Annotated in this window: 45 protein-coding genes and 4 pseudogenes (2 of these 49 cut by a window edge); 31 read left to right on the top strand and 18 right to left on the bottom strand. The window is 72.2% G+C overall.

What is annotated here, in order from left to right; genetic code table 11:
* From ACSYGN_RS02095 to narJ (ACSYGN_RS02060), 8 genes and pseudogenes are all read right to left on the bottom strand, one after another.
* Positions 1-995, bottom strand: partial view of a sensor histidine kinase gene (locus tag ACSYGN_RS02095; protein ID WP_460391185.1) — the 5' portion only. 454 nt of this gene lie to the left of the window's left edge; only the first 995 of its 1,449 coding nucleotides appear in the window; it begins with the start codon at positions 993-995; its stop codon lies off the left edge, out of view.
* Positions 992-1,654 (bottom strand): response regulator transcription factor, encoded by a 663-nt coding sequence (locus tag ACSYGN_RS02090; protein WP_460391183.1) that lies wholly within the window; start codon positions 1,652-1,654, stop codon positions 992-994. The genes ACSYGN_RS02095 and ACSYGN_RS02090 overlap by 4 nt, the downstream gene beginning before the upstream one ends.
* 782 nt (positions 1,655-2,436) lie before the next feature.
* The gene (gene phoU / locus ACSYGN_RS02085; RefSeq protein ID WP_460391181.1) at positions 2,437-3,117 is read right to left on the bottom strand and encodes a phosphate signaling complex protein PhoU; all 681 of its coding nucleotides are present in this window, start codon (positions 3,115-3,117) and stop codon (positions 2,437-2,439) included.
* A 527-nt stretch (positions 3,118-3,644) separates the two neighbouring features.
* On the bottom strand, positions 3,645-4,613 hold the full coding sequence (cysK, locus tag ACSYGN_RS02080; protein WP_460391179.1) for a cysteine synthase A: 969 nt from the start codon (positions 4,611-4,613) through the stop codon (positions 3,645-3,647).
* Positions 4,610-5,326 (bottom strand): serine O-acetyltransferase EpsC, encoded by a 717-nt coding sequence (gene epsC, locus ACSYGN_RS02075; protein ID WP_460391177.1) that lies wholly within the window; start codon positions 5,324-5,326, stop codon positions 4,610-4,612. The genes cysK and epsC overlap by 4 nt, the downstream gene beginning before the upstream one ends.
* Before the next feature lie 732 nt (positions 5,327-6,058).
* Positions 6,059-6,325: pseudogene (locus ACSYGN_RS02070) on the bottom strand (DUF6457 domain-containing protein); the annotation flags it as partial.
* A gap of 108 nt (positions 6,326-6,433) precedes the next feature.
* Positions 6,434-7,069: a vitamin K epoxide reductase family protein gene (locus ACSYGN_RS02065; protein WP_460391175.1), complete on the bottom strand. Its 636-nt coding sequence runs from the start codon at positions 7,067-7,069 to the stop codon at positions 6,434-6,436.
* Between the two features lie 145 nt (positions 7,070-7,214).
* Complete coding sequence (narJ, locus tag ACSYGN_RS02060; protein ID WP_460391173.1) at positions 7,215-7,838, bottom strand: nitrate reductase molybdenum cofactor assembly chaperone; 624 nt, start codon at positions 7,836-7,838, stop codon at positions 7,215-7,217.
* Between the two features lie 409 nt (positions 7,839-8,247).
* Between narJ (ACSYGN_RS02060) and ACSYGN_RS02055 the strand changes: the two genes are divergently transcribed.
* The 4 genes from ACSYGN_RS02055 (at position 8,248) to ACSYGN_RS02040 (ending at position 12,030) form a co-directional block, all read left to right on the top strand.
* Positions 8,248-8,466, top strand: coding sequence for a hypothetical protein (locus ACSYGN_RS02055; RefSeq protein ID WP_460391171.1), 219 nt, complete (start codon positions 8,248-8,250; stop codon positions 8,464-8,466).
* A 321-nt stretch (positions 8,467-8,787) separates the two neighbouring features.
* Positions 8,788-10,122, top strand: a complete 1,335-nt coding sequence (locus tag ACSYGN_RS02050; protein WP_460391169.1) for a TIGR04053 family radical SAM/SPASM domain-containing protein — start codon at positions 8,788-8,790, stop codon at positions 10,120-10,122.
* Positions 10,103-11,584 (top strand): multicopper oxidase domain-containing protein, encoded by a 1,482-nt coding sequence (locus ACSYGN_RS02045; RefSeq protein WP_460391167.1) that lies wholly within the window; start codon positions 10,103-10,105, stop codon positions 11,582-11,584. The genes ACSYGN_RS02050 and ACSYGN_RS02045 overlap by 20 nt, the downstream gene beginning before the upstream one ends.
* On the top strand, positions 11,584-12,030 hold the full coding sequence (locus ACSYGN_RS02040; protein ID WP_460391165.1) for a hypothetical protein: 447 nt from the start codon (positions 11,584-11,586) through the stop codon (positions 12,028-12,030). The genes ACSYGN_RS02045 and ACSYGN_RS02040 overlap by 1 nt, the downstream gene beginning before the upstream one ends.
* A gap of 225 nt (positions 12,031-12,255) precedes the next feature.
* Here ACSYGN_RS02040 and ACSYGN_RS02035 read toward each other — a convergent pair whose 3' ends face one another.
* A complete protein-coding gene (locus ACSYGN_RS02035; RefSeq protein WP_460391163.1) occupies positions 12,256-12,714 on the bottom strand; it encodes a pyridoxamine 5'-phosphate oxidase family protein in 459 nt (152 codons plus the stop codon).
* Between the two features lie 331 nt (positions 12,715-13,045).
* Between ACSYGN_RS02035 and ACSYGN_RS02030 the strand changes: the two genes are divergently transcribed.
* The 6 genes from ACSYGN_RS02030 (at position 13,046) to narI (ending at position 22,139) form a co-directional block, all read left to right on the top strand.
* Positions 13,046-14,326, top strand: coding sequence for a nitrate/nitrite transporter (locus ACSYGN_RS02030; protein ID WP_460391161.1), 1,281 nt, complete (start codon positions 13,046-13,048; stop codon positions 14,324-14,326).
* Positions 14,327-14,460: 134 nt separating this feature from the next.
* Positions 14,461-14,937 (top strand): hemerythrin domain-containing protein, encoded by a 477-nt coding sequence (locus tag ACSYGN_RS02025; RefSeq protein WP_460391159.1) that lies wholly within the window; start codon positions 14,461-14,463, stop codon positions 14,935-14,937.
* Positions 14,938-15,257: 320 nt separating this feature from the next.
* Positions 15,258-18,980: a nitrate reductase subunit alpha gene (locus ACSYGN_RS02020; protein ID WP_460391157.1), complete on the top strand. Its 3,723-nt coding sequence runs from the start codon at positions 15,258-15,260 to the stop codon at positions 18,978-18,980.
* On the top strand, positions 18,980-20,701 hold the full coding sequence (gene narH, locus ACSYGN_RS02015; protein WP_460391155.1) for a nitrate reductase subunit beta: 1,722 nt from the start codon (positions 18,980-18,982) through the stop codon (positions 20,699-20,701). The genes ACSYGN_RS02020 and narH overlap by 1 nt, the downstream gene beginning before the upstream one ends.
* The gene (narJ, locus tag ACSYGN_RS02010; RefSeq protein WP_460391153.1) at positions 20,698-21,372 is read left to right on the top strand and encodes a nitrate reductase molybdenum cofactor assembly chaperone; all 675 of its coding nucleotides are present in this window, start codon (positions 20,698-20,700) and stop codon (positions 21,370-21,372) included. The genes narH and narJ (ACSYGN_RS02010) overlap by 4 nt, the downstream gene beginning before the upstream one ends.
* On the top strand, positions 21,369-22,139 hold the full coding sequence (gene narI / locus ACSYGN_RS02005) for a respiratory nitrate reductase subunit gamma (protein ID WP_460391151.1): 771 nt from the start codon (positions 21,369-21,371) through the stop codon (positions 22,137-22,139). The genes narJ (ACSYGN_RS02010) and narI overlap by 4 nt, the downstream gene beginning before the upstream one ends.
* 164 nt (positions 22,140-22,303) lie before the next feature.
* Here the strand turns inward: narI and ACSYGN_RS02000 are convergent, their stop codons facing one another.
* Complete coding sequence (locus ACSYGN_RS02000) at positions 22,304-24,058, bottom strand: GAF domain-containing sensor histidine kinase (RefSeq protein ID WP_460391149.1); 1,755 nt, start codon at positions 24,056-24,058, stop codon at positions 22,304-22,306.
* 491 nt (positions 24,059-24,549) lie between these two features.
* On the opposite strand from ACSYGN_RS02000, the gene ACSYGN_RS01995 reads away from it, so the two are divergent.
* Together ACSYGN_RS01995 and ACSYGN_RS01990 are read left to right on the top strand one after the other, a co-directional pair.
* Positions 24,550-25,407, top strand: coding sequence for a CBS domain-containing protein (locus tag ACSYGN_RS01995; RefSeq protein WP_460391147.1), 858 nt, complete (start codon positions 24,550-24,552; stop codon positions 25,405-25,407).
* 193 nt (positions 25,408-25,600) lie between these two features.
* Positions 25,601-25,891 (top strand): DUF1876 domain-containing protein, encoded by a 291-nt coding sequence (locus ACSYGN_RS01990; protein ID WP_460403171.1) that lies wholly within the window; start codon positions 25,601-25,603, stop codon positions 25,889-25,891.
* An 88-nt stretch (positions 25,892-25,979) separates the two neighbouring features.
* Here the strand turns inward: ACSYGN_RS01990 and ACSYGN_RS01985 are convergent, their stop codons facing one another.
* Complete coding sequence (locus ACSYGN_RS01985) at positions 25,980-26,327, bottom strand: MFS transporter (RefSeq protein WP_460391145.1); 348 nt, start codon at positions 26,325-26,327, stop codon at positions 25,980-25,982.
* An 86-nt stretch (positions 26,328-26,413) separates the two neighbouring features.
* Positions 26,414-27,136 (bottom strand): annotated as a pseudogene (locus ACSYGN_RS01980) (MFS transporter); the annotation flags it as partial.
* A gap of 201 nt (positions 27,137-27,337) precedes the next feature.
* Here ACSYGN_RS01980 and ACSYGN_RS01975 point away from each other — a divergent pair.
* The 4 genes from ACSYGN_RS01975 to ACSYGN_RS01960 all read left to right on the top strand — a co-directional run bounded on the left by ACSYGN_RS01975 (position 27,338) and on the right by ACSYGN_RS01960 (position 33,207).
* A complete protein-coding gene (locus ACSYGN_RS01975; protein WP_460391143.1) occupies positions 27,338-27,604 on the top strand; it encodes a hypothetical protein in 267 nt (88 codons plus the stop codon).
* Positions 27,605-27,848: 244 nt separating this feature from the next.
* A complete protein-coding gene (locus ACSYGN_RS01970; protein ID WP_460391141.1) occupies positions 27,849-28,784 on the top strand; it encodes a hypothetical protein in 936 nt (311 codons plus the stop codon).
* Positions 28,784-30,928: a bifunctional serine/threonine-protein kinase/ABC transporter substrate-binding protein gene (locus ACSYGN_RS01965; protein WP_460391139.1), complete on the top strand. Its 2,145-nt coding sequence runs from the start codon at positions 28,784-28,786 to the stop codon at positions 30,926-30,928. The genes ACSYGN_RS01970 and ACSYGN_RS01965 overlap by 1 nt, the downstream gene beginning before the upstream one ends.
* Before the next feature lie 74 nt (positions 30,929-31,002).
* Entirely contained in the window at positions 31,003-33,207 is a 2,205-nt protein-coding gene (locus ACSYGN_RS01960; protein WP_460391137.1) for a bifunctional serine/threonine-protein kinase/ABC transporter substrate-binding protein, read from the top strand.
* A 492-nt stretch (positions 33,208-33,699) separates the two neighbouring features.
* Here ACSYGN_RS01960 and ACSYGN_RS01955 read toward each other — a convergent pair whose 3' ends face one another.
* The 3 genes and pseudogenes from ACSYGN_RS01955 to ACSYGN_RS01945 form a co-directional block, all read right to left on the bottom strand.
* Positions 33,700-36,087 (bottom strand): ATP-binding cassette domain-containing protein, encoded by a 2,388-nt coding sequence (locus ACSYGN_RS01955; protein WP_460391135.1) that lies wholly within the window; start codon positions 36,085-36,087, stop codon positions 33,700-33,702.
* Positions 36,088-36,221: 134 nt separating this feature from the next.
* Positions 36,222-36,670: pseudogene (locus ACSYGN_RS01950) on the bottom strand (pyridoxamine 5'-phosphate oxidase family protein).
* Positions 36,671-36,789: 119 nt separating this feature from the next.
* Positions 36,790-39,696 carry an FAD-binding and (Fe-S)-binding domain-containing protein gene (locus ACSYGN_RS01945; RefSeq protein WP_460391133.1) on the bottom strand — a complete coding sequence of 969 codons (2,907 nt, stop codon included), beginning with the start codon at positions 39,694-39,696 and terminating at the stop codon, positions 36,790-36,792.
* A 174-nt stretch (positions 39,697-39,870) separates the two neighbouring features.
* Here ACSYGN_RS01945 and ACSYGN_RS01940 point away from each other — a divergent pair, with 174 nt between their 5' ends.
* The 9 genes from ACSYGN_RS01940 (at position 39,871) to ACSYGN_RS01900 (ending at position 47,699) form a co-directional block, all read left to right on the top strand.
* Positions 39,871-40,548 carry a GntR family transcriptional regulator gene (locus tag ACSYGN_RS01940; RefSeq protein WP_460391131.1) on the top strand — a complete coding sequence of 226 codons (678 nt, stop codon included), beginning with the start codon at positions 39,871-39,873 and terminating at the stop codon, positions 40,546-40,548.
* Positions 40,549-40,666: 118 nt separating this feature from the next.
* Positions 40,667-41,854, top strand: a complete 1,188-nt coding sequence (locus ACSYGN_RS01935; protein ID WP_460391129.1) for an NAD(P)/FAD-dependent oxidoreductase — start codon at positions 40,667-40,669, stop codon at positions 41,852-41,854.
* Positions 41,851-42,201 (top strand): (2Fe-2S)-binding protein, encoded by a 351-nt coding sequence (locus ACSYGN_RS01930; protein WP_460391127.1) that lies wholly within the window; start codon positions 41,851-41,853, stop codon positions 42,199-42,201. The genes ACSYGN_RS01935 and ACSYGN_RS01930 overlap by 4 nt, the downstream gene beginning before the upstream one ends.
* Positions 42,191-43,813, top strand: a complete 1,623-nt coding sequence (locus tag ACSYGN_RS01925) for an FAD/NAD(P)-dependent oxidoreductase (protein ID WP_460391125.1) — start codon at positions 42,191-42,193, stop codon at positions 43,811-43,813. Before ACSYGN_RS01930 ends, ACSYGN_RS01925 begins: the two co-directional genes overlap by 11 nt.
* A gap of 93 nt (positions 43,814-43,906) precedes the next feature.
* Positions 43,907-44,836 (top strand): dihydrodipicolinate synthase family protein, encoded by a 930-nt coding sequence (locus ACSYGN_RS01920; RefSeq protein ID WP_460391123.1) that lies wholly within the window; start codon positions 43,907-43,909, stop codon positions 44,834-44,836.
* 6 nt (positions 44,837-44,842) lie between these two features.
* Positions 44,843-45,844, top strand: coding sequence for a proline racemase family protein (locus tag ACSYGN_RS01915; protein ID WP_460391121.1), 1,002 nt, complete (start codon positions 44,843-44,845; stop codon positions 45,842-45,844).
* Between the two features lie 139 nt (positions 45,845-45,983).
* Positions 45,984-46,697 carry an SDR family oxidoreductase gene (locus ACSYGN_RS01910; protein WP_460403169.1) on the top strand — a complete coding sequence of 238 codons (714 nt, stop codon included), beginning with the start codon at positions 45,984-45,986 and terminating at the stop codon, positions 46,695-46,697.
* A gap of 95 nt (positions 46,698-46,792) precedes the next feature.
* On the top strand, positions 46,793-47,362 hold the full coding sequence (locus ACSYGN_RS01905; RefSeq protein ID WP_460391119.1) for a TetR/AcrR family transcriptional regulator: 570 nt from the start codon (positions 46,793-46,795) through the stop codon (positions 47,360-47,362).
* Between the two features lie 37 nt (positions 47,363-47,399).
* On the top strand, positions 47,400-47,699 hold the full coding sequence (locus ACSYGN_RS01900) for a hypothetical protein (RefSeq protein WP_460391117.1): 300 nt from the start codon (positions 47,400-47,402) through the stop codon (positions 47,697-47,699).
* A 30-nt stretch (positions 47,700-47,729) separates the two neighbouring features.
* On the opposite strand, the gene ACSYGN_RS01895 is transcribed toward ACSYGN_RS01900, so the two are convergent.
* Positions 47,730-48,599: a DUF1963 domain-containing protein gene (locus ACSYGN_RS01895; RefSeq protein WP_460391115.1), complete on the bottom strand. Its 870-nt coding sequence runs from the start codon at positions 48,597-48,599 to the stop codon at positions 47,730-47,732.
* Between the two features lie 306 nt (positions 48,600-48,905).
* Here ACSYGN_RS01895 and ACSYGN_RS01890 point away from each other — a divergent pair, with 306 nt between their 5' ends.
* From ACSYGN_RS01890 to ACSYGN_RS01875, 4 genes and pseudogenes are all read left to right on the top strand, one after another.
* Complete coding sequence (locus tag ACSYGN_RS01890; protein WP_460391113.1) at positions 48,906-49,616, top strand: LmeA family phospholipid-binding protein; 711 nt, start codon at positions 48,906-48,908, stop codon at positions 49,614-49,616.
* 73 nt (positions 49,617-49,689) lie between these two features.
* Complete coding sequence (gene lgt / locus ACSYGN_RS01885) at positions 49,690-50,625, top strand: prolipoprotein diacylglyceryl transferase (RefSeq protein WP_460391111.1); 936 nt, start codon at positions 49,690-49,692, stop codon at positions 50,623-50,625.
* Between the two features lie 130 nt (positions 50,626-50,755).
* Entirely contained in the window at positions 50,756-50,935 is a 180-nt protein-coding gene (locus tag ACSYGN_RS01880; protein WP_460391109.1) for a hypothetical protein, read from the top strand.
* Positions 50,932-51,881, top strand: a pseudogene (locus ACSYGN_RS01875) (RNA polymerase sigma-70 factor). Before ACSYGN_RS01880 ends, ACSYGN_RS01875 begins: the two are co-directional and overlap by 4 nt.
* Before the next feature lie 199 nt (positions 51,882-52,080).
* Here the strand turns inward: ACSYGN_RS01875 and ACSYGN_RS01870 are convergent.
* Together ACSYGN_RS01870 and pepN are read right to left on the bottom strand one after the other, a co-directional pair.
* Positions 52,081-52,887 (bottom strand): calcium-binding protein, encoded by an 807-nt coding sequence (locus ACSYGN_RS01870; RefSeq protein ID WP_460391107.1) that lies wholly within the window; start codon positions 52,885-52,887, stop codon positions 52,081-52,083.
* Between the two features lie 228 nt (positions 52,888-53,115).
* On the bottom strand, positions 53,116-55,569 hold the full coding sequence (gene pepN / locus ACSYGN_RS01865) for an aminopeptidase N (protein WP_460391105.1): 2,454 nt from the start codon (positions 55,567-55,569) through the stop codon (positions 53,116-53,118).
* Between the two features lie 512 nt (positions 55,570-56,081).
* On the opposite strand from pepN, the gene ACSYGN_RS01860 reads away from it, so the two are divergent.
* Both ACSYGN_RS01860 and ACSYGN_RS01855 read left to right on the top strand, forming a co-directional pair.
* On the top strand, positions 56,082-56,978 hold the full coding sequence (locus tag ACSYGN_RS01860) for a PfkB family carbohydrate kinase (protein ID WP_460403167.1): 897 nt from the start codon (positions 56,082-56,084) through the stop codon (positions 56,976-56,978).
* Between the two features lie 405 nt (positions 56,979-57,383).
* Positions 57,384-57,671: the 5' portion of a TIM-barrel domain-containing protein gene (locus tag ACSYGN_RS01855; protein ID WP_460391103.1), read on the top strand. 2,943 nt of this gene lie beyond the right edge of the window; only the first 288 of its 3,231 coding nucleotides appear in the window; the start codon lies at positions 57,384-57,386; its stop codon lies off the right edge, out of view.

The following is a 57,671-nucleotide window of genomic DNA, read 5'->3' as shown; positions in this document are numbered from 1 at the left end:
CGCACGCTCTCCCGGGCGTCACTGAGCAGCGTGTCACAGATGCTCCGCATGGTCTGCGCGGCCTCGGACACCACCTCGAAGGCGGCCCGTGTCTCCTCGTCGCTGCGCGGGCGGGCCTGCCACCAGTCCATCTCGATGACGATCCGGGTGAGCGGGGTGCGCAGCTCGTGCGACAGCTCCCCGGTCAGCCGCTGCTCGTGCCGCAGCACGGCACGTATCCGGTCCAGCAGCGCGTCGAGCGACGTGCCCAGCCGGGACAGCTCGGCCGGGTGCTCCGCGGCGCCGAACCGGTCGTCCGAGGCCACCGCACTCCACCGGGTGGCCTGGTCGGTCATCGTCCGCACCGGCCGCAGCGCCCGCCCCACGGCCAGCCGGGTCAGCAGATAGGTGCACGCCAGCATGACGACGTCCAGGCTCAGCGCCCCGAACAACAGCGTGTCGGCGGAACTCCGGTACGGCGCGAGGTCCAGGGCGGTGACGACGGTGGCGGCGTCGGACCGCCCGGGTCCGGCGACAGGGCGGGCGCACAGCCGTATCGGCCGGGAGCCGGCGGTGACCTGGGTGGCCTGCCCCGCCGTGTGCAGGGTGGCGCAGGCCAGCCCGTCCCGCGCGGCCAGCCGGTCCGCCGCCCGGGTCAGCGGGCCGGTGCTCCCGGCCGACGGCGGCTTCTCCAGCAGCCGGGTCCCGGCGTAGATCCACACATTGGAGTCGAGCAGCCGGTCGTTCACCGTCTCCAGGACCCGGACGCGCGGCCCGCTGGTGTCGACGGTGGTGGCCACGGCCGCCGCCCGGGCGCGCAGCTCGTCGTCCGCCTGCACCTGCAGATGCCGGTTCACCACGGCGACGAACACCAGGGTCAGCGCGGCCATCAGCAGCGCGGCGGCGGCGACCGCCACCAGGGACAGCCGACCGCGCAGGGTGCGGGGGGCGAGCCGCCGCCACAGTCCGGGCAGCAGGCCCCCGAGGGCCGGGCCGGTGCGCTGGTCCGCCGTCACGACAGCCGGTGTCCGATCCCGCGCGCGGTGCCGACCGTCGTCGTACTGCCCGCCTCGCGCAGCTTGCGGCGCAGCCGGGTCAGATACTGGTCCAGGGTGTTCTCGCTGACCTGCGCGCCCTCCGGCCACGCCGCCCGGACCAGCTCACGCCGCCGCACCAGACCGCCGCCCGCCGCCATGAGCGTGGCCAGCAGCCGGAACTCGGTGGGGGTCAGGGCGACGGGGACGCCGTGCACGGTGACGGAGTGCCGGACCGCGTCGAGCATCAGGTCACCGGCGGTCGCGGCGGGCGCAGGCGCGGCCCGCTTGAGGGCGGCGCGCAGCCGGGCGACGAGTTCGGCGAGATGGAACGGCTTGGGCAGATAGTCGTCTCCGCCCGCCGAGAACCCCGACAGCCGGTCGGTCAGCCCGTGGCGCGCGGTCAGGAAGATCACCGGCGCCCCGAACCCGTTGGCCCGCAGCGCCTGGCACACGTCCCGCCCGTCCGCGTCGGGCAGCCCCACGTCCAGCACGGCGGCGGCGATCGTGTCGCTCGCGAGCCGCAGCGCGGTGGCGCCGTCGGCGGCCGGGACGGCCTGGAAGTCCTCGTCGTGCAGACCGCGCCTGAGCGCGTCACGCAGCGCGTGATCGTCCTCGACGACCAGGATCTTGGGGCGCATGCTTCTCCGTGGTGCTCGCGATGCTCACGGCGGCAGGCACCAGGGCGACAGCAGCGGTCGTCGTCGAGCACCCTCGTGCGAGGGAACGGATCAGGGGCGCGCGCGGCACACGGCCCGGTGACTACAGCCAGGTAGACGGTCTACGGAACTGTAGACGACTGGGAGCGGGGCCGGGTTCCCTGGCGGCTGGAAATGTGCGTGTCGAGCGGCCGCGGGCTTACGCCGGTGCCCTGCTGTCGGGCCAAAGCCGGCCGGGTAAGTCCGCTGCGGTTGGGCAGCGCCCCAAAGGGGCGCGGGGCTGTAGCGATATGCGGCTCCGCCGCGTGGGCGCGACCTGCCACAACGGTGCCGCAGACGGCAGACGGCAGACGGCAGACGGCAGACGGTAGGCGCTTCCGGCGGAGCGCTACGTGCCCTGTGGGCGGATACTGACATGGCGGACGTTCGGCCCCCACCGGGCCATCACCGGCGCCGCGCACCACCTGCACAGGGGGCTGCCGCCACGGCCGTAGCGCTGGGTCTTGCGGCTGCAGCCGGCGCAGGGGCCGACCAGGTCGCCGGGGCAGGTCACTGCCGAGGGGTCCGGGTCGCTGACCGGGGGCGGGGGAGTGCCCGGGGTGCCGGGAGTCTTCATGGTGCGTCCTGTTCTGGGCGGCGAAAATCAGCCACCCGGTGGCAGGATATCGACTCTCACATGCACGGTTGTTCGAGGCGAGACACGGCGGGCGTCCGGATGCCGGGCCCCAGGACCCGGAAAGCCGGGATTACCGGGAGTACGCGGGTCAGCGAATCGGGAAGATGGGCGGGGGAGTGGGCTGTATCTCGGCGTGTTCCCCGGTGACGAGGTAGATCACCCGGTGTCCGACGGCCACGGCGTGGTCGGCGAAGCGTTCGTAGTAGCGGCCCGCGAGGGTGACGTCCACCGCTGTCTCGACGCCGTGCTTCCACTGCTCGTCCATCAGATGCTGGAAGATCGCGCGGTGCAGTTCGTCCATGCGGTCGTCGTCCTTCTCCATCTGGAGCGCGGCCACCGTGTCCCGGGTGAGTAGGACCTCCCCGGCCTGTGCCATCAGCCGCTGGGCGAGCTGGCCCATCTCCAGGATGGTGCGGTGCAGATCACCGGGAACGGCCCGTTCGGGGAAGCGCAGCCGGGCGATGGTGGCCACATTGCGGGCCAGGTCACCGGCGCGCTCCAGATCGGAGCTCATCCGCAGCGAGGTGACCACGGTGCGCAGATCGGTGGCGACGGGCTGCTGACGGGCCAGCAGGGCGATCGCCTTCTCCTCCAGCGCGCGGTGCAGATCGTCGATCGCGTCGTCGGCGGATATGACGCGCTCCGCCAGCTGGACATCGGCGTCGAGCAGTGCGGCGGTGGCCCGGCCCATCGCCGAACCGGCCAGCCTGGCCATCTCGACCAGGTCGTTCCGGACCGAGTCCAGTTCCTCGTGATATGCGACGCGCATCGGCATTCCTCCAGGTCTCGCAAGTTCTTGGCCCACGTCTGTGCCCGCTGCTGCCAGGCTCGCACACCGTGCTGTGCCGCCTCTGGTCCGGGACGTGAACGGGACGGGTCGGCCTCTCGGCCGGAGTCGCACGGGAGCTTGCCTCGGCTCCTTTGCTGATCGTGCGGCGCGGGCTGCGGGGCACGATCCCTGACGGCGCCGGCATGGCATGCCACCTCTGCGGGACGGTGACGGCTGCGTGCAGCGGCTGACGGCCCCGCCGACGGACACCGGGCACGGCGCTGGTAGGGGGCGCCCGGTGTTGCGGTGCGGCGGGGGTGGGGTGCGCGGCCCGGCGATTACGGGGTGCCGCCGCGCCCACCCGTGCCGCCCCAGCGGCACGATTGCCCGCGGCTGGGCGATTGCCTGCGGCTGGGCGGCCCGGCCCGGCCAGGGGACGGTGTGGCCCGCCCCCGGACACCACCGCGGCCGGACCCCCGCGGTCCCCTCGGGAACCGCGAGAGCCCGGCCGGTGTTCGGCGGAGCCGTCAGGCGTCCTGGAACAGATCCGTGCTGAGGTACCGCTCCCCGGTGTCCGGCAGGACGACGACGATCATCGCCCCCTTGTGCTGCGGATACCCGGCGATGATCGTCGCCGCGTGCAGGGCGGCGCCGCCCGAGATGCCGACCAGGATGCCCTCGGCGCGCGCCAGCTCCCGCGCCGTGGCACGGGCCTGGTCCGCGGAGATCCGCTGCACGGAGTCGTAGATCCCGGTGTCGAGCACCTCGGGCACGAAACCGGCGCCGAGGCCCTGGATGCGGTGCGGGCCGGCGGAGCCGCCGGACAGGACGGCCGACTCGGCCGGTTCCACGGCGATCACCGTGATGCCGGGGTTCTTCTCCTTGAGGACCTTGCCGACCCCGGTGACCGTGCCGCCGGTGCCCACACCGGCCACCAGCACGTCGACCTGGCCCGCCGTGTCCTGCCAGATCTCCTGCGCGGTGGTGCGGCGGTGCACATCGGGGTTGGCCGGGTTACGGAACTGCTGCGGCATGAACCAGCCGTTCTCCTCGGACAGTTCGGTGGCCCGCGCGACGGCGCCCTTCATGCCCTCGGGGCCCGGGGTCAGGATCAGCTCGGCGCCGTACGCGGTGAGCAGGGCGCGCCGCTCCTTGGTCATGGTCTCGGGCATCACGAAGGTCACCGGATAGCCCTTGGCGGCGGCCACCATGGCCAGGCCGATGCCGGTGTTGCCGCTGGTCGGCTCGATGATCCGGGCACCGGGGGTCAGCTTGCCGGTGGCCTCGGCGTCCTCGATCATCGCCAGGGCGATACGGTCCTTGACGCTGCCGCCGGGGTTGGCGGACTCCAGCTTCACGACCAGACGCGCGGGAAGATCGGCGCCGTAACGGTTCAGCTCGACCAGCGGGGTGCGGCCTATCAGGGCGGTGACCGACGGCGCGATGGCCGGAGCGGCCGCGGTGTCCGACGCGGTCTCGGGGGCAGGGTTCGTCATGGCCGTACGTCTCTTTCGTCTGCGGAGGTGAGGATCCCGGCACGGTGTGCCGTGACGGCGTCCTCGGAACGGGGGTCCTTGGAGCGGGGTTCTTCGGGGCGGGAATCTCGGGAACGGGGGTCTTCGGGGCGGGGAGAACGGTCGGCGGAGTCCGGGGAGCCGGGCTCCTCAGGGTCCTGACGGTCCTGGTCCGGGGGAGGGACGGTGGCGGTGGCCTGCGCCGCGTGCACCCGCGAGTGCGCCGGTACGTCGCGCAGTACCAGGGCATGCGCGCCGATCATGGTGTCGGGACCGACCTCGACGTCACCGAGCACGGTCGCGCCGACCCCGAGGACGACCCGGTCGCCGATCGTGGGATGGCGCTTGGCCGACTTCCGGTCCTTCCACCAGCCGGTGCCGCCCAGGGTGACACGGTGGTACATCATCACGTCGTTCCCCACCACGGCGGTCTCGCCGATGACCACGCCCATGCCGTGGTCGATGAAGAAACGGCGCCCGATGACCGCGCCCGGATGGATCTCTATACCCGTGAAGGCGCGGGCCAGTTGGGACAGCAGCCGGGGCAGGAGCGGCAGACCGAGCCGGTGCAGTGCGTGGGCGACCCGGTGCGACCAGATGGCCCACAGGCCGGGATACAGCAGCACCTCGGCCCTATGGATCCCGTGCAGGGCAGGGTCCTTTCGGCAGGCGGTCCGGAGATCTTCGAAGATCATACGAATCTTTCTGTGGGGCCGGTCGCGACGCGCTGCGGGGCACGCCGTGCTCGCCGGGCAGAGGGGACAGCGGCTGTCATAGGAGAGTAAGCGCGGAGGTCTGTCACCGCCGTGGCGGGCTCCACAAGTGCCTGCCCTTGGTCGAAGCAGACCTCCGCGAGCCGCGGGTCCCTGTTGGGGAATGTGTCGGCGCCCCCGCGGCGGGGGCTTCCGAAGACCCGGCACCGGCACCGGCATCGGCGCCGGCACTGTGCCTTCGTCCGTTGTCCGTTGTCCGTGGAGGAAAACGTTACGGCCCTCTTCGGCCTCGGCGCCTCGTCCGAAGCGCCTGGCACGGTGGGGCCGAACGGTCCGGATCGGTACATCGGTGGCGGGACCAGCGGCCTCGGACGAGGGGACTGTCCGGCCCGCGCATGATCGGCTTCGGTGCGACGACGCTACTGCCCGGAGCCGAACGGCGGGATGCCACGGAACTCCGCTCCCATCTGCGGGCCACGCACACTCCGAACCAGGAGCCGTGGCCGGGAACGGTGCCTCGCCCTTCGGACACTGTCCGGCCGCCCGTCATACCCGTCCCGCGCGGCCGGACAGTAGCCTTCCGCGGACGGCTGACGGCGGTGCGCCCGGTCCGCGCGGCCCGGCCTCGTGGGCCTGCCCCGCACCTCACCTCGCACCTCGCGCCGACTGCCGTCCGCGCGGCTCGGACGTGTACGGACGCCGTACGGCCGGGCGTCACGCGTTCCCGGAACCGGTCCGCTCGCCGGCCTCCTCCTCGGCCCAGCGGGCGGCGAGTTCCGTGGCGCGCCCGGCCGCGGAGGCCACCGCTTCCGGGCCGCCGCCCGCCCGCCCCGCCGCATAGCCGACCAGGAAGGCCGTCAGCGGAGCGGCGGGCCGGGCGACCCCGCGCGCGGCAGCGCCCGCGAGGTCGAGGAGCAGGTCCCGGTCGACCTCCAGATCGATGCCGAACTCCGCCAGGACGGCGGCGGTCCACTTCTCGAGGGTGTCGTCCATGATCTCTTTCCTGGGCGGATTTCCAGTGGATTTCCATGAGCCCCCGGGGTGCGGGGGAGCCGCGGCGCGTCCCCCGCACCCCCGAGCCGCGGGCGCCTACAGCAGGCTGCTCCAGTAGTCCCAGAACCGGGTGCCGATGAGCAGCGCGATCACCCCGTACCAGGCGCCGAGCATCATCCAGTGGGTGTCCTTCAGGACTGTCATCACGCCCTTCGGCGCCTTGACGATGCCCTGCTCCAGACAGTGCAGGTTCACGAACCAGAACATCGCGATGGTGATGACCCAGATGACGACACAGTAGGGGCAGATCTTGTTCAGCTGGTAGAGGGACTGCACGATCAGGAAGTGCACGAACACCACGCCCACCAGCGCACCGGCGTCCAGCGCCAGCCACAGCCGCCGGTGCAGTCGTGAGCCGGAGAGCACCACGACCGCCAGGGTGATCACGGCGGCGTAGGCGCCGAGCCCGAGCAGCATGTTGGGGAAGCCGAAGATCCGGCCCTCCGGGCTGGACATCACGCTGCCGCAGTTGACGATCGGGCTGATGTTGCACGCGGGCTGGTAGCTGGGGTCGCGCAGGATCCGCCAGTCGTCCACGGTCAGTTCGAACGAGGCGAGCCAGCCGATGATCCCGGTGACGAGGATCACCAGGGCTGTACGGCGGCTCGCGCCCACCAGACTGCCCGGGCGGTCGGTGGTGGGATCCGGGGCAAGAGCGGGCCCGGTGGTCATGCGGTCCTCCGAGAGGCGGAAGCCGACCGCGCGCATACCGCGGCCGAGCGGGTGGGGGGCATCGGGGCGGCACTCGGGCCGGCACTCGGGTCGGCGCCGCCGGTGGCGGTGGGGACGGTGGCGACGATACGGGACCCGGCTGTGCTCATCGGCCGCCCTCCGGCCCGGACGGCGGCGGCACGAGGGCGAGGAGAGCGGCGAGCAGATGCCGGTAGGGGGAGCCCGCGTCGGTGAGGGCGTGGTGCACGAGTTCGAGGCCGCGGCGGTGCTGGCGCAGCGGAGCCTCGCCCTTGCCGGGGCCGGTGAGGGCGGCGAACTCCAGCATCACGGGGAGATGGTCGGGCTGTTCGCCGTCGTCGATGTCCCAGCCCGCGGCGCGGTAGCGCTGGGCGAGGGTGAGCAGGGCCATCTCCCGGCGGCGGGTGTCGCCGTCCAGGTAGCGGGTGAGGCGCAGACCGGCTGTGCCGTCGGGGCCGTCCGGGCCGAACGCCTCGGTGTGGTGCCGCACCGGTGCGCCGGGCTCCTGTTCCTCCAGCCAGCCGGTGAACGCGGCCAGTCCGGCGGCCGCCGGGGAGGGTGGAAGCGCGTCCACGGTGGCGACGAGCACCGGTCGGGCAGCGGCGAATCCCGTGTCCGGGCGGCGCAGGAGAAGCGACAGCAGCCGCAGCAGCAGGGCCCGGTCCGCCGTCTCCTCGGGGCTCAGCCGCCGTGCCGTCCGGACGGCGACCCCGCCGGGAGCAGCACTGAGCGCCCCCTGATTGTTCTCCATGTCGCGCGACATTATGCGGAGTTCGTCGAGGTGCACCTGGGGCTGGCGGTCCCTTCAGGGATGCCCCAGGGTCCCTGTCCGAGGACCGGCAAGGGGGCCAAAGGTCCCTGCGGTGGGGGCCGGTCGGCGGTGTGGACGAGCGGGCCCGGCGCTGCATCCTGTGAGGGATCGAGTCGCAGATGCCCAACAAATCTGTACGACCGCATCCCATGCCGGTGGGCGGCCAATTCCCCGTCCCTGGTCGCCGCGGGCATGGTGCGTACGGCGCCAGTCGCCCGACTCGACAGCGCGTCCGGCCGCACACCACGGCCGGACGCGCCATTTGTACGGCAGGTGTCCGCGACCGGCGCACCCGCCGCGCACCTCGGGGCCGCCGGCGCGAGTGGCGAGGGCAGGAGGAAGTCACGGCATGGACGGATCGAGCCGCCGGGCCCGCACCCTGCTCGGAGCGGTCGCTACCGCCCTGACCCTCGCCGGGCCGGTGATGCTGCTGCGCGGCAGCAGCGGCAGGCGCGAGATCCGCGCCGAAGCGACGGCCCAGAAGATCACCTTCCCGGAACACCGTCTCCCGGAGCCCTTCCGCCCCGTACCGCGCCCGGTGTTTCCCCCCGCCCCTGACACATCATGATCCCGCAGGATACCGACCGGGTGTCCGGGAAAAAGGACCTTCGGCCCATGGACTGTGAGGCCCTCGGGACTTATGGCTCATGCCGCACGGGACCATCGGCCGCCGCGCCGGTCGTCGCTGCGGGGGGATGCTGGCAGCCGCCCGATCCCGGAGGTGCCCCGTGTACGACCGTCCCGAACGTCCGCTCGACCGTTTCCATCGCGCACGCTTTCGGTGGCAATGTCGCGGCGTCCGGCCCGGTCACCGTCCGGTCGCCCGGCGTGTCTGCCCTGTCTCACGGGTGACCGGACACAGCCTGCGCACCTCGGGCAGGGCAGCGCGATGACCATGGAGATCCCCGCGTCCACCCCTGCACCCACCCCCGCTCCCGCCCAGGGCCCCGCCCACAGCCCCCGGTTGATCCGCCGTCAGCGGCACGACGCCGGTGAGCGGCCGTTCATCGTCATCTGGGAGTCCACCCGGGCCTGTCCGCTGGCCTGTCTGCACTGCCGTGCCGAGGCCGTCCCCAACCGTGACCCGCGCGAGCTGGACACCGAGGCCGCCAAGGGCCTGCTGCGCCAGATCGCCGCGTTCGGACAGCCCGCCCCGCTGTTCGTCATCACCGGCGGCGATCCGTTCCAGCGCCCCGACCTGACCGAACTCATCACCTACGGACGCGAGGTCGGCGTCCAGGTCGCCATCTCGCCGTCCGGCACGCCCACCGTCACCGAGCAGCGGCTGCGCGAACTGCACGAGGCCGGGGCTGCGGCGCTCTCGCTCAGCCTCGACGGCTCCACCGCCGAGACCCACGACACCTTCCGCGGCGTCAAGGGCGTGTTCGGCTGGACCCTGGACGCCTGGGACGCGGCCCGCTCCCTCGGGATGAGGGTGCAGATCAACACCACCGTCACCCGGCACAATCTGCACGACCTCCCCGCGATCGTCCGTCTCGTCGCCGACCACGGCGCCACCCTCTGGAGCGCCTTCTTCCTGGTGCCCACCGGCCGCGGCAAGGCGCTCGGCGTGCTCACGCCCGGCGAGGTCGAGGACGTCCTCAACTTCGTCTACGACGTCGGCCTGACCGTGCCCTCCAAGACCACCGAGGCCCACCACTTCCGCCGGGTCGTGCTCCAGCGGCGGATCCTTGCCGACGCGGGCGACGACCATGTCGCCGTGCTCGGACTCGGACCGCTCTACCAGGAACTGCGCGAACGCGCCGCCGAGCTGGGCCTGAACGCCGTCGCCCGCCGGGTGCGGCGCCCGCCGCTCGACGTCAACGCGGGCCGCGGCTTCGTGTTCGTCTCGCACACCGGGACCGTGCACCCGAGCGGCTTCCTGCCGCTCGCCGCGGGCAACGTGCGCGAGACCCCGCTCACGGAGATCTACCGCACCTCGGAGCTGTTCACCGGGCTGCGGGACCCCGACAAGCTGGGCGGCCGGTGCGGCACGTGCGAGTTCCGCCGGGTCTGCGGCGGCTCGCGCTCCCGGGCCTACGGCGTCACCGGCGACCCGTTCGCCGAAGAACCGTGGTGCGGCTACGTCCCCGGGTCCTTCCCGCGCCGGCAGGAACTCGCCGAGCTGCTGTCCCGGAGCGCTTCGGCGGGGCCGAGGGTCCCGGCCGCACGTCCGGCAGCCGGCCAGGGCACGGAGGAGCAGCATGGCCGGCAGGACGGATGAGCCGACGGCCGGTGAGCCGACGGCCGGTGATCCGGCGGTCGGCGGCCTGAAGGCTGACGCCCCGCAGAACGATGCCCCTGAGGCCCCCGCCTTCTCGCGCCCCGCCCTGTGGGGCACCGCCGCCGGTGTCGTCATCGTCGTCCTGGCCGTGCTGTTCGCCAACAGCGGCGGCGGCGCCGGCGACCAGGCGAGCGCCGGCGTCGGCGGCGGCTACGGCACCACCCGCACCGTCGCCGTCACCCTGGCGAACATGCGGATCCGCCCCGCGAAGATCGAGGTCGCCGCGGGCACGCATCTGCGGCTGAAGGTGACCAACGCCGACGCCCAGCGCCACGACCTCAAGGTCCAGGACGGGCCGAGCACCCCCATGCTCTCCGACGGCGACAGCAAGGTGCTGGACCTCGGCACGGTCACGGAGAGCCGCGAGGCCTGGTGCACCGTGCCGGGACACCGGGCGGCCGGGATGAGCATGGACATCACCATCGCCGGGACGAGTGGAACGAGCGGCACCACGGATGCCTCCGGCGACATGAGCGGTATGGACATGAGCGGCGGCGGGTCCTCCGCGACGACCACCACGGGCACCGGCGGCCTGGACCTGTCCGCCGACTTCTCCCAGGGCTGGCAGTCCCGCGACGCCACCCTCGAACCGGTGCCCGGCGGCACCGTCCACAAGGTCGAACTGCACGCCACCCGTACCAAGGCCGAGGTGGCCCCGGGGGTGAAGCAGGAGATCTGGACCTTCGGCGGCACCGCCCCCGGACCCACCCTGCACGGCAAGGTCGGCGACGTCTTCGAGGTGACCCTCGTCAACGACGACCCCTCCATGGGCCACGGCATCGACTTCCACGCCGGCACCCTCGCCCCCGACCGTCCCATGCGCACCATCCAGCCCGGCGAGCGGCTGGTCTACCGCTTCCGCGCCCAACACGCCGGGGCCTGGCTGTACCACTGCAGCACCATGCCGATGCTCCAGCACATAGGCAACGGCATGTTCGGCGCCGTGATCATCGACCCGCCGGGGCTGAAGAAGGTGGACCACGAGTACGCGCTGGTCTTCTCCGAGCTCTACCTCGGCACGCCCGGCAGCACGGCCCAGGTGGCGAAGATGCGCGCGGACACCCCGGACGCCTGGGTGTTCAACGGCGCGGCGAACCAGTACGTCCAACGGCCCCTGAAGGTGAAGGCCGGTGAGCGGGTCCGCTTCTGGGTGGTCGCCGCGGGACCGAGCGACGGCATCTCCTTCCACATCGTCGGCACGGTCTTCGACACCGTGTACAAGGAGGGCGCCTACCTGCTGAAGCCCGGCGGCTCCGGGGGTTCCCAGGCGCTGGACCTGTCCGCCGCGCAGGGCGGGTTCGTCGAGACGACGTTCTCCGAGGCCGGCCACTACTCGTTCGTCGACCACGACATGCGCCACGCCGAGGCCGGAGCGCGCGGAACGGTGGAGGTGACCCGCTGATGGGCTCCGTGGGCGTGTGGTCCCTGGTGCGGTTCTTCCATGTGGCCGGGGCCGCGCTGTGGGTCGGCGGACAACTCGCCCTGTCCCTGGTGGTCCTGCCGCTCGCCCGCCATCTGCTCGACGCGGAGGCCAAGGACAGGTTCTCGGCCGCGGCGGGGCGCCGGTTCGGGATGCTGACCGGTGCGGTGTTCCTGCCGGTCCAGCTGGGTACCGGCTGGGCGATGGCCTGGCACAAGGGCGTCACCTGGGCCTCGCTCGCCGAACCGGGCTACGGACGCACCCTGGCGACCAAGCTCGGGCTGTTCGTCGTGGTGATGATCGCCGCGGGCGGCCACGGCCTCGCCCAGTCCAAGGGCCGCGGCGACCTGGCCCGTGCGCTTGCGGTGGTGTCGCTCGTCGGCTCCCTCGGCATCGTCGTCCTGGCCACGGCCCTGCCGGCGACCTGAGCCCGGCGGGTTTTCGCCCCCGCCGCCCCTTCCCGTTCCCGTCCCTGGGGGCTGCGCCCCCAGACCCCCCATATCGGCCCTTCGGGCCTCGTCCTCAAACGCCGGACGGGCTGAAGATCAGCCCCTCCCGCGTTTGAGGAGCGGGGGGACGGGGGCAGCGCCCCCGGGTCGGGACGGGAAGGGGCGGCGGGGGCGAAAAACCCGGCGGGTCAGCGGCAGCCGGCCTCACCGGCGCCCGCGCGTCGCCCCGACCTCCCGCCCGGTCACCAGCGTCGCCTCGATCCGTACGAACCGGATGTCGTCCAGCGGTCTCCAGGTCCGGGGGCCGTACCGCAGCAGCCGTTCATGCTCGGTCGGCACGGTGACCGTACCGGCGCGGCCCGTGACGACGACGCTCCAGCCGGAGCGGGTCGCCCCGTCGAAGTCGTCCGCCTCGAAGGCCACGACCACACCGTCGATGGCCCGCACCAGGTCCGAGCCCGGTGACGTGCACAGCACCACGGAGGTGCCCGGGTCGCCCGGCCGGCCGTCGGGCCGGGTGTGGGAGGCGTCGAGACAGAAGTTGACCGGGAGGACCGCGGGCAGCGCCTGGCGGGTGTAGACCACACGGCCGACCGGCACCTTGGCCAGCAGCCGCAGGCACTCCTCCTGGTCGAGCGCGCGGAAGTCGTCGTTGGGGAACATCCGGCCCATCGTCCCTACCCGCAACCGGCCGGAGTAGGGCCAACAGGCCCTACTCGGGTCCGGGACCTCCGGGCCACCGGCAGGGCCGTTGGGCGGGACCTCGGTGCCGTGTCGCGGTTCGTACCGGGGCCTGCCGGGCCCGTACGGCGGGACGGGCGGACCCTGGCAGCGGGACCCTCCGACCGTGCGCAGGGACGGTCGGCCCATGCCGTGGGCGAGTCCGGAACCGGACAGTAGGTGCGGGATGCCGTTCCCGGGCAAAGGGCCCTGAGGGACGTTTGGGTCCCCCCGTGGCGCCGCACCGCCACAGGAACCACGAAAGGGACGGGACATGGTCCAGCAGTCGAAGCCGAAGGACGGCGCCGCGTCGTCGGACAATTCGGTGCCCGGCCGCGCATGGCTGATGCTGGCAATGGCCACGCTCGGCTTCGCGCTGAACTTCTGGGCGTGGGCGCTGCTCAGCCCGCTCGGGCCCAAGCTCAAGGACAACCTCCACCTCTCGGCGTTCCAGCAGTCGCTGCTGGTGGCCGTGCCCGTCGTGGTCGGTTCTCTGGGACGTATCCCGGTCGGCGCGCTGACCGACAGGTTCGGCGGGCGGGTCATGTTCCCGATCGTCTCCGCCGTCACCATCCTGCCGGTGCTCTACCTGGGCCTGGCCGGGCACGACTCGCTCGGCGCGCTGCTGGTCGGCGGCTTCTTCCTCGGCATCGGCGGTACTGCGTTCGCCGTCGGCGTGCCGTTCGTCAACGCGTGGTTCCCGCCGGAGCGGCGCGGTCTCGCCATCGGCATCTTCGGCGTCGGCATGGGCGGTACCGCGATCAGTGCGCTGACCACGGTGAGGCTGGTCAAGGCCAACAGCATGGAGACGCCGTTCCTGATCACCGCCGCCGTCCTGGCCGTGTACGCCGTGGCCTCCTGGCTGATCCTGCGCGACGCGCCCGGCCGGGTCGTGCCGACCGAGCCGCTCGGCAAGCGCCTCGGTGCCACCCTGAAGCTCCCCGTCACCTGGCAGGCCTCCGCGCTGTACGCCGTGGCCTTCGGCGGCTACGTCGCCTTCTCCGTCTACCTGCCGACCTACCTCAAGACCGGCTACGGCCTGGAGCAGGCCGACGCCGCCAACCGCATGGCCGGGTTCGTGCTGCTCGCCGTCGCGGCGCGGCCGGTCGGCGGCTGGCTGTCCGACCGGATCGGCCCGGTGCGGGTGCTCGCCGCCTCGCTCGCCGTCGTGGTGGTCGGAGCGACCGTCCAGTCGTTCACGCCGTCGCTGGCCCCGCTCGGCACGATCGCCTTCTTCGTCATGGCCATGGCGCTCGGCGCGGCCAGCGGTGCCACCTTCGCCCTGCTGGCGCTGCTCGCCCCGGCCAACAAGGTCGGCGCCGTCACCGGTGTGGTCGGTGCCGCGGGCGGTCTCGGCGGTTTCATCCCGCCGCTGGTGATGGGCTCGCTGTACGGCGCGTACGGGACCTACGCGGGCGGCCTCGCCCTCCTCGCGATCGTCGCCGCCGCGGCCCTGCTGTTCACCCTGACCAAGGTCCGCTCCCAGCTCGAGGGCAGGGACGGGGCCGGCTCCGGGGCCCCGGGCGGCTCGCGCATCGCGGGCAGCCACGCGTAACACCCACGGGAGCCGGGGCGGGCGGTGACGTCCGACCCCGGCTCCCGCCCATGAAGGAGCCCGGCGGAGAATCGCCGTGAAGGACGACGCGAACCGTCGTCGGAAAGCAGTCGAAGGACGAGGGAGAAACACCGGTGTGCGAGTACTGCGGCTGCCAGTCGCTTGACACGATCGACACCCTGACCCGTGAGCACGACGAGGTCGTCCGCCTGATCAGCCATCTGCGTCCCGCCCTGGAGTCGGGCGGAGCGGCAAAGATGGCGGAGGTCGCCCGTGAGATCGCCCGGGTGCTCGGCCCGCACACCGAGGTCGAGGAGCACGGTCTGTTCCCCGCCCTCGTCGGTGACTTCCCCGACCAGATCGCCGCCCTGGAGGCCGAGCACCGCCGTATCGAGGGCGTCCTCGGCGAGGCCGCCGACGGCGTCACGCCCGCCGACCCGTCCTGGCCGGACCGGCTGATGGACGCCATGGCCCTGCTGCGCGACCACATCCTCAAGGAGCAGGACGGCGTCTTCCCGGCCGCGCTCGCCAATCTCGGCACGGAGGAGTGGGAGGCCGTCGAGGCCACCCGCGCCGCGGCCGGAACCGCACTGCCCCAGCCGGCCGCCTGACGGCCCGCCCCCGGGCCCGCACGGGCCCTGAGACATCCCGCCCTGTACCCCGCTCGTCCCTTCGAGCGGGGTACAGGGCTTTCCGCCGCGTGCGGCCCGGGCACGCCGGCAGGGCACGCCGGCCGGGCGCGCCGGGCATGCGGGCGGGCGTGTCGAGTACGCGGGCCGGGCGTGTCGGCGGACAAATGAACACCAGTCGGTCGCATTTTGTTCGTGACGCGGCTGTTGACCTTGAGGGGGACCGCAGCCATAGAGTCGCGTGTGGCCGGAACCGATCGCGATTCGAACGGGCCCGTGGCGCCCGGGGACGGAGAGCCGCGGTGAGTACAGACAGCCGACAGGAGCGGACGAAGGCGGGACTGGACGGCGAGCTGGTGGACGCGCTGGTGCGCTCCCGCCGGTTCTTCAGCCGTGCCGAGGTCTCCGACGACCTGCGCACCCTGCACCGTATCGGCGGACGACAGGCGGACGAGTTCTACCGGGACCGCTGGTCCCACGACAAGGTGGTGCGCTCCACCCACGGGGTCAACTGCACGGGTTCCTGCTCGTGGAAGGTGTTCGTCAAGGACGGCATCATCACGTGGGAGGCCCAGCAGACGGACTATCCGTCGGTGGGCCCCAACCGCCCCGAGTACGAGCCGCGCGGCTGCCCGCGCGGCGCGGCGTTCTCCTGGTACACCTACTCGCCGACCCGGGTGCGCTACCCGTACGTCCGCGGTGTGCTGCTGCAGATGTACCGGGAGGCCAAGGCCCGCCTCGGGGACCCGGTGGCGGCCTGGGCGGAGATCACCGGCGACCCGGAGCGCGCCCGCCGCTACAAGTCGGTGCGCGGCAAGGGCGGCCTGGTGCGGGCCAGTTGGGACGAGGCGATCGAGATCGTCGCCGCCGCGCACGTCCACACCATCAAGGAGTACGGGCCCGACCGACTGGCCGGCTTCTCGCCGATCCCGGCGATGTCGATGGTGTCGCACGCGGCGGGCGCCCGCTTCTACTCGCTGCTCGGCGGCGCCATGCTCTCCTTCTACGACTGGTACGCCGACCTTCCCGTGGCCTCCCCGCAGGTGTTCGGCGACCAGACCGACGTACCGGAGTCCGGTGACTGGTGGGACGCCGGTTATCTGATCATGTGGGGCTCCAACATCCCTGTCACCCGCACGCCGGACGCCCACTGGATGGCTGAGGCACGCTACCGGGGGCAGAAGGTCGTGGCCGTCGCGCCGGACTACGCCGACAACGTGAAGTTCGCCGACGAGTGGCTGCCCGCCCAGCCCGGCACGGACGGCGCGCTGGCGATGGCCATGGGGCATGTGGTCCTCAAGGAGTTCTTCGTCGACCGGCAGTCGGAGTACTTCACCTCCTACGTGAAGCGCTACACCGACCTGCCGTTCCTGATATCCCTCGACGAGACCCCCGGCGACCCCGGAACGTTCACGCCCGGCAAGTTCCTCACCGCCGCCGACCTGGGCGGCGCCGCAGCCGGTGCAGAGAACGCGCGCTTCCGCACCGTCCTGCTGGACGCGGCCACCGGCGAGCCCGTCGTCCCGGGCGGCACCCTCGGCGACCGCTACGGCGACTCCGGCGCCGGGAAGTGGAACCTGGACCTCGGCGACACCGACCCGCTGCTCTCCGCCGCCGGAGGCACCGAGGCGCCCGTCGCGGTCTCGCTGCCCCGCTTCGACGGCCTCGACGGGGCCGCGGGCCGGATGCTGCGCGGGGTGCCGGTGCGCCGGATCGCCGGACGGCTGGTCACCACCGTGTACGACCTCCTCCTCGCCCAGTACGGCGTCGCCCGCGAGGGCCTGCCCGGACAGTGGCCCACCTCCTACGAGGACACCGCCGAGCCCTACACCCCTGCCTGGCAGGCCGAGATCACCGGCGTCGACGCCGCCCGCGCCGCCCGCATCGCCCGCGAGTTCGCCGCCAACGCCGAGGAGTCCCGCGGCCGTTCGATGATCATCATGGGGGCGGGCACCAACCACTGGTTCCACTCCGACACCATCTACCGCGCCTTCCTCACCCTCACCACCCTCACCGGCTGTCAGGGCGTCAACGGCGGCGGCTGGGCGCACTACGTCGGCCAGGAGAAGGTCCGTCCGATCACCGGCTACTCGGCGCTCGCGACCGCCGCCGACTGGAACCGGCCCGCCCGGCTGATGATCCAGACCGCCTACTGGTATCTGCACACCGACCAGTTCCGCTACGACCCGTTCGCGGCCGACACCCTCGCCGCGGCCGGAGCGGGCGGACCGTTCGCGGGGAAGACCACGGCCGACGTCATCGCCCAGTCGGCGCGGCTCGGCTGGATGCCGTCGTACCCCACCTTCGACCGCAACCCCCTCGACCTCGCCGACGAGGCGGACGCGGCGGGCCGCCCAGCCGGCGAGCACATCGTGGACGAACTCAAGGCGGGGCGGCTGGGGTTCGCCGGGGAGGACCCCGACAACCCGGCCAACTTCCCCCGGGTGCTCACCGTGTGGCGGGCCAATCTGCTGGGCTCCTCCGCCAAGGGCAACGAGTACTTCCTCAAGCACCTGCTCGGCACCGAAGCCTCCGTACGCGCCACCGAGGCACCCGAGGAGGTCAGGCCCCGCGATGTGGTGTGGCGGAACGAGGCACCCCAGGGCAAGCTCGACCTGCTGCTCACCCTCGACTTCCGGATGACCAGCACCACCGTGTTCTCCGACGTGGTGCTGCCCGCCGCCACCTGGTACGAGAAGCACGACCTGTCCAGCACGGACATGCACCCCTTCGTGCACGCCTTCAACCCGGCCATCGCCCCGCCCTGGCAGACCCGCACCGACTGGGACGCCTTCCACACCCTGGCAAAGGAGTTCAGCCGCCAGGCCGAGGGCCGTCTGGGCACCCGCACCGATGTGATCGCCGCGCCGCTGCTGCACGACACCCCCGACGAGATGGCCACCCCGCACGGCACGGTGCGCGACTGGAAGGCGGGCGAGTGCGAACCCGAACCCGGTCGCACCATGCCCAAACTGATCACCGTGGAACGGGACTACACCGCCGTCGCCGACAAGATGGCCGCGATCGGCCCGCTCCTGGACACCCTCGGCGCCACCACCAAGGGCATCACCTTCAAGGTCGACCGCGAACTCGAGTATCTGCGCCAGAAGAACGGCACCGTACGCGGCGGCGCCGCCGACGGACGCCCCGCCCTCGCCCGCGACGTCCACGCCTGTGAGGCGATCCTCGCCCTGTCCGGCACCACCAACGGCCACCTCGCCACCCAGGGCTTCCACACCCTGGAGGCCCGCACCGGGACCCGGCTCGCCGATCTGGCCGCCGAGCACGAGGGCAAGCGGATCACGTTCGCCGACACCCAGGCCGCCCCGGTGCCCGTCATCACCTCGCCGGAGTGGTCCGGCTCGGAGAGCGGTGGACGGCGCTACTCCCCGTTCACCGTCAACGTCGAGCGCCTCAAGCCCTGGCACACCCTCACCGGCCGCCAGCACTTCTACCTCGACCACGACTGGATGACCGCCCTCGGCGAGCAACTGCCGGTCTACCGGCCACCGTTGAACATGGACGTGCTGTTCGGCGAACCCCGCATCGGCGAGGTCGGCGAACTCGGCGTCACCGTGCGGTATCTGACGCCGCACAACAAGTGGTCCATCCACTCCGAGTACCAGGACAACCTGTTCATGCTGTCCCTCTCCCGGGGCGGCCCCACGATCTGGCTGAGCAAGGAGGACGCCGCGAAGATCGGCGTCCACGACAACGACTGGATCGAGGCCGTCAACCGCAACGGCGTGGTCGCCGCCCGCGCGATCGTCTCGCACCGGATGCCGGAGGGCACCGTCTACATGCACCACGCCCAGGACCGTCTCATCGACGTGCCCCGCACCGAGACCACCGGCAGGCGCGGCGGCATCCACAACTCCCTCACCCGGCTGCTGATCAAGCCCAGCCACCTCATCGGCGGCTACGCCCAGCTGTCATACGCCTTCAACTACCTCGGCCCGACGGGCAACCAGCGCGACGAGGTCACGGTGATCCGCCGCCGTGCGAACCAGGAGGTGACGTACTGATGCCCCGAGACGGAGCCCCCATCGGACGGGTCATGGCACAGATGGCGATGGTCATGAACCTCGACAAGTGCATCGGCTGCCACACCTGTTCCGTCACCTGCAAGCAGGCGTGGACCAATCGCACCGGTGTCGAGTACGTGTGGTTCAACAACGTCGAGACCCGCCCCGGACAGGGCTATCCGCGCCGCTACGAGGACCAGGAACGCTGGCGGGGCGGCTGGGAGCTCAACCAGCGCGGCCGGCTCGCCCTCAAGGCCGGTGGCCGGTTCAAGAAGCTCATCCAGATCTTCTCCAACCCCGTCCTGCCCTCCCTCGACGACTACTACGAGCCCTGGACCTACGACTACGAGACTCTCACCAACGCCCCCCTCCAGGACCACACCCCGGTCGCCCGCCCCAAGTCCCTCATCACCGGCAAGGACATGAAGATCGCCTGGTCGGCGAACTGGGACGACGACCTCGGCGGCGCCCCCGACCACGGCCACAAGGACGTGCTGCTCAACCAGGTCTCCGAGAAGATCAAGTTCGAGTTCGAGCAGACCTTCATGTTCTATCTGCCGCGTATCTGCGAGCACTGCCTCAACCCGTCCTGCGCGGCCAGCTGCCCCTCCGGCGCCATCTACAAGCGCGAGGAGGACGGCATCGTTCTCGTCGACCAGGACCGCTGCCGGGGCTGGCGCATGTGTGTGACCGGATGCCCGTACAAGAAGGTCTACTTCAACCACCGCACCGGCAAGGCCGAGAAGTGCACCTTCTGCTTCCCGCGCGTCGAGGTCGGCCTGCCCACCGTCTGCTCCGAGACCTGTGTGGGCCGACTGCGCTACATCGGCCTCGTCCTCTACGACGCCGACCGCGTCCTGGAGGCCGCCTCCACCCCCGACGACACCGGCCTCTACGAGGCCCAGCGCAGCGTCTTCCTCGACCCGCACGACCCCGAGGTGATCACCGCGGCCGAGCGGGCCGGCATCCCCCGGGACTGGATCGACGCCGCCCAGCGCTCCCCGATCCACGCCCTGATCAACACGTACAAGGTGGCCCTGCCGCTGCACCCGGAGTACCGCACCCTGCCCATGGTCTGGTACATCCCGCCGCTGTCCCCGGTCGTGGACGCCGTCCGCGACACCGGCGAGGACGCCGAGGACCACCGCACCCTCTTCGCCGCAGTGGACGCCCTGCGCATCCCCGTCGAGTATCTCGCCCAGCTCTTCACCGCGGGCGACCCGCGGCCCGTCGACGCCGTCCTGCGGCGCCTGGCCGCCATGCGCTCCTACATGCGCGACATCAACCTCGGCCGCGAACCCGACGACCGCATACCCAAGGCCGTCGGTATGACCGGCGAGCGGATCTACGACATGTACCGGCTGCTGGCCCTCGCCAAGTACGACGAGCGCTACGTCATCCCCCCGGCCCACGCCGAACAGGCCCACAAGCTGGAGGAACTGGCCACCGAGTGCAGCCTCGACTACGAGGGCGGTCCCGGCATGGGAGGCTCCGGACCCTTCGGCGAGGCGTCCGGCGGCCCCGCCCCGATCGCCGTGGAGAACTTCCACGCCCTGCGCGACCGGCAGACCGCCGACACCGCGGCTGCCCCCACCGACAAGGCGACCCGCGTCAACCTCCTCAACTGGGACGGCAAGGGCGCCCCGCCCGGCCTCTTCCCGGACCGTACGGACCAACCACCAGCCGGGACCGGCACGGAGGAGGGCGAGCCCAGGCCATGAGGAAGAAGAAGACCGCACCCGCCTTCCGCACCGAGCCCTGGCACCCCCACGCCTGGCAGGTCCAGTCCCTGCTGCTCGCCTACCCCGACGAGCGCTTCGCCGGGCACCTGGCACTCGCCGAGCGCGTCGCCGCGACCCTCCCGCGCCCGGTCGCGGACCCCTTGCTGCGCTTCACCGCGCACGCCGCACGGTCCGCCCGCACGGTGCCCGCCGACCTGGCCGCCGCCTACGTGGCCACCTTCGACCACCGCAAACGCTGCTGCCCGTACCTGACGTACTACGCGCACGGCGACACCCGCAAACGAGGCCTCGGCCTGCTGCGCCTGAAGCAGGCCTACGCGGCGGCGGGCTGGCGGCTCGCCGACGACGAACTGCCCGACCATCTCGCCGTCGTCCTGGAGTTCGCCGCCGCCGACCCGGAAACCGGGGCCCGGCTGCTCACCGAGCACCGCGCGGGCCTGGAACTCCTGCGCCTCGCCCTCACCGACGACCACGCCCCCTGGGCCCATGTCCTGGACTCCGTGTCCGCGACCCTGCCGGCCCTCGCCGGTGACGACCGCCAGGCCGTGGCACGGCTCGCTGCCGAGGGCCCGCCGGAGGAACAGGTCGGCCTCGACCCGTACACGGCCCCGCAGTTCCTGCCCGACCCCGTAGCCGGAGGCCCCCGATGACCGCCCCCGCCCACTCCCTCGACCTGGCCTCCGGCACCAGCACCCCCGGCGTCCTGCTGTGGGTCGCCCTGCCGTACGTGTGCCTCGCCGTGTTCGTCCTCGGCCACGCGTGGCGCTACCGCTACGACAAGTTCGGCTGGACCACCCGCTCCTCCCAGCTCTACGAGCGGCGGCTGCTGAGGATCGGCAGCCCCCTGTTCCACTTCGGCATCCTCGTCGTGCTCCTCGGCCACATCGGCGGCCTGGTCATCCCCAAGAGCTGGACGGAGACCCTGGGGATCAGCGAGGACATGTACCACGCCGGTGCGATCGTCCTCGGCACCCTCGCGGGCGTCGCCACGCTCGGCGGCCTGGCCATCCTGATCTACCGCCGCCGCACCGTCGGCCCGGTGTTCTCCGCCACCACCCGCAACGACAAGGCGATGTACGTCTCCCTCACGCTGACGATCGCGCTCGGCCTGTCCGCGACGGTCGCCTCGAACGTGATCGGCGGCGGATACGACTACCGCGAGACCATCTCGCCCTGGTTCCGATCGATCTTCTACTTCAATCCCGACCCGGGCCTGATGAGCGGTGCGCCGGTGCTGTTCAAGCTCCACGCGATCAGCGCCATGCTGCTCTTCGCGGCCTGGCCGTTCACCCGGCTCGTCCACATGCTCACCGCGCCGCTCGGCTATCTCACCCGCCCCTACGTCGTCTACCGCAGCCGCGACAGGCAACTGGGCGCCCGCGCCCCGCGCCGCGGCTGGGAACGCACCGGGGTGTGAGCGCGGCGGCGCTCACGCCGTCGCCGCAGGCGGGCTGGTTCTGAGGGTTCTGAGCGGCCCGGCACCCCAGGGGGCGCGGGGAACTGCGCGACCAGCCACGATGGTGCTGCAGACGACAGACGACAGACGACAGACGGCACATCGCGAAACTTCCAGCGGAGCGCTCACGCGTCGCCGCGCGGCAGCGGCACGGTCCAGACGAGTACCGTGCCGCGCTCCTTGCCCGCGGCGACCTCGAAGGTCCCCGACAGCACCTCGGCGCGTTTGCGCAGATTGGCCAGGCCGCTACGGCGGGTGACGGTGGGGTCGATGCCCCGTCCGTTGTCCGCCACCTTCAGCCTCAGCGTCCGCCCGGTGACCTCCACGGTGACGTCGACCGCTGTCGCCCCGGAGTGCCGCGCCGCGTTGGACAGCGCCTCCCCGAGCACCGCCAGCAGATGCTCCGCGTACTCCCCGGGCACATCGGTGTCCAGCAGCCCGGTCATCCGCAGCGCCGGGGCGAAACCGAGCGCACCGGCGGCCCGGTCCGCCGCCGCGACCAGCTTGGCCCGCAGCCCGCCCGCAAGACTGCGGTCGCTCTCGCGCAGCCCGTAGATGGTGGACCGGATGACCTTGATGGTGTCGTCCAGATCGTCCACGACACGCTGGATCCGCTCCTTGGGGCGCCCGTCGACGTGCGAGAGCGTCGACTGGAGCGTCAGGGCACCGGCGAACAGCCGCTGGATCACCAGGTCGTGCAGATCGCGGGCGATCCGGTCACGGTCGCTGAGCACCATCATCTGCTCCGAGTCACGGCGGTGCTCGGCGACCTCCAGGGCCAGCGCGGCCTGGTTGCCGAAGCCGGTGACCATGTCGACGACCGCGTCGGGGAACGGGCGCGCACCGGGCAGATTGGCCACCAGCAGCACCCCGCGCAGATGCTCGCCGCCGCCCAGCGGGACGTAGAACGCCGGGCCCAGGTCGACCACCTCGGAGGTGCCTCCCGCGGTGCGCGGATCGGTGCTCGCGGACTCGCTGGTCACCGTCTCCCCGGTGGCGAACACCTTCGCCGCGAGCGCTGTCGCCGGCAGCACCAGACCCCGTACCTCGTCCGCCGCCGAACCGGACGCCACCTCGACGACCAGCTCACCGCTGTCGCCGACCGGCACCGCCAGGGTGACCAGGTCCGCGCCGGACATGTTCCGCACGGTCTCGACGACCGACTTCAGGACCTCGGCGGGGTCGCGGCCCGACAGCAGGCTGCGGGTCAGCTCGTTGGTCGCCGCGAGGCGCCGCTGCTTGCGCCGCGACTCGTCGTACAGCCGGGCGTTGTCGATCGCCACGCCGGCCGCCGCGGCCAGGGTGCGCAACACCGCCTCGTCGTCCGCGTCGAAGTCCGCGCCGTCCCGCTTGTCCGTGAGATACAGATTGCCGAACACCTCGTCGCGCACCCGGATCGGGGCGCCGAGGAAGCTCTTCATCGGGGGATGCCCGGGCGGGAAGCCCGCGGACGACGGATGGTCGGCCAGATTCGCCAGGCGCAGCGGCTCGGGATTGCGGATGAGCAGGCCCAGGATGCCCTCGCCGCGCGGATAGTGACCGATCCGGGCGGTGGTCTCCTCGTCGACGCCGACCGTCAGGAACTGCCGGATCGCGCCCTCGTCGCCCAGCACCCCGAGCGCCCCGTACCGCGCGTCGACCAGCGTGGCGGCCGACTCCACGATGCGGCGCAGCACGATGTCGAGGTGCAGGTCGGAGCCGACGGCGAGCACCGCGTCCAGCAGAGTGCGGGTCCGGTCCCGGGCAGCCTGCGCCTGCTGCACCTGCTCCTGCAGCCCGTCCAGCAGCTCGTCCAGCTTCAGCTGGGGCGAGACTCCCGGCGCCACGGCGTCACCCTGGCCCTGCGCACCCTCGTTCACCACAGCTCCCCTCACCGACATGCATCAATCATTGTTCAGGATGCCCGATGCGCCGGGAGCCTTCGACGCTGCCCCGGCCCCCGTGCATACCCCCGGACGCCCCCGAGTCCCCGCTTTTCCCGGGTACGGGCCCATGACGGCGGGATTTCCGGACGGAGTTGTCATGGACGGATGAATTTCTGGTACGACGGGAGGACGGCAGAATTTTCCGAAGGCAACCACCTGTTCCGACCGCGGTCATCATCGACCGCTGACCGCACAGAATACGCAGTACCCGCCCCACCCGCTCCACCCGCTCCACACCACGGCTCAATGGGGGCCCACGACGCCGCGTGGGCAGGGCCGCGGGCCCGCCCGCGCCCTGAAGGTGCGCGGGGCTGTACCGATATGCGGCTCCGCGGAGTGTTTGGGCCAGGTGACCTGCGTCACGGGACGTGCGGCCCCGTGCGCGGCCCGGTAGGGAGCGGGACGGTAGCGGTGGGGACTTCTCTCGCTCATCGACGGAGGTTGCCATGGCCGACCAGAACGCACGGGAAGCCGGAGCGGCCTGGATGCAGGCCCGTGGGGCGGCGTCGGGCGCCGTCCCGAAACCGGCGGACGAGTTCCGCCAGGATCTGATGGTGCGCTATCTCCAGGCCGTGGCCTCCCACTCGGCGGAGGCGGCCGCCCGCAAGGAGGACGCCGAGGCCGGCAAGGGCGGGTGGACCGCCGCCGTCCCCGTGACTCCCGTTCCCGAACTCCAGGTGCGGTACGTGATGCGGCGCACCGCGACCGGGATCTCCGCCGACACGCCGTTCGTCGACATCGCCCGGATGCTGGCCCGTGACCAGGTCGGTGCCGCGCCCGTGGTGGACGAGGACGAGCGCGTCGTAGGCGTGATCGCGGAGTCCGATCTGCTCGCCCGGGCCGCGGACCTCGCCGCGGACGAGCGGCCCGGCACTCTCGGGAAACTGTTCGGCAGACGGCACCGGGACGAGACGGCGGGCGGCACGGCGAGCACGCTGATGACCGCGCCGGCGGTGACCGTCCACCCCTGGACCAGAGTGCTCGACGCCGCGCGCACGGCCTCCCACTCCCGTGTCCGGCAGATCTACGTGACCGACCACAAGGACAGGCTGGTGGGCGTCGTCAGCCGCAGCGAACTGCTGCATGCCCTGGTACGCGACGACGACGTGATCAAGGCGGAGGTCGTCACCCGGGTCGTCATCGACGCGCTCGGCATCGACCCCGGTCTCGTGGACGTGGACGTGCGCAACGGCGTGGTCACCCTCACCGGCGCGCTCGCCGCGGACCTCGTCGCACGGCTGACGGAGGCGGTGGCGGAGATCCCGGACGTCGCCGAGGTCGTCGACCGCCTCACCCGCCACTGAGCCCGCCCGAAGCCCGCCCGAAGGACGGCGTGCCGGCTGAGGTGCCGACGCGCAGATGTGCCGACACGCCGACGCGCCATGCCTGGGTCCGGCTTGCAGACTGGTGGAGTACGACGACGGCCGCCGCACACGGTCAGAGGAGGACACGATGTCCCCGACACCCCATGCCCCGCATGCCACCCATGCCGTCGACATCCCTCAAGCCAAGGAGTGGGAGATCCACCTCTACCTCACCGAGGACGAGGGCACCACGAGGGCACACGTCGTTCTGCACACCGCGACCGCCTCCCTGGCCGGCCACGGCACCGCCCGCCGCAACCCCGCCGACACCGACGTCCCGGAGATCGGCGACGAGCTGGCGGCGGGCCGCGCCATGCACGACCTCGCCCGCCGGCTGCTCGCCACGGCGGAGGAGGACATCGAGGACCAGGGCGCGTCGGAGGGCGCGGGCGTGACCTGGCCGGAGGTGGGCTGGACGATGTGACCGAGGACGGAGGGGTGCGGCGGGAGGACGCGGCGGGGGGCCGTGGATCCGCAGGGAACCGCACCCTGGTCAGCGGGAGCCGCACGGTTCAGCCCGTCGCGACCGGCCGCGGAAGGGTCTCGTACATCCGGACCGCCACCACCACACCCGAGGCTGCGGTGAGGGCGGCGACCGCCAGGACGGCGGTGGTCAGGCCGTACGCGTCGGCCAGGACACCGGCGAGGACGGCGCCCACGGCGAAGCCGCCGTCGCGCCACAGCCGGTAGACGCCGACCGCGCGGGGCCGCCAGACCGGGTGGGCCACGTCGCCGACGACGGCGAGCAGGGTCGGGTAGACGAGGGCGGTGCCGACGCCCAGCAGGACCATGGCGACCGCCCAGACGGCGAAGGAGCCGCCCGCCGCGACCACGGCGATGGCCAGAGCCTGGAGGACCATCCCGGCGGTGATGAGGTGCTTGCGGCCGACGCGGTGAGCAGCTGGCCGAAACCCCACACCGCCGGGTAGAGGGCACCGAGGATGCCGATACGGGCGACGGACAGGCCGTGCGAGGCGAAAAGCAACGGGAAGACGCCCCAGGCGAGGGCGTCGTTGAGATTGTTGACCAGACCGGCCTGGCTCGCGGCGGACAGCGCGCGGTCGCGGACGCTGGTGATCCAGGCGACCTGTCCCGTGCTGAGGTTCCGGTGGTGGTCGGGGTGGGAAGCGGGCGCGTGGGCGGCGGCCTCCAGACGGGCGTGGCCGCGGGTCTCGCGGACGACCAGGCCGGAGACGCCGAGACCCAGGGCGGCGTAGGCGATGCCGAGGAGGAACGGCTCGGGGCGCAGACCGGCGTGCGAGGCGATGGCGCCGGTGGCCATCGCGGTGGCGGCGAGGGCGACATAGCCCGCGGCCTCGTTGAAGCCCATCGCCAGGCCCCGGCGGTCCGGGCCGACCAGGTCGACCTTCATGATGACCGTGGTGGACCAGGTCAGGCCCTGGTTGATGCCGAGCAGCACATTGGCGGCGACGACCCAGCCCCAGGCGGGCGCCCAGATCAGCAGCAGCGGTACGGGCAGCGCGAACAGCCCGCCCGCGACCGGGACCGGCTTGCGGCCGTGGCGGTCGGAGAGGGTGCCCGCGAAGAAGTTGGTGACCGCCTTGGTGGCGCCGAACGCGACGATGTAGGTCAGTGCCGCCGTGTAGGCGGAGAGATGGAAGACCCGGTCGGCCAGCAGCGGCAGGACGACGCGTTCCTGGCCGAGCATGCCGCCCACCAGGGCGTTGACGGCGACGAGCAGACTGAACTGGGCCAGATTGGCGCGCAGCCCGAGCCGCCGGTCCTCCTCGGCGTCCGTCGGTCGTGCCCTGCGGGCTCGGCGGGTGACCGGCGACTCGCCGCACTGCGCGACCACCTCCACGACACCCTCGCCGGTGCCCTGCCCGGCCGCGTCCACCTCAACGGGCCGGTGCACGACCGGCTGCCGAACACGCTCAACATCAGCATCGACGGCACCGTCGGCCATGAACTTGTCGCCGCCGTCCCGCAGATCGCCGCCTCCACCGGCTCCGCCTGCCACAGCGGGAACCACACGCCCTCACCCGTGCTGCGCGCCATGGGCCTTGATGACGCCCGGGGTCTCGGCGCGCTGCGGCTGTCGCTCGGCCGCTGGACGACCCGTGCGCAGATCGACAGTGCCGCGGCCCATATCGCCGCGGCGGCCGAACTGGAGTGAACGACGGGCGAACTTCCCTATGGCTGGGGGAAGTTGGCGAAGTCGGCGGTAGGATCGGCGCGTTCCTGTGAGGTACTGGTGAACCCGGTGTCCGTTCCGGATGCCGGGAACCGTCCGGTGCCCCGGGCGCATCGGTACGGGCATGAGGCGGCCGCGTGGCCGACCGCCCTCGGACCATGGGCGGACACTGCGGCAGCGGCCGGAACGCAGGGCCATCCAGGGGGAAGAGGGGGCGGGCGGTGTCGTGACGTATGCGAGAGCACTGCGGGTGAGCGGCATGCTGGCGGCGTGCGGGACCCTGCTGCTGGGGTGCACGGACGGCTCGGACGGCGGGCGCGGCGGCAGGGCCACGGCGGCCGGGTCGGTGGCACCCTCCGCCGGCGGGAGCACCTCGGCTCCGGCCTCCGGCTCAGCCTCGGCCTCAGCCTCCGGCTCAGGCTCCGGCTCCGGCGACCCGGCGAAGCAGCCGAGGACCGCCGCGCAGGCCGAGGCACTGATCGGCAAGGTCATGGCGGGCCCAGACCTGTTCGGCACCGGGGTGCGCAAGGCGAACCCGTACGAACGCGATCCCGCGCAGATGGCGGTCCTGGGGGAGGACTGCCTGTGGCGTCTTGAGCGGCGGCCCGCGGACGTACTGGCCACGCGGACCCGCCGCTTCGAGGTGCCCGCCTCCGCGAAGAAGGGCCCGGTGCGCCTGACGGCGACGGTCACCGTGCACCGCAGCGCGCTCGACGCGTCCTGGCAGCAGGCCGGAATGCTCCAGGAGGCCCTCGCCTGCGACGAGCAGACCCAGCGGCAGGGTGAACGTCTCACAGGGCTGGTCTCCCTGTCGCTCGCCCGCGGCGAGGGCAACAACGTCAGCGCCGACGACATGCTGCTGGAGAGCGGTGAGTGCGTCAGCGACACCAACGGCGGTCCCTACCCGTACTGGTGGCAGCAGGCGCTCCAGGGCCCGGTGGTGAGCGGCACCTCGGTGTGCGGCGGCCGGGGCTGGACCGAGGCGGAGTTGAGCGCCCTGTTCGACGATGTGCTGCCCACGATGCTGCTGCGGGTGGAGAACGAGCTCGGGCTGCCGCACGACACCGGCGGCAAACGAACGAGCGCGTCGCCCGGTGCCTCCGGCACGGCGGCCACCGAGCCCGGCGCGAAGGACTCACCGAGCACGAAGGAGGGTTCGTGATGGAGCGCCTGCTTCCCACCGACCCCTCCCGCCTCGGCGGCCACCGGCTGCTCGGGCGGCTCGGCGCGGGCGGTATGGGAGTGGTGTACCTGGCCCGTTCCGCGGCCGGGGAACTCGCCGCCGTCAAGGTGATCCAGCCCGAGTTCGCCGAACAGCCCGAGTTCCGCGCCCGGTTCAACCGCGAGGCTGCCTCCGCACGCGGTGTGGACAGCCCGTGGGTGGTGCGGGTCCTGGACGCCGACACCGAGGCCCCCGCGCCCTGGCTGGCCACTGCGTTCGTACCGGGCCCGTCGCTTGCCGAGGCCGTCCTGGAGTGCGGGCCGCTCCCGCCGCGGGTCGTACGGGTGCTGGGCAAGATCCTCTCGCGGGCCCTGGAGGCCGTACACGGGACCGGACTGGTGCACCGGGACGTCAAACCCGGCAACGTCCTCCTCGCGCTGGACGGACCCCGGCTGATCGACTTCGGCGTCGCCCGGCCGATCGCCGCCGACGAGACCGAACTCACCTCCGACAGTGTGGTTGTGGGCACCCCCGGCTTCCTCGCCCCGGAACAGGCACGGGCGTTGCCGGTCGGCCCGGCGAGCGACGTGTTCTCGCTCGGCTGCGTACTGGCCTACGCGGCCACCGGACGCCCGCCGTTCGGCACCGGTGCCGCCGAGGCGCTGCTCTACCGCACCGTCCACGACCGGCCCGACCTCGCCGGGGTCGCCGACGACGAACTCCGGGACCTGTTGGAGCGGTGCCTCGCCAAGGACCCGGAGGAACGGCCCGCCCTCGCCGCGCTCGACGCCGAACTGGTGGAGGACACCCCCGCCGGATCCATCGACTGGCTCCCGGACCCGGTCGTCCGCATGGTCGCCGACCGCTCCGCGCAGATGCTCGCCCTGCCAGGCATCGAACCGACCGAGGTCTCCGGGACTCCGGACGGTGACGCCGGGCCCGGCCGCCGCCGGATGCTCGCCCTGTCCGCCGGCGGCGCGGCCCTGCTCGCCGCGGGCGGTGGCACGGCCCTGTGGGCGGTGCTGCGCGACGACGGCAAGCCGGGGAAGACGGCCACGGGCCGCACGTGGGCCGTCGGCGTCCAGGCCGACCTCAGCGGCCCCCTCAAGGACTCCGGTACCACGCAGGAGCGGGCCGTGCGGCTCGCGGTCGACCGGTTCAACGCGCGCGAGGACAAGCCGTTCACCCTCACCCTGCGCGTGATGGACGACCACGGCGACTCCGCCCGGGCCCGCACCGTCGCCCGGCAGATGGTCGCCGACCCCGATGTGCTCGCCGTCCTCGGCCCCACCGGCTACACCTCCGCACAGGGTGCCCTGGAGGTCTACGAGAGCGCAGGGATGCCGCTGCTCACCGTGTCCGAACTCTCCGTCTCCGCCGTGCAGTCGGCGCTGCTCGCCCAGCCGAAGTACTACTTCAGGGCCGCGCCGCTCGCCGCGTACGCCGCCCTCGCGACTGTGATCTCCCTCAAGGCGCAGGGCAGCCGGCGCCTGGGATTGCTGGTCGACCGGGCGGGCGGGATCACCGGCATGGAATTCGTCAACATCACCCACAGCGTGGCCGGCAACAGCTCCGCCGGCCTGTACTCCCGGGTCGTACCCGCCCTCGCGCCCGATGTGTCCGCCGTCGTACCCGACATGCTCGGCCACGGCGTCGACGGCCTCTACTACAGCGGCACCCCCGAGCGTGCCGCCGGGCTCGCCCGCACCCTGGCCGCACGGGGCTTCAAGGGACCCCGGTTCCTCGACACCCCGTCGGCCACCCCCGCGTTCCTTTCCGCCGCGGGCACCGCCGCCGACGGCTGGCAGGCCCTGGCCCCGTACCTCGACCCGGCCGACGCACGTCTGCGCCCCTTCAGCACGGCCTACCGCAAGCGCTACGGCACCGCCCCCGGCACCTGGGCGGCCGAGGCCTACGACGTCGCCGGCCTGGTCGCCGACCGGCTCACCGCGCTCGCGAAGAACGGCGGCCGCCCCAGCCGGGCCCAGCTCACCGACGCCCTCGCCAAGTCCAGGTACCAGGGGCTGGTCACCATGTACGTCTTCGACAAGGACAAGAAGCTCGTCACCCGGCTGGTGCAGCTCTACCGGGTCGAGAACGGCCGCTTCGTCCACGTCGGCCCGGTCGACCTGTCCGGCTCCTGACGGGCACGGGACAGGGCAGGACAGGACACAGCAGGACAGGGGCAGGACACGGGCGGTGGAACGGGAGCGGCGGGATGCGGGCACTGCGGGCCGAGGACCCCGAGAGCCTGGGCGGGCACCGGCTGCTCGCCCGGCTCGGCGCGGGCGGCATGGGCACGGTCTATCTGGCCCGTACGGCCGAGGGCACACCGGTCGCGCTGAAGGTGATCCGCGCAGGGTTCGCGGCCGACCCCGCCTTCCGCGCCCGGTTCCGGCGCGAGGTACGGCTGGCGACCGGGCTCACTGGCCGCTGGGTGGTCGCGGTGACCGCCGCGGACCCCGAGGCCCGCGAGCCGTGGCTGGCCACCGCGTTCGTACCGGGGCCGTCGCTGGCCGAGGCGGTGGACGCGCTCGGCCCGCTGCCCGTCGGCACCGTCGTCGCCCTCGGCGCCCGGCTGGCCGAGGCTCTGGGCGAACTGCACGCGGTGGGACTCGTGCACCGGGACGTCAAACCCGGCAACATCCTCCTCGCCCCCGACGGGCCCCGGCTCATCGACTTCGGCATCGCCAAGGACGCCGGGGTGACCGCGCTCACCGCGCAGGACGCGGTCGTCGGCACCCCCGGCTATCTGGCCCCCGAGCAGGCTCGCACCCACGGCGGCGAGCCCGGACCGGCGAGCGACATGTTCTCGCTGGGCTGTGTCCTGGTCCACGCCGCCACCGGGCGCCGCCCCTTCGGCACCGGCGAACCGGCCGCCGTGCTGTACCGCACCGTCCACGAACCCCCCGACCTCACCGGCCTCGACCGGCTCCCGCAGCCCCTGCAGGAGCTGATCACCGCCTGCCTTGCGAAGACCCCCGAGCACCGCCCCACGGCGACCGACCTCCACCGTGCGCTGACCACTGCCATCGGCCCGGAACACCGGGACGAGGGCTGTGACGGCAGCCTCCCGGATCCCGCCTCCGCCGACTGGCTGCCGCCCGCCGTGCTCCGACTCGTCGCCGAACGCTCCGCCCGCGCCCTCGACCCGCCGCCCCGCACCGAGCCGCCCGAGCGGCCCGGGACGGACGACCCACGCCGCCCGTCACGCCGTCGCCTCCTCGCGGCGGGCGGCTCCGCGGCCGCCGTACTGGCCGTGTCCGGCGGCGCGACCGCCGTCCTGCTGAACCGGCGCAACGCCACGACGGGCGGCGCCCGGAGTGGCACACCGACACACACCCTGGCCCTGCATGCGGACCTGACAGGCGCCCAGAAGACGGTGGGCCAGGCGCAGGAGCACGGCGCGCAACTCGCCGTTGCCGCCCACAACGCCCGCGAGAACGCCCCCTTCCGTCTCACCCTCTCCGTCCACGACGACCGGGGCGACGCCGACCGCGCCCGCGCCACGGCCCGTCGGCTGCTGGCGCAGCCGTCCGTCCTGGCGGTCGTCGGCCCCACCACGATCACCGGCGCCGCTGCCGCCGTACCGCTCTACTGCGCCGCGTCCCTGCCGGTGGTGCTGGTGTCGGTCGACAACGGGGCGGCGGGCCTGTCCATCAGCCGGCTGCGCTCGCTGTGCGTGACACGGGCGTCCGACGACGCACGGACCCTGCCCCTCGTCTCCTACCTCACCGTGAACCACCCCAGCCCCCGCACGGCGGTCGTCGAGGACGAGGCGGCGGGCGCCGCGTCCCGCAGCGTCAGTCGGGAACTGAGCGGTGTGCCGCCCCATGCGGGCACCGTCACCGTCCACCGGACCGCCGCGGGGACGGCCGACTTCGCCCCGGCCGTAGCCCAGGCCCTGGCCACTCACCCGCAGGCGGTCGTCTACGCAGGCACCTCACCGGCCCGCGCGGCGGCCTGCGCCCGAGCACTGGCCGCCGCCCGCTTCACCGGAGCCAAGGCCACGATCGACCCCGTGATGACCCCCGCCTTCCTCACCGCGGCCGGACAGGCCGCCGAGGGCTGGGTCTTCGGCGCCCCCTTCACCGAGCCGCAGTCGGCGACGACCAAGGCCGCCAAGGCGTTCACCGCCGCCCACCGAGCCCGCTACGGCACCCCACCCGCCCGCTGGTCCGCCGAGGCATACGACGCCGTGGGCCTGATAGCCCGCACCATCACCGCCATTGGCCCAGCCACCACCGTCACCCCCGGCCGGCTGACGGAACGCCTCTTCCGCACGAGTTACAACGGCGTGGCCAAACCCCTGACCTTCGCCCAGGACGGCACCCACCTACTGAACCCCCCGAAGACGAGCTTCCTCTACCAGGTCAAGAACAACACGTACCACTACCTGGGCCGCTACGACCAAGTCCACTGAACCAGGCGCCCTGGGTGCCCTGGCATCGCCGGGCTGGATCAGCCCACAACGCACCCGCAGCCAGAAGGCCACCCGTCCCGGGTGCCTTGGCATCGCCGACAGAACAACTCCCCAGGGGCGCGGGGAACTGCGCGACAAGCCACAACGCACCCGCAGACAGAAACCACCCGCCCCGGATGACTCGGTGTCGCCGGGCAGGACAACTCCTAGGGCGTGTTTCGAAAGTCCCGCCTGCCCTGCGACGCCTGGCACGCACTCCCCCAAGCTCTGACGAGCAGGGGGTGCCCCCGGCTGTGTTGTCGGGATCGCCCACGTACGCCCAGTACGAGGGCGACCCTCCGCCTTGCGATCGCACGCACCAGACGCCGCAGGGCCCGCCCTTCGGGCGGCCGGCGCTACTTTCGAAACACGCCCTAAGGGGCGCGGGGAACTGCGCGATCAGCCACAACGCACCCGAGGACAAACGACGACCGCCCGCCGCTCCCAGGGCCTCTACCCGACGTAAGTCGCCAGGTGCTCCCCCGTCAACGTCGAGCGCGAAGCGACAAGCTCCGCCGGCGTCCCCTCGAACACCACCCGCCCCCCGTCATGCCCCGCCCCCGGCCCGAGGTCGATGATCCAGTCCGCGTGAGCCATCACGGCCTGGTGATGCTCGATCACGATCACCGACTTCCCCGAGTCGACCAGCCGGTCCAGCAGCCCGAGCAGTTGCTCGACATCCGCGAGATGGAGACCGACCGTCGGCTCGTCGAGGACGTACACGCCCCCCTTCTCCGCCATGTGCGTCGCCAGCTTCAGCCGCTGCTGCTCACCCCCGGACAGCGTGGTGAGCGGCTGCCCGAGGCTGAGGTAGCCGAGCCCCACGTCGGCCAGCCGCCCCAGGATGCGGTGCGCGGCCGGCACATGCGCCTCACCGGCGGCGAAGAACTCCCCGGCGTCGGTCACCGACATCCCCAGCACCTCGGTGATGTCCCGCCCGCCGAACCGGTGCTCCAGCACCGACGCGTCGAACCGCTTGCCCTCGCACACCTCGCAGGTGGTGGCGACCCCGGCCATCATCGCGAGGTCGGTGTAGACGACGCCCGCGCCGTTGCAGTTGGGGCAGGCGCCCTCGGAGTTGGCGCTGAACAGCGCCGGCTTCACCCCGTTGGCCTTGGCGAACGCCTTGCGGATCGGGTCGAGCAGCCCGGTGTACGTCGCCGGATTGCTGCGCCGCGAGCCGCGGATGGCACCCTGGTCCACCGACACCACTCCGGCGCCCGCCGGGATGGACCCGTGCACCAGCGAGCTCTTCCCGGATCCGGCCACCCCGGTGATCACGGTGAGCACCCCGAGCGGGATGTCCACGTCGACCTCGCGCAGATTGTTGGTGGCCGCGGCGCGGATCTCCAGCGCCCCGGTGGGCTTGCGCACCGACTCCTTGACGGCAGCGCGGTCGTCGAAGTGCCTCCCGGTGACGGTGCCGCTGGTCCGCAGCGCCTCCACCGTGCCCTCGAAGCACACGGACCCGCCCGCCGTGCCCGCGCCGGGACCGAGATCGACCACATGGTCGGCGATCGTGATCGTCTCCGGCTTGTGCTCCACGACGAGCACCGTGTTCCCCTTGTCCCGCAGCCGCCGCAGCAGGCCGTTCATCCGCTGGATGTCGTGCGGGTGCAGACCGATGGTCGGCTCGTCGAAGACGTACGTGGTGTCGGTGAGCGAGGAGCCGAGATGGCGGATCATCTTGGTGCGCTGCGCCTCCCCGCCGGACAGCGTGCCCGAGGACCGGTCGAGCGAGAGATAGCCGAGGCCGATCTCCACGAACGAGTCCAGGGTCTCCCCGAGCGCCGTCAGCAGCGGCCCGACCGACGGCTCGTCGAGCCCGCGCACCCATTCCGCCAGGTCGCTGATCTGCATTGCGCAGGCGTCGGCGATGCTGACCCCGTCGATCTTCGAGGACCGGGCCGCTTCACTCAGCCGGGTCCCACCGCACTCCGGGCAGACACTGAACGCCATCGCCCGCTCCACGAACGCCCTGATGTGCGGCTGGAGCGCGTCGATGTCCTTGGAGAGCATCGACTTGCGGATCTTCGGGATCAGTCCCTCGTACGTCAGATTGATGCCCTCGACCTTGATCTTGGTCGGCTCCTTGTGGAGCAGGTCGTGCAGCTCCCGCTTGGTGAACTTGCGGATCGGCTTGTCCGGGTCGAAGAAGCCGCAGCCCCGGTAGATCCGGCCGTACCAGCCGTCCATGCTGTACCCGGGGATGGTCAGCGCGCCCTCGTTCAGCGACTTGCTGTCGTCGTAGAGCTGGGTCAGGTCGAAGTCGGTGACCGTGCCCCGGCCCTCGCAGCGCGGGCACATACCGCCGGTGATGCTGAAGCTGCGCCGCTCCTTGACCGTCCGCCCCGCCCGCTCGACGGTGACCGCCCCCGCCCCGCTGATCGAGGCGACGTTGAAGGAGAACGCCTTGGGCGAGCCGATGTACGGCTTGCCGAGCCGGCTGAAGAGGATGCGCAGCATCGCGTTGGCGTCGGTGGCGGTGCCGACGGTGGAGCGCGGATCGGTGCCCATCCGCTGCTGGTCGACGATGATCGCGGTGGTCAGCCCGTCGAGCACATCGACGTCGGGCCGGGCCAGCGTCGGCATGAAGCCCTGGATGAACGCGCTGTATGTCTCGTTGATCAGTCGCTGCGACTCCGCGGCGATCGTGTCGAACACCAGCGAGCTCTTGCCCGAGCCCGACACGCCGGTGAACACCGTCAGCCTGCGCTTGGGGATCTCGATGCTGACGTCCTTGAGATTGTTCTCGCGTGCCCCGTGCACACGGATCAGATCGTGGCTGTCGGCGACATGCGGGGCGATGGACGGGCTGCCCGCCCGCGTGGCCTTGGTCATGGTCTCTCCATATGTTCGGGTTCGGACAGGTCCGGGCACTGCGGGCCCGGGGGGCCGGAATTCTCGTCGGGTGCCGCCCGCGCGGCCCACGGCGGCACGGCCTCCCTCAGGGGACAGCGCGGCGCGCCGGGGTGTCACACCAGCCAGCGGCCGTCACGCATCAGTTCGCGGCCGGACAGCTCGTTCTCCTCGCGCCAGGCCAGGACACGGCGCGGGGAGACGCGGAACCAACGGTACGTCGTGGCCGAGTCACGCGGATCGAAGCCGGTGCGCTCCGCGAACCGCCCGGCGCGCTCCGGCGCCAGCGCGTCCAGCTCCAGCACCTCGACGTCGCCCTCGATCAGCGTCACGTCACGGGTGGGGCCGAGTCCCAGCCGGACCGTCCGGCCCGCCGCCAGATTGCGGCCGGTGGGGCTGGTGGCCGGGGTGGCCATCAGCAGTGTCTCGCCGTCCCAGTCGAAGGACAGCGTACGAGATACGGTGCGCCGTCCGCGGAGGCGCTGGCGACCCAGAGGTCGATGTCATGGCCGAGCCGGTGCTCGGTGTCCTGGCGCCGCCGGGCGCGGGAGCGGGCGGCGGCCATCAGCGCGGCCCGCGGTGGGCCGGGGGCGTCCGGTGCGAAAGGGTGTCCACGGCGGTCACGCTAGCCGCGGACCGGCGGCGAGCGCTTCTCGAATACTGATCGGTCTGTGACCGCCCCGCTCACCGGTCGTCCAGCGCCCCCGCGATCAGCTCGGCGAGATGCACCGCACGCCGGTCGGTGAGCTGGGCGATCTGCGTACGGCAGCTGAAGCCGTCGGCGAGGACGACCGTGTCGGGGGCCGCGTCCCGTACGGCGGGGAGCAGCACCTGCTCACCGGCGGCGACCGACACGTCGTAGTGGCCCCGCTCGAAGCCGAAGTTTCCTGCGAGCCCGCAGCAGCCCGAGTCCAGGCTGTCGTTGTCGACGCCCATGGCCGCCAGCAGCGTACGGTCCGCGCCGAAGCCCGCGGTGGCGTGCTGGTGGCAGTGGGTCTGGCTGATGCTGCGCCCGCCGACCTGAGGGGGCTGCCAGCCGGGGGTGCGGGTCAGCAGCAGCTCGGCGAGGGTGAGGGTGGCGTCGGTGAGCGCCCGGGCGTCGGTGCCGGTGCCGGTGTCGGCGTGCAGGAGGGCGGGCACATCGGTGCGGAGCGCCGCGGTGCAACTGGGCTCCAGGCCGACGACAGGGATGCCTGCCCGGACGGCAGGGCCGAGGGCCGTCACCGTGCGGCGCGCGACACGCCGGGCCACGCCGAGCTGGCCGGTGGTGATCCAGGTCAGCCCGCAGCACTGGGTGCCGTCGGGCACCTGGACGCGGTACCCGGCGTGCTCCAGGACCCGTACTCCGGCCCGCAGGACCTCCGGGGCGAAGTGGTTGCCGAACGAGTCCACCCACAGCACCACCGGCCCGCGCACCCCGTCCCCCTCGGGAGCACGGGAGCGGAACCAGTCGAGGAAGGTCCGCCGCGCGAACCGCGGCACATCACGCTCGGGAGCGATCCCGCCCAGCCGCTTGAGCAGCGGTGCGAGCGGCGAAGCGGTGACCGCGTTCACGGCGCGCGGCGCACGGGCGGCGACACGCGACAGCAGCGGCAGCCAGCCCATGCTGTAGTGCGAGGCGGGACGGATCCGTCCCTTGTAGTGGTGGTGCAGGAACTCCGACTTGTACGTCGCCACGTCCACGCCGACCGGGCAGTCCACGGAGCAGCCCTTGCAGGACAGACACAGGTCCAGCACCTCGCGGACCTCTTCGGACCGCCAGCCGCCGGTGATCAGCCCGCCCCGTGTCATCTCGTACAGCAGCCGGGCGCGGCCCCGGGTGGAGTCCTTCTCGTCGAGGGTGACCCGGTAGCTGGGGCACATCACATCGCCCCGGTGCGCGGCGCTACGGCACTTGCCGACGCCGACGCAGCGGCGGGTGGCCTTGGCGAAGTCGCCGCCGTCCTCGGCGTAGGGGAAGACCGTGGCGAGGGGGAGGGGCGCGCGGTCCGGGGTGACGCGCAGGTTGGCGTCGACCGGCAGCGGGTGCACGATCATCCCCGGGTTGAGACCGTTGTCGGGGTCCCAGACCGACTTGAACTCCTCGAACAAGGCGATGACTTCGGGCCCGTACATCAGCGGCAGCAGCTCGGAGCGGGCCTGTCCGTCGCCGTGTTCACCGGACAGCGATCCGCCGTGCTCGGCGACCAGCCGGGCGGCGTCGGTGACGAACGCACGGAAGGCGGCGGTGCCTTCGGCCGTACCGAAGCCGAAGTCGATGCGTACGTGGAGGCAGCCCTCGCCGAAATGACCGTATACGGCGCCGTGCAGCCCGTACCGTTCGAGCAGAGCTGTGAACCGGCGCAGATACGACCCCAGTCGCGCGGGCGGCACCGCCGAGTCCTCCCACCCCGGCCATGCCTCGCTGTCGTCGGGGAGCCGTGTCGCGAGACCCGCCCCGTCCTCCCGGACCCGCCACAACTGCCGTGCCCGCGCCGGATCGCCGACGATCTCGCCCCCGGTGAACCCGGCGGCGCGTCCGGCCGCACTCACCAACGCCCGGGCCTGCTCAGGGGGTTCACCGTCGTCTCCACCCAATTCCGCGAACAGCCAGGCCCGGGCGGCGGGCAGGGTGTCGATGGCCGCGCGGGTCTCGGGCCGGGTGACGATGTCCGTCAGTGCCTGGTCCAGCCCCTCCAGGGCAAGCGGCCGGTGCGCCAGCAGTGCGGGTACGGCGTCGGCGGCGGCCCCCGCGTCACGGAACCCGAGGACCACCAACACCCGTGCGGGCGGGGGCGGCACGAGCCGTACCGTCGCCGACAGGACGACGCCCAGCGTGCCCTCGCCGCCGACGAATGCCCGCGCCAGATCGAACCGGCGCTCGGGCAGCAGATGTTCGAGACCGTAGCCGGACACCTGACGCGGGAACCGCCCCAACTCCGTGCGGATCAGCGCCAGATGATCCTCCGCGAGTCGGTGCAGCGCGCCGATGATCCGGCCCCGCTCACCGCCCTCGGCGACGGCCGCGTCGATCTCGTCCCGCGTCATCGCGCCCAGACGCAGCACCGTCCCGCGGTAGGTGACGACCTCCAGTTCTTCGACATTGTCCGCTGTCCGTCCCCAGGCCAGCGAATGCGTCCCGCACGCGTTGTTGCCGATCATGCCGCCCAGCGTGCAGCGGCTGTGGGTGGAGGGATCCGCCCCGAACACCAGACCGTGCGCGGCCGCCGCCGACTGGAGGTCGTCCAGGACGATGCCCGGTTCCACCGTCGCCGTACGGGCCTCGGGGTCCAGGGCGAGCAGCCGGTTGAAGTACCGGGAGAAGTCGAGCACGACACCCGCGCCGACCGCCTGCCCCGAGGTGCTGGTGCCCGCCCCGCGCGAGGTGACCGGCACGCCCAGCCGACGGCACACGGCGAGCGCGCCGAGCACATGCCGTCGTTCACGGGGGAAGACCACGGCGAGGGGGACCTGCCGGTAGTTCGAGGCGTCGGCGGCGTACTGCGCCCTGCGCCCCGCGTCGCCCGCGACCTCCCCGCAGCCGCCCCGGCGGAGGGCCTCGGCCACGTCGGCCGGGCCGGGGGCACCGGCACCCTGCGCGGTCGCGGTCACCGGGCTCGTTCCCTCGCCGTCGCGGTCACGGTGCTCGCTCCTCCACGGTCGCGGTCACGGGTTTGGAAGAATATGTGACATGGCGCCGTGACGCCGGACGCCGTGGCGTGCCGTGCCCGCCGTACCGCCGTTCGTACGTGCGGGGCGCCTGCCGCACACCTTGGGGAGGAACCGATGGCGGAGGTCCCGATCGACGCGGTCAGGCCGATGAAACCCGCGGCCAGTCTGCGGGAGAGGGTGGAGCAGGCGATAGCCGCCGCGATCGTCTCCGGCGAGATGCCGCCGGGACAGCTGTACTCGGCGCCCACGCTGGCCGCCCGGTTCGAGGTGTCGGCGACCCCGGTGCGCGAGGCGATGCTCAACCTGGAGAAGCGCGGCTTCGTCGAGACCGTACGGAACAAGGGGTTCCGGGTGACCGGCGTCAGCGAGCGCGAGCTGCGGGAGATCGTCGAGGTGCGCTGCATGCTGGAGCCGCCCGCGTTGCGTGACCTCGCGAGCCGCTTCGACGGCGCCCGGACACCGGCCCTGCGCGGCCTCGCCGACGCCATCGTCGACGGTGCGCGGCGCGGCGAGCTGGGCGCGTATCTGGCGGCCGACACGGCGTTCCATCTGGCCCTGCTGGAGATGCACGGCAACACCCGGCTGACGCGGATCGCGGCCGAGCTGCGCTCCCAGACCCGGCTGACCGGGCTGGCCGAGCTGGTCGGCACCCGGGAGCTCATCGAGTCGGCCGAGGAGCACCACGCGCTGCTCGACCTGCTGTGCGCCGGTGACGGGGCGGCGGCCGAGGCGCTGACCGCACGGCACATCGGCCATGTCCTCGGCTGGTGGGCGGGGCGGCCGGAGCGGTAGCGAGCCTGTTGCCGACCTCCGGCGGGCACCGGGTGCGCTGCGGGGCACTCTTGTGATGCCCAGTGAGGTGTGACATTTTACTGACGGATCGGCTCTGTGGCGGCGGAGGTGAGACCCCTTGAACAGCACTCCCGATGTGGTGGTCGTAGGGGCGGGCATCATCGGTGCCGCCGTCGCCCTGGCGCTGGCCGTGGCCGGTGCCCGGGTCACCGTGCTGGACCGGGGCCCCGCGAACACGGGCACCACGGCGAGCGGCGAGGGCAACCTCCTGCTCTCCGACAAGGCCCCGGGCCCTGAACTGATCCTGGCCCAGCGCTCCCTGCACCTCTGGCGGAACCTGGCCACCGAGCTGGCCGACGAACTCGGAGCAGGCTTCCCGTCCCCTGAGTACGAGCCCAAGGGCGGTATCGTCGCCGCGGCCACAGCGGCCGACGCCGACGGGCTGCTGGCCTTCGCCGCCGCCCAGCGCGACGCGGGCGTCACCGCCGTAGAACTGACCCCACGGCAGGCCCTCGGCCTCGAACCCCACCTCAACCCCGCGATCGCGGCGGCCGTCCACTATCCGCAGGACGCCCAGGTACAGCCTGTCGCCGCCGCCGAGGCGCTGCTCGCCTCCGCCCGTCGGCACGGCGCGGTCGTACGTATCGGAGCCGAGGTCACCGGCCCGCTGACGGCGGGCGGACGCCTCACCGGAGTGCTCACCGACGCCGGACCGGTGCCCGCCGGACAGGTGGTCGTGGCGGCCGGACCCTGGTCCGGGGAGGTGGCCGCCCGGCTGGGTGTGAACCTGCCCATCCAGCCCCGCCGGGGCATGGTCCTGGTCACCACCCGGATGCCGCACCGCGTCCGCCACAAGGTCTACGACGCGGACTACGTGGGTGCCGTCGAGGCGGGCGATGCGGGACTGCGCACGTCCAGCGTCGTCGAGAGCACCGCCGCAGGGACCGTCCTGATCGGATCCTCCCGCGAGCGGGTCGGCTTCGACGACCGGCTGCGTGTGGACGTCCTGCGCCAACTGGCCGCCAAGGCCGTCGCGTTGTTCCCCTTCCTGGCCTCGGCGGCGGTCATGCGGACGTACGGCGGGTTCCGCCCCTATCTGCCGGACCATCTGCCGGTGATCGGCCCCGACCCCCGGCTGCCCGGCCTGTGGCACGCGACCGGGCACGAAGGCGCCGGCATCGGACTTGCCCCGGCCACCGGGGAGTTGCTCGCCGCGCTGCTGCTCGGCCGCCCACCCGCCCTGGACCCCGCGCCGTACGCCCCGGGCAGGTTCGCTCTGAACCCGAGCGCGGAGGTGGGGCGATGACGTCCTTCGCCGTACCCCCGGACCGGGATCCGGCGCAGCCCACCGGGCACTCCGGCCTGGTGGAGATCACCTTCGACGGCCGTCCGCTGACCGGGATCGCCGGGCAGACCATCGCCTGCATCGCCCTGGCCGCAGGGATCACCGCATGGCGGCGTACCTCGCGCGAGGGCCGTCCGCGTGGGGTGTTCTGCGGGATCGGGGTGTGCTTCGACTGCCTGGTCACCGTCAACGGCGTCCGCGATGTGCGGGCCTGCCGGCGGCGGGCGGAGCAGGGCGACGTGGTCACCGTCCAGCACGACGCCCTGCCCGTGCCGGTGGACAGGGAGGAGGACAGGGATGGTGGGTGAGGCAGGTGAGGTGCATGACGTGCGTGAGGTGCTGGTCGTGGGCGCGGGTCCCGCGGGTCTCGCCGCCGCCGTGCAGGCCCGGGCCGCGGGCGTGCGGGTGGTGCTGCTCGACGCCGAGGACGACATGGGCGGTCAGTACTGGCGCCACCTGCCTCCCGGGCGCCCGGCCGCCCGGGAGGAGGTGCTGCACCACGGATGGCACCGCTTCGAGCGGCTGCGGCAGCGGCTGACCGCCGACCCTGGCTGCCGGGTGCTGACCGGTGCGCAGGTGTGGGCGCTGGAGCGGGGTGGTACGACCGGTGCGGCGACGGTGCATGTGCTGAGCGGCCCGGCCGACGGGGTGCGGCGTACGGCGGAGACGTTCACGCCGGACGCGCTGGTGCTGGCCACCGGGGCGCACGACCGGACTCTGCCCTTCCCGGGCTGGGATCTGCCCGGGGTGTTCACTGCCGGTGCCGCGCAGGCCCTCGTCAAGGGGGAGCGGGTCGCGGTGGGGCGACGGGTGCTGGTGGCCGGGGCCGGTCCGTTCCTGTTGCCGGTCGCGGCGTCGCTGACGCAGACGGGGGCGGCGGTGGTCGCCGTACTGGAGGCCGCAGGGCCCGCGCGACTGGCACGCGGCTGGCTGCCGAGGCCCTGGCGGCTGCTCGGCGCCGCGGGCAAGGCCGCCGAACTCGCCGGATACGTCGGCGGGTTGGTGCGGCACCGCATCCCGTACCGGACCGGCTGGGCCGTGACCGCGGCCCACGGGAAGGACCGGGTCACCGCGGTCACCGTGGCCCGCGTGGACGAGGAGTGGGCTCCGCTGCCGGGCACCGAGCGGCGTCTCGCCGTGGACGCGGTGTGCGTCACCCACGGCTTCACCCCGCGCCTCGAACTGGCGCTGGCGGCGGGCTGCGCGCTCACCGCGGACCGGGTGGTCGCCGTGGACGAGGGCGGGCGTACGTCGGTGCCCGGCGTCTGGGCGGCGGGGGAGATCACCGGGATCGGCGGTGCGGACCTCGCCCTGGCCGAGGGCGCGCTGGCCGGCCACTGCGCGGCCGGGGGCGACCCGGCCGACCCGGCCGTACGTGGCGCCCGTTCCCGGAGACGGCGGCTCACCGCCTTCGCCGCCCGCATCGAGGCGGCGCACGGCATCCGGCCCGGCTGGACGGGGTGGCTGGAGGACAGCACGGTGGTGTGCCGCTGCGAGGAAGTCACCGTGGGCACGCTGAGAGCGGTCACCGGGGCAACGGCCTCGCAGGGGCTGCGCGCGCTGAAGCTCAGCACCCGTGCCGGGCTGGGCATCTGCCAGGGGAGGATGTGCGGGCGCACGGTGGAACAGTTGCTGGCCCACCATGCTCCGGGCGGTGCGCTGCTGGGCGACACGACGACCGACCGACGGCCGATCGTGATGCCGGTGCGGCTGGGGGAGTTGGCGGGAGCGGCGTCGGCGCCGGAATCGGCCGAGGGGGCCGAGGAGACCAACTCTGCCGTCCCACCCGGTCCGCCCGTCCCACCCGGTCCGCCCGTCCCACCTGGTCCGCCCGTCCCACCTGGTCCGCCCGTCCCACCCGGTCCGCCCGACCCGGCCAGTTCGCCCGACCCGTCCAGCCCAGCCACGCCCCCGGTGTGATGCCACCTTGGCCAAGGCCCGCCCACATCCAGCCCTGAGCCCCCCGGTCCGCCCGCGCACATTCCCCGTCGCCCCGAAAGGACCCGCCCCACCATGACCGCCCCCGTCCGCAACCTCCGTGGCGTGATCGTCGCCACCGCCCTTCCGTACCGTGAGGACCCCGCCGCCCCCGCCGGACTGGCCGTCGACTACGACCGTTACGCCGAGCACTGCGACTGGCTGATCTCCAACGGCTGTCGCGGGGTCGGCCCGAACGGCTCGCTCGGCGAGTACTCCTCCCTCACCGACGCCGAGCGCCGCAAGGTGGTGCAGGTCGCCGTCGAGGCCGTGGGCGACCGGGGCGTCGTGGTCGCCGGGGTGCATGCCCCCGGCTGGCACCAGGCGCGCCGCTGGGCGGAGTTGGCGGCGGAGGACGGCGCGTACGGCGTTCTCGCCCTGCCTCCGACGATGTACCGCGCGACCACCTCCCAACTCGTCGAGCACTACACGCAGATCGCCGCGGCGGGCCTGCCGGTGATGGCGTACAACAACCCGGTCGACACCAAGGTCGACCTCACCCCGCCGCTCGTCGCCGAACTGGCCGCGATCGAAGGGGTGGTGGCGGTCAAGGAGTTCAGCGGTGATGTGCGACGGGCCTTCGAGATCGCGGAGTTGTGCGACATCGGTGTGATCGCGGGCGCCGACGACGTGATGATGGAGCTGATGCTGGACGGCGCCGTGGGGTGGTTCGCGGGTTTCCCGAACGCGTTCCCGGCCGAATCGGCCGAACTCTACGACCTGTTGACGACCGGCCGCCACGCCGAGGCCCGCGACCTCTACCGACGCCTCGTCGCGCTCTTCCGCTGGGACTCGCGCACCGAGTTCGTGCAGGCCATCAAACTGTGCATGGACATCGCCGGACGCTACGGCGGCCCGTGCCGCCCGCCCCGCGGACCGCTCACCCCCGACCACGAGAAGACGATCCGCGCCCAGATGCGGCAGGCGATGGACGCACTGTCGGCCCGCGAGCCGAAGGACGGGTGACCCGCGATGCGCAGCGCACGTCTCTATTCGGCGGTCGACTCGCACACCGAGGGCATGCCCACCCGGGTCGTCACCGGCGGCCTGGGCGTCGTCCCGGGCGCCACGATGAACGAGAAGCGGCTGTACTTCATCCGACACCTGGACCATGTCCGCCGGTTGCTGGTGAACGAACCGCGCGGGCACGCCGCCATGAGCGGTGCGATCCTCCAGCCCCCGACCCGTCCGGACGCCGATGTCGGGGTGCTGTTCATCGAGGTCTCCGGCTGTCTGCCGATGTGCGGGCACGGCACGATCGGCGTGGCCACGGTCCTCGTCGAGACGGGCATGGTCGAGGTGGCGGAGCCGGTGACCACGATCCGGCTGGACACGCCCGCCGGGCTGGTCACGGCCCGCGTCCGGGTCAGTGACGGGCACGCGGAGGCGGTGACGCTGGAGAACGTGCCGTCGTACTGCGTACGGCTCGACGAGCAGGTGGACGTGCCCGGACTCGGCCGTGTGCCGTACTCGCTGGCCTTCGGCGGCAACTTCTACGCGATGGTCGACCTGGACGCCGTACACCTGCCCTTCGACCGCGCCCGCAAGGACGACATCCTGCACGCGGGCCTGGCGATCATGCGGGCGGTCAACGAGCAGGCGCCGCCGAAGCACCCGGAGATCGAGGGCGTGGACCACTGCCACCACGTCGAGTTCATCGCCCCCGGCTCCGACGCCCGCCACTCCCGGCACGCCATGGCCATCCACCCGGGCTGGTTCGACCGCTCCCCGTGCGGCACGGGCACCTCGGCGCGAATGGCGGAACTGTGGGCGCGCGGTGAACTGCCCCTGGACCAGGACTTCGTGAACGAGTCCTTCATCGGCACCCGCTTCATCGGCCGCCTGGTCGAGGAGACCACGGTGGCCGGCCTTCCCGCGGTGATCCCCACGATCACCGGCCGGGCCTGGGTGACCGCGACGGCTCAGTACCTCCTTGACCCGACCGACCCGTTCCAGGAGGGCTTCGCATTCTGAGCGATCTCTGATCCCGCCGTCTCCGGACATCCCTGCTTGGCAGATGGAAACCGATCGGTTTACTCTAAGTGGAAACCGATCGGTTTCCTGGGCGGTGTCGCCCCTCCGTGCATCTGGAACTCTGGAGATGACCATGACCATGACCGCGATCAAGAACTCCGTCGTCCTTGTCACCGGCGGAAGCCGTGGGATAGGAAAGGCGCTGGTCGAGGAGGCGTACGAACGTGGCGCTCGCAAGGTCTACGCGACCGCCCGCGACCCGCGCACCGTGACCCACCCGGACGCTGTCCCGCTCGCGCTGGAGGTGACGGACCCCGGCTCGGTGGCCGCGGCTGCCGCGCAGGCGCAGGACGTAACCGTCCTGATCAACAACGCGGGCCTCGCCACCGGAGCGCGCTTCCTGACATCCCCGCTCGACGACATGCGCCGTGAGTTCGAGACCAACTTCTACGGACCGCTCCTGCTGACCCGCGCGTTCGTGCCGGTCATCGAGGCCAACGGCGGCGGCCACATCCTCAATGTGCACTCCGTGCTGTCCTGGCTGGCCGACGGCAGCAGCTACAGCGCCTCCAAGTCCGCATTCTGGGCCCAGACGAACGCCCTGCGACTGGAGCTGCGCCCGCGCGGCATCGCTGTGACGGGACTGCACATGGCGTTCGTCGACACCGACATGACGGCGGGCATCGACGCCCCGAAGTCCAGCCCGCGGGACATCGCCGCGGCGGCGCTGGACGGCGTCGAGTCGGGCGCGCACGAGGTCCTGGCCGACGACATCACCCGCCAGGTCAAGAACGCCCTGTCGGCAGACCTGACCGCCCTCTACCAGCAGCTGGCCGCAATGACCGCCCCGTAACCCGATGTAACCCAATGCGGCCCGATGTGAACCGACAGCAACCAACGTAAACCGATCGTTCTCCACGTCGGCCGGAAGGAAGCTAGCCTCCCACCATGACCACGGACCCGAAGCCCAGTTCCCGCGACCGGCTGCTGGAGGCGGCCGCCGACCTCGCCTATACCGAGGGCGTAGGCATCGGTGTCGAGGCGCTGTGCAAGGCGGCGGGCGTGTCCAAGCGCTCGATGTACCAGCTCTTCGAGAGCAAGGACGACCTGCTCGCGGCAAGCCTGGACCGCCGCGCCGCCGCCTACGCGGCGAGGCTCGTCCCCACCCCCGGGGACCAGGCCTCGCCGCGCGAGCACATCCTGTACGTCTTCGAACAACTCCAGTCGCAGTCCACGGAACCGGAGTTCCACGGCTGCCCGTATCTGGCCGTACAGATCGAACTCAAGAACCCGGACCACCCCGCCAGCCGGGTCGCCCGCAAGGCCAAACAAACCCTCACCGACTACTTCCACGAGCAGGCCACCCGAGCCGGCGCCACCGACCCCACCCTCCTGGCCCGCCAGCTGACCCTCCTCTTCGACGGGGCCAGCGCCCGGGCCGGCATCGGCGCGGAAAGCCTCCAGGACCTGCTCATCCCGATGGCCGGGACACTGCTGGACGCGGCGGGCGTGCACTGACGTGCGCTGACGGCGCCGGAGGAAGGCATCGCTGTCAGTGCTGATCGATCTGAGCCGCCTGGAGCCGGCTGGCGGCTGCCGAGGCCCACCACTGGATCACCGGTTCCACGGACCGCGCCGTCCCCGTCCTCACCGAACTGGTGAGCCCCAGCCCTGTGGACTCCGTGCCCTCAAGGCCCTGGCCGCCATCGGTCACACCCCCGACGACCTGCGCCCCACCCTCCGCGCCTTCTCCTTCTCCCCGCTCCGCAAGCTCACCGAGCAGCTGGGCCGCAGGGACGGCCACCCGGACTACGAACTCCGGGCGCTGGCAAGGGAATTGCTTGCCGCCGGATAGGCACCCCGCCGCCCGGCTGGCACGGCCTGGTCAGGGATTCCAGAAGAACGTCGCGTGAGCCCGGTCGAAGCGGCGGGCCGCCAGGTCGTCTCGGCGGATCGCCCAGTGGATCGTGGCGCCCTCCCTGCCGTCGATCCCGGGGTGCCAGTCGGCCAGCAGCACCCAGTCCGCGGCGTCGCCCGGATCCGTGCCGGGCCCGGGGCGGCCGCCCCTGCGCTCCGCCTCCGCCGCGAACTGCGCCGCCGTCACGACGGGATCGGTCTCCGTGCACTCCTCGCCGGCGTACCCGCCCACCTGGAACGGTCCGTCGGAGGCCACGGCGCCGCAGGTGTCCGACCACACCTCTACGAGTTCCTCGGAGCGCGGGTGCCCGGGAAGCGGCGCGGCGTAAGGGGGTTCGGCCATGTCCACCCACGCGTGGTACGGCAGGGACACATCGGCCGTCATACGTAGCGGGCCCTGCGGATAGGCCTCGCTGATCTCCGTGATGTCCGGGTGCTCGGCGTAGAAGCGCGGGTTCTTCGGGCGCTCCGTGACGTCCGCGCCCGCCGGGACGTACACCACCTCACCCACGGAACTCCAGCAGTCGTACGGCAATTCGAGGAACGCGAACAGCAGCAGATGCCCGTCGCGCGGCAGCGGGAGGTCCGTCGCGCCCTCGGGCAGCGCCGCGCAGTCGATGGAGGCGACCAGGGGGAACCACGGGTCCGGTTCGTCGGCGGGCAGCAGCACCGGACCTCCGAAGCGGCCCACGACAGGCCCCTGCCCGTCCCGGTCTGCAGCCAGCGTCGCGCACGGACGGGCGAGACGTATCCACCGCTCCACATCGTCCGCAGGCACCCCCCGCTTCAGCGCCTCGTCACGGAACGGACCCAGCCTGTCCAGCATTTCCGGAGTCATGGGAGAACCATAGGGGCGGGCGGCCACAGAGCGGGCCTGAGGCCCCTTGCCTCCGGGTGACCAGGTGATTCGGCAAGTCCGGTACCAGTAAGGTGCCGTGACGGGGAATCAGCTCCGGTCGCCCGGCCGTCCCGGAAGGAACGGAAGGAACGGAGGGGGGGCGGAGGGGGCGGCGGCTGTGGTGGCCCGATGCGGTGCAGCAGGAGAGCACGGCGCGCGCCGAGGGTACGACGGAGAGTGCGTACGCCACCGCACGGCCACACAACCGATCACCTCGGGGGACCAGCCATGACGACGATCCGGCCCGTGATCCGATCCGCCTTCCGGCGGCACCGCGCCGTCTCCGTCACGGCCGTCGTGCTGGCCGCCCTGCTGCTGACCACCGCGATTGCCGAGTTCGCCGCCCGGACCCTGCTCCACGACCGCCTGGCCGCCGCGGCCGGGCGGACCCTCGGCAAGGACAGCGATATCGAGATCGAGGGCGGCCCGGCCCTGCTCGACGTGCTCGACCGCCACCTCGACGCCGTGGACATCAGCAGCGATGACGCCACCGTGGACCGTGTCCCCGACGTGTCCCTCCACGCCCGCCTCGTCGACATCCGCATGACCGGCAAACATTCCGGCACCGTCGCCCACACCCACGCCGATGTCGAGATCCCCGCCGACTCCCTGAAGGACCTGGCGAACGGCCCCGGCAGCCGCCTCCGCATCACCGGCGTACGGCTCGACGACGAGGCCGACACCCTCACCCTCGATCTCCAGGGCGGCCTTGGCCAGGCCGTGCTGGAGCCGCACATCGAGGACGGCCGCCTGACGATGCACCTGACCAAAGTGCGGATCTTCGGGCAACCCGCGCCGGAGAAGATCGTGAACCGCCTCGAAACCCGCCTCACCGACCGCACCGAGGCCCGCTATCCCCTGGGCCTGCGCGTCACGAAGACCGACGTCACCCGCACCGGCCTGGCCGTCACCCTGGACGGAGGCGAGAGCACGCTGCCCGCGAAGAAGAAGCCGTAGCCGCGCGGTAGTGTCGTGCGGGTCCTCGCCGGTCGGCGCACCGGTCCCGCATGTGCACAGAACGGTCGAGCCCATGAAACTGGCGTACCTGCCCAGCCCGTCGCAAGGCGTCTGGCATCTGGGGCCGGTGCCGATCCGGGCGTACGCCCTGTGCATCCTGGCCGGCATCTTCGTCGCCGTATGGCTCACGGGCCGCCGCTGGGCCGCCCGGGGCGGACACCGCCAGGACATCGAGGACATCGCGATCTGGGCCGTACCGTTCGGTGTTCTCGGCGGCCGTCTCTACCACGTCGTCACCGACCCCGAGCTGTACTTCGCCGCCGGGAAGCAGCCCCTGCACGCCCTCTACATCTGGGACGGCGGGCTCGGCATCCCCGGCGCGGTGGCACTTGGCGCGTTCGGCGCCTGGCTCGGCTGCCGCCGCAAAGGCGTCCGGCTCGCCGACTTCGCCGACGCGGTCGCGCCTGGCCTGGTCCTCGCCCAGGCGGTCGGCCGGTGGGGCAACTGGTTCAACCAGGAGCTGTACGGCCGCCCCACCGACCTGCCCTGGGCGCTGCGCATCGACCTCGACCACCGCCCCGTGGACAGCCTCTCCACCGCGCTCTACCACCCGACGTTCCTCTACGAGTCCCTCTGGGACCTCGGCGTCATGGCCCTGCTCCTCTGGCTCGACGCCCGGGGCCACCAGCGCCTCAGGCGCGCCCGCCTGTTCGCGACGTACGTCCTCGCCTACACGGTCGGCCGCGCCTGGATCGAGGCCCTGCGCATCGACCACGCCAACCACTTCCTGGGCCTGCGCCTGAACGACTACGTGTCGCTGATCCTCTTCCTGGGCGCCCTCGCCTATCTGATCGTGTCCCGCGGACCCCGCCCGGGTGACGACGCGCCGTACCCGCCGGGGACCGCAGAGGGCGACACCGGGGTCACGGCGGAGGAGCTCCCTGCACCGGAGGAGGAGCCGCCGGCGGCGGAGGACACCGAGCCGGAGCCGACGCCGGCCCCGCAGTGAGCTGACACCCCCGGCCGGCTCACCCGGCACCCCGATCACCTCCGGATGTCACATCCGGCCGCCCTGCCTCGTCCAAGGCCATGAAGTCGCTGCACCGGCCGCCGAGTGGCTGCCGCACCTGGCGGCCTGCGTGGGTGCGAAACCGCCGCTGAGGGTTCCCGTGTGGCTGGCGCGGGTGCTGGCCGGCGACGTGGCGGTGACGATGATGACGGAGGGCCGCGGTTTCTCCAACGCCAAGGCCAAGCGGCTGCTGGGCTGGGAACTTCGACACCCCTCGTGGCGCCAGGGCTTCGAGGAGGAACTGGCGTGACGCGGACCGAGGAGTTCGAGGAACTGCGGCCGCTGCTGTTCGCGATCGCCTACCGGATCCTGGGCAGCGTGAGCGAGGCCGAGGACGCCGTGCAGGAGACCTGGCTGCGCTGGGAGACAGCGGCGGCAGAGCCCAGGTCCGTCAGGGCGTACCTCTCGGCGGTGGTCACCCGCATCTCGATCGACGTACTGCGTTCGGCCCGGGTACGGCGGGAGGCGTACGTAGGCCCCTGGTTCCCCGAGCCCCTCCTGACCGACCCGTACGAGGACCCGGAACGCTCGGCGGAACTCGCCGACTCCCTCTCGATGGCCGCCCTGCTCCTCCTGGAACGGCTGACCCCGCTGGAGCGGGCGGTGTTCGTGCTGCGGGAGGTGTTCGGCTTCGATTTCCCGCAGATCGCGTCCGCGGTCGGCCGCTCGGAGCCGGCCTGCCGTCAGCTCGCGGTACGGGCACGCCGCCACATGGACGCCGGCCGCCCCCGCTTCGAGGCGGACCGCAGGGAACGCGAGGAACTCGCCGGACACTTCCTCGACGCCTTCCGAGAAGGCGACGTCGACAGCCTGCGCGAACTGCTCGCCGCCGATGTGCAGTTGACCGGCGACAGCGGCGGCAAGGCCCCGCGCTGGCCCCGGGGCGTCGTGGGCGCCGGGAACGTGTCCCGCGTCCTCGCCGCACTCGCCCCGCCGCTCGTCGGCATCGGCGTGGTGTGCACACCGCACGAGATCAACGGCCAGCCGGGCGCCGTCTTCCACGACCGCGACGGCAAGATCATCGGCACCTGGACCCTGGACATCCTCGACGGCCGCATCCAGACGATCCGCACCGTCCTCAACCCCGACAAACTCACCACGTCGGCCCGGTGGCAGACCCGTGGACCGTCTCCCGGGAGGCGAAGGAGGCCCGCCGCAGCCCGTCCTCGAATCCCGGCGCCGATGATGCCCCCTAGGACAGCGTGCCGGTCCTGTGACGGCCGGTCTGCGACCCGGGTCGCAGACCGGCCGTCCTCCGCTCCGGTGCTCACCCCACCGCGGTGAGCGCCTCCAGGGCGCCGGCCCAGGCGCGCCGGTCCTGTACGTCCGGGCCCGCGCCCGGGCCTGTCAGGTCTCGCGATCTGCCCTAGGGAGAGGACTGGTTGACGGGATCTGTCAGGGGCGTACGTCGACGTAGTCGCCGGCGGCCTTGGCCGGGCCGGTGGTCGTGGTGCCGGCGAAGTTCCAGCGCCAGTAACCGTCCTTGACGGCCTTGACCGTGGTGCGCAGGGTGCCGGTGCTGCTGGTGCGCACCGTGGCGACCGTGGTGTAGGTGCTGCTGTTCTTGGGCCGGAACTGGAGCTTCACCGACTGGCCCGCGTATCCGGCGTACTTGTACGTGTCCCAGTTGGCCCGCGCCAGCTTCCCGGTGACGGTTATCTTGGCACCCTTGGCCACCGGTTCCGGCGAGGCGTTCACCGTGAGCTGCGCCGCGCGCTTGAGGCTGAACGTGGCCACGCCGGAGGCGAAGGCCGAGCCCTCGTCGACGGCATCGACGATGGTGTCGACCTTCCAGACACCCGCGTTGACATTGGCCAGATCCACCGGGTCGTCGCTGCCGGGGGCGAGATGGGCGTTGACGGTGAACGACATCGTGCACGACGTCGGCGTCTGGCAGGCCGTGTCGTTGCTGTAGAAGCCGTAGTGCGGGCCGACGAGGTCCGCGTCGGCGAAGGCCAGCCCGGAGTCGTCGGAACCGGTGATCGTGACCGGGAACGTCACGTTCTTGGTGGTGCCCACGATGACGTCGTGCCCGTTGTTGACCACGGCACCGGTGACCACCGGGTCGCCGGACGCGGTGCTCGGCGAGGCGCCCGCCGGGGTGGCGACGCCCGCCACGAGCGCGGCGGCGGCCACCGCCACGGCGCCGCGGCTCGCCGCCATGCGGCCGGCAGATCTGCCGGAACGAGGAGTGAAGCTCATGGGTCCTCCAAGGAATGACAGCACCGCGACACGGCACTGTGTCACTCCCTACGACCACCGAACCGCCCCGACCGTTGCCCTGCTGTTCGCCTTGTCCTCGCCGCGTTCTTACCCCGCCGACTCGTCCCGCCGACTTGTCCTGCCCGCCGTCTGCGGCGCACGAGCCCGCGGCGGTGCGCGCCCTACGAGAAGGTGCGTACCACCGCGGGCTGAGAAGGCCGTTTCCGCCTATGCCGTCCGGCTGCGGGCGTGCAGCATGCGGCGCACCTTGTCCGAGCGCTCCAGCAGCGTGGCACGGACCACCGGCACCGCGTCCTGGGCCGCCTGCTGCGCCTTGTCGATGTACGCGGTGTCGATGCCGTACTGCGGGAAGAACCGGCTGGTGAGCCCCATCGCCGGGATCATCCCGCCGTGGTGCAGGGTCGGGAGCGCCTCCAGATACAGCTCGGCGTAGGGCGCGAGCACCGCGTCCTGGCCCGGGCGCCAGAAGGAGTCGGTGAACTGCCGGACCGCGTGGACCGGTACCTCGCGGTCCACGACGACCTTGCGCCAGATCTCCGCCTTGGCGTCGGCGTCCGGCTCGGCGGCCCGTACGGCCAGGGCACGCGCCCAGGCGTCGGGATCGGGGTCGCGCTCCAGCAGGGCGGCTGCGCGGGAGGCGGTGTCGGCGCCCAGTTCAGCCTCGCGCGCCAGCACCCGCCACTGGAGATCCACGTCGCCCTCGGCCTGCGCGCGAAGCCAGGCGAGGTCGTCCGGCTCCGTCGCCGTGCGGGCCAGGCCGCGCAGCGCCACCCGGCGCCGGTCGGGATGCTCGGCGAGACCCCGGCAGACCTCGGCCAATGCCGCGGTCAGACCGGCGCGTTCGGCGGGCGGCGCCCACAACTCGGCGATGTCGGCGGCGAGCGTCAGATACGGCTCGATCACCGAGTCGCACGTCTCGGCCGCCAGGACCGCCGTGACACACCGGCCGGCCTCTACGGCGGTGGCATCGCCGTTGATGAGCATGTCCCAGACGGTGGCCACCGCGACACCCCGGGAGACGGCCGTGGGCAGCCGGGCTGCAGCCAGGACGAAGGACTTCTCGGTCCCGGGCGCGGGGCGGGCGTTGGCGAAGGTGAGGTCGCCGTCGTTGACCAGCAAGACCTCGGCCTCGGACGGGAGCCCGGTCACCTCGGTACGGCTCCCGGTCACCTCGACGCGGACCAGCGCCCGGCGTTCGAGAGGACCGGAGCCGCTGCCGTCACCGCCGTACGCGCCGATGGCCAGCACCTGCGGACGCGGCGGGCCGTCGGCCACCAGAACGACGGAGCCGCGGTCACCGCGGCTGTCTTCGAGGGTGAATCGGTCGGTGCCCCCCGTCTGCAGCCACGCGGCGCGCCAGGCGTCCAGATCGCGCCCGCTGGCCTCGCCGAGGGCGTGGACGAGGTCCTGGAGCGTGGTCGTACCCCAGGCATGGCGTGCGAAGTAGGCGGCCATACCGGCCCTGAAGTGCTCCTCACCGACATACACCATGAGCTGGTGCAGTACGGCGGCGCCCTTGGGATAGGTGATGCTGTCGAAGATCGACGCGGCCTGGGCGACGTCGGCGATGGGCTGGTGGATGGGATGGGAGGCAGGCCCCTGGTCGGCGAGGTACGCCCTGAGCTTCTCGTCCGCCAACTGGTTCGCCCACGCATCGGTGTAACGGGTAGCGCGCTCGGCTGCCCAGTGGCAGGCGAAATCCGCGAACGCCTCGTTGAGCCACAGGTCGTCCCACCAGCGCATGGTGACGATGTTGCCGAACCACATGTGCGCCATCTCGTGCAGCAGCACCTTGGCCAGCAACTCGCGCTCCGCGGGCGTCGGCACGGCACGCCGCAGGAACACGTCCGACCAGGTCACACAACCGAAGTTCTCCATCGCCCCGCCGAACTCGGGCATGAACACCTGGTCGTAGCGACGCTGCGGGAACGGCATCGCGAAGGCCTCGCCGTAGAACGCGAGACCCTGGCGGGTGAGGGTGAAGATCTCGTCGGCGTCGCGCTCGAGCACCTCGGTGAGCGAACGGCGGGCATACAGGCCGAGGTCGTAGCCGTCGGCCTCGCGGCGGATCTCATGGAAGGGGCCGGCGTTGACGACGGTGTTGTAGACCGAAAGGGCCGGAGTATCGGGAAAGACCCAGCGCCGGACGGCGCCCAGCTCCTCGACCCGTGCCTCCCCGGAGTTGCTGGTGACGGTCCAAGCGGCCGGCGCCGTGACCGTGAAGGCGTGCGGAGCCTTGAGATCGGGCTGGTCGAAACACGCCCACACGAACCGGGCCTCGTCCGGTTCGAAGCTCGTCCATACGTAGACCTCGCCGTCAGCGGGGTCGACCGCCTTGTGCACGCCCTCACCGGCGGTGGTCTCGGCCTGCACACTCTCCACCCGCAGCACATTGCGCGCGGCGAGACCGGACAGCGGGATACGCCCGTCGTCACCGGGTGCGAGGGGGACCCCGTTGAGCGTGGCGGTCAGCACCCGCGCCGCACAGTCCACGAAGCTCTCGGCCCCAGGCTCGCGGCAGCTGAAGGCCACGGTGGACACACACCGCACCTCCGGCCCGTCGGCCAGGCCGGTGAAGTCGATGTCCACGTCGTACCGCTCGACCGACAGCAGTGCAGACCGCTGCCGTGCCTCCTCACGAGTCAGACTCCGGATTCCCATGCGTCCCTTTCCCCTCGTCGACAGGCGGGGGTCAGGCTACGTCGCAGATCACGATCGCGCAGGCGAATATCGACAGGCCCTGGTGGGCGGCGCCTCCGGCGATCAGTGCTGAAAGGAAGGCCGATTCCTTATGGTGAGCTGATGACCCGACCTGACGCAGCCTCCTACTGGAACACCAATGTCGCCCGTCACCCCGGGATCGATCTGCCCCAACTCCTCGTGGATCTCGACGTGTTCGGCCTCACCGCCGGGCGGTGCAGGGACGCGGCCTTGGGCCGGCGATCAGCGGCTGGCGGTCAGCGGTCAGCCGTAAGCCACCGGACAAGGCGTCCGCGCGCACCGCGTCACAGGAGACTCCTGCGCTTCTCCTCCGACGCGGCACCGAGCGTGACACGGCGTCCGTCAGGCTGACACTCGCCCAAGGTCTCAGCGACGCGCTTCGCGGGCTTCCCGCCCGGCTCGGCACAGGTCCGTAGACTGGCCAGGTGCCCGGACCGGAGGAAGCACGGCAGATGCGACCCGCGGCGCGGCCGTGTCCGAACGGACTGTTCGTCGGTCTGTGCACCCTGGACGTCGTCCAGCTCGTGGACCATGTCCCCGGCCCCGACGAGAAGCAGACCGCCCGCGACCAGCTCGCCGCCGCCGGCGGCCCCGCGGCCAACGCGGCCGCCGTCTTCAGTCATCTGGGCGGGGCCGCCCGGCTGCTCACCGCGATCGGCACCCACCCGCTGGGCCTGGGCGTCACCGTGGACCTGACCCGGCTCGGCGTGACGGTCACCGATCTGGCCGCCCGCTCGACCGCCCCGCCCGCCGTGTCCTCCGTCCTGGTCACGGTGTCGACCGGACAGCGCGCCGTCACCTCCACCAACGCCGCCGGTCACCGTCTCGCCCCGCCCGGCGAACTGACCGGTTGGGTAGAGGAGTGCGACGTCGTCGAGTTCGACGGCCACCACATGGACCTGGCCGTCGCGGCGGGCCGGGCGGCGCGTGCCCTCGGCCGTACGACGGTGTTCGACGGCGGCAGTTGGAAGGACGGCACGCCGGACCTGCTGCCGTACGTCGATGTCGCTGTCTGCTCCGCCGACTTCCGCCCGCCGGGCGTGACGACAGCCGCAGGCACCCTGCGGTTCCTGCGGGAGCACGGGGTGGTGTGGGCGGCGGTCAGCCGGGGAGCCGACCCGCTGGTGTGGGAGGGACCGGACGGCGGCGGCACGGTGGAGGTGCCCCGCACGCGGGTGGTGGACACACTGGGCGCGGGCGATGTCCTGCACGGCGCCCTCACCCATGACCTCGCCGTCCGGGGCCCGTTGACCTCGGAGGGCTTCGCGGAGGCCCTGCGGGGAGCGGTAGAGGTTGCCTCCAGCGCGTGCGCCTCGTTCGGCACCCGCGCGTGGATGCACGGGAGTTGACCCCATCCCTTGACGGGGACCGGGCCCCTGGGCAACGGGCCTTGTCAGGTTCCTACTTTGCCTGCTTGCCGTACCCGGGCGGGCCCAACTTCTGTGACAACGATGTCTGTTACCTGTGTGGACACTGAGGGGGCGGCGTGGTGTCATGCCAGAGGGTCCGCATTTACAACGTTGTAGCAGCCGACTCGTCGGCAGGTAATGCGGACGAGCTGCGTATGCCCTGAACCGTCTCTCCTCACCCGCATGTCCGTACCCATGATGGAGCGTGCCGTGCGACCACCGAATCCGAGTTCCAGATCCCAGAGATCCCACAGATCCCACAGATCCCCCAGGTCTTCCAGGTCTTCCGGATCCCGGTCCGGCCACCGGACCCGTCTGATCAGCGGCCTTCTGGCCTGCACCTCGATGGCGCTGAGCCTCGTCGGCGCAGACATCGCCGCCGCGGGCAGCCGCGCTGACCCCGCCCACCGTCCGGGCCGCCCCGCCGCGGTGACGGTGGCGAACGCCCGGTTCGAGGTGCTGTCCCCGACCCTGATCCGTACCGAGTACGCGGGGGACGGCACGTTCGAGAACCAGCCGACCTTCAACGCGATCGGCCGGAACTCCTTCACCCCGCCGCCCTACACGTCGTCCGTCAAGGACGGCGTACTGACCATCACCACCAGCGCCCTGACACTGCGTTATGTGGTGGGC

Source organism: Streptomyces sp. YIM S03343 (genome assembly GCF_054729195.1).
This window is presented reverse-complemented; position numbering and strand designations above follow the sequence as displayed.

Bases quoted from the DNA above. Each gene is read 5' to 3' on its own strand.
- ACSYGN_RS02090 (WP_460391183.1), bottom strand. From the start codon at position 1,654: ATGCGCCCCAAGATCCTGGTCGTCGAGGACGATCACGCGCTGCGTGAC.
- phoU (WP_460391181.1), bottom strand. From the start codon at position 3,117: ATGCGCGTCGCATATCACGAGGAACTGGACTCGGTCCGGAACGACCTG.
- cysK (WP_460391179.1), bottom strand. From the start codon at position 4,613: ATGACGAACCCTGCCCCCGAGACCGCGTCGGACACCGCGGCCGCTCCG.
- epsC (WP_460391177.1), bottom strand. From the start codon at position 5,326: ATGATCTTCGAAGATCTCCGGACCGCCTGCCGAAAGGACCCTGCCCTG.
- ACSYGN_RS02065 (WP_460391175.1), bottom strand. From the start codon at position 7,069: ATGACCACCGGGCCCGCTCTTGCCCCGGATCCCACCACCGACCGCCCG.
- narJ (WP_460391173.1), bottom strand. From the start codon at position 7,838: ATGGAGAACAATCAGGGGGCGCTCAGTGCTGCTCCCGGCGGGGTCGCC.
- ACSYGN_RS02055 (WP_460391171.1), top strand. From the start codon at position 8,248: ATGGACGGATCGAGCCGCCGGGCCCGCACCCTGCTCGGAGCGGTCGCT.
- ACSYGN_RS02050 (WP_460391169.1), top strand. From the start codon at position 8,788: ATGACCATGGAGATCCCCGCGTCCACCCCTGCACCCACCCCCGCTCCC.
- ACSYGN_RS02045 (WP_460391167.1), top strand. From the start codon at position 10,103: ATGGCCGGCAGGACGGATGAGCCGACGGCCGGTGAGCCGACGGCCGGT.
- ACSYGN_RS02040 (WP_460391165.1), top strand. From the start codon at position 11,584: ATGGGCTCCGTGGGCGTGTGGTCCCTGGTGCGGTTCTTCCATGTGGCC.
- ACSYGN_RS02035 (WP_460391163.1), bottom strand. From the start codon at position 12,714: ATGTTCCCCAACGACGACTTCCGCGCGCTCGACCAGGAGGAGTGCCTG.
- ACSYGN_RS02030 (WP_460391161.1), top strand. From the start codon at position 13,046: ATGGTCCAGCAGTCGAAGCCGAAGGACGGCGCCGCGTCGTCGGACAAT.
- narH (WP_460391155.1), top strand. From the start codon at position 18,980: ATGCCCCGAGACGGAGCCCCCATCGGACGGGTCATGGCACAGATGGCG.
- narJ (WP_460391153.1), top strand. From the start codon at position 20,698: ATGAGGAAGAAGAAGACCGCACCCGCCTTCCGCACCGAGCCCTGGCAC.
- narI (WP_460391151.1), top strand. From the start codon at position 21,369: ATGACCGCCCCCGCCCACTCCCTCGACCTGGCCTCCGGCACCAGCACC.
- ACSYGN_RS02000 (WP_460391149.1), bottom strand. From the start codon at position 24,058: ATGTCGGTGAGGGGAGCTGTGGTGAACGAGGGTGCGCAGGGCCAGGGT.
- ACSYGN_RS01995 (WP_460391147.1), top strand. From the start codon at position 24,550: ATGGCCGACCAGAACGCACGGGAAGCCGGAGCGGCCTGGATGCAGGCC.
- ACSYGN_RS01985 (WP_460391145.1), bottom strand. From the start codon at position 26,327: ATGGTCCTCCAGGCTCTGGCCATCGCCGTGGTCGCGGCGGGCGGCTCC.
- ACSYGN_RS01965 (WP_460391139.1), top strand. From the start codon at position 28,784: ATGGAGCGCCTGCTTCCCACCGACCCCTCCCGCCTCGGCGGCCACCGG.
- ACSYGN_RS01960 (WP_460391137.1), top strand. From the start codon at position 31,003: ATGCGGGCACTGCGGGCCGAGGACCCCGAGAGCCTGGGCGGGCACCGG.
- ACSYGN_RS01955 (WP_460391135.1), bottom strand. From the start codon at position 36,087: ATGACCAAGGCCACGCGGGCGGGCAGCCCGTCCATCGCCCCGCATGTC.
- ACSYGN_RS01940 (WP_460391131.1), top strand. From the start codon at position 39,871: ATGGCGGAGGTCCCGATCGACGCGGTCAGGCCGATGAAACCCGCGGCC.
- ACSYGN_RS01930 (WP_460391127.1), top strand. From the start codon at position 41,851: ATGACGTCCTTCGCCGTACCCCCGGACCGGGATCCGGCGCAGCCCACC.
- ACSYGN_RS01925 (WP_460391125.1), top strand. From the start codon at position 42,191: ATGGTGGGTGAGGCAGGTGAGGTGCATGACGTGCGTGAGGTGCTGGTC.
- ACSYGN_RS01920 (WP_460391123.1), top strand. From the start codon at position 43,907: ATGACCGCCCCCGTCCGCAACCTCCGTGGCGTGATCGTCGCCACCGCC.
- ACSYGN_RS01915 (WP_460391121.1), top strand. From the start codon at position 44,843: ATGCGCAGCGCACGTCTCTATTCGGCGGTCGACTCGCACACCGAGGGC.
- ACSYGN_RS01910 (WP_460403169.1), top strand. From the start codon at position 45,984: ATGACCGCGATCAAGAACTCCGTCGTCCTTGTCACCGGCGGAAGCCGT.
- ACSYGN_RS01905 (WP_460391119.1), top strand. From the start codon at position 46,793: ATGACCACGGACCCGAAGCCCAGTTCCCGCGACCGGCTGCTGGAGGCG.
- ACSYGN_RS01895 (WP_460391115.1), bottom strand. From the start codon at position 48,599: ATGACTCCGGAAATGCTGGACAGGCTGGGTCCGTTCCGTGACGAGGCG.
- lgt (WP_460391111.1), top strand. From the start codon at position 49,690: ATGAAACTGGCGTACCTGCCCAGCCCGTCGCAAGGCGTCTGGCATCTG.
- ACSYGN_RS01870 (WP_460391107.1), bottom strand. From the start codon at position 52,887: ATGAGCTTCACTCCTCGTTCCGGCAGATCTGCCGGCCGCATGGCGGCG.
- pepN (WP_460391105.1), bottom strand. From the start codon at position 55,569: ATGGGAATCCGGAGTCTGACTCGTGAGGAGGCACGGCAGCGGTCTGCA.
- ACSYGN_RS01860 (WP_460403167.1), top strand. From the start codon at position 56,082: ATGCGACCCGCGGCGCGGCCGTGTCCGAACGGACTGTTCGTCGGTCTG.